This window comes from Burkholderia reimsis, assembly GCF_003294055.1.
Taxonomy (GTDB): Bacteria; Pseudomonadota; Gammaproteobacteria; order Burkholderiales; family Burkholderiaceae; genus Burkholderia; species Burkholderia cepacia.
In genome coordinates, this window is sequence record NZ_QMFZ01000021.1 from 55,761 (window position 1) to 111,864 (window position 56,104).

58 protein-coding genes, 1 tRNA gene and 1 riboswitch (2 of these 60 only partly in view) are annotated in these 56,104 nt (G+C 66.4%); of the genes, 53 read left to right on the forward strand and 6 right to left on the reverse strand.

Annotated features, from left to right (window positions below; translation table 11 throughout):
- The 9 genes from DPV79_RS23225 to ugpQ form a co-directional block, all read left to right on the forward strand.
- On the forward strand, positions 1-573 hold the 3' portion of the coding sequence (locus DPV79_RS23225; RefSeq protein WP_113046568.1) for a type IV pilus secretin PilQ. The gene continues 1,071 nt to the left of window position 1, outside the view; 573 of the gene's 1,644 nt are visible here — the last part of the coding sequence; its start codon lies off the left edge, out of view; its stop codon occupies positions 571-573.
- Between the two features lie 40 nt (positions 574-613).
- Positions 614-1,168, forward strand: a complete 555-nt coding sequence (gene aroK, locus DPV79_RS23230) for a shikimate kinase AroK (protein WP_034189844.1) — start codon at positions 614-616, stop codon at positions 1,166-1,168.
- Positions 1,165-2,244 (forward strand): 3-dehydroquinate synthase, encoded by a 1,080-nt coding sequence (aroB, locus tag DPV79_RS23235; protein ID WP_027788565.1) that lies wholly within the window; start codon positions 1,165-1,167, stop codon positions 2,242-2,244. The genes aroK and aroB overlap by 4 nt, the downstream gene beginning before the upstream one ends.
- A gap of 42 nt (positions 2,245-2,286) precedes the next feature.
- A complete protein-coding gene (locus DPV79_RS23240; protein WP_059555043.1) occupies positions 2,287-3,495 on the forward strand; it encodes a deoxyguanosinetriphosphate triphosphohydrolase in 1,209 nt (402 codons plus the stop codon).
- Positions 3,496-3,585: 90 nt separating this feature from the next.
- Entirely contained in the window at positions 3,586-4,920 is a 1,335-nt protein-coding gene (gene ugpB / locus DPV79_RS23245; RefSeq protein ID WP_113046569.1) for a sn-glycerol-3-phosphate ABC transporter substrate-binding protein UgpB, read from the forward strand.
- 103 nt (positions 4,921-5,023) lie between these two features.
- A complete protein-coding gene (gene ugpA, locus DPV79_RS23250; RefSeq protein ID WP_039366730.1) occupies positions 5,024-5,908 on the forward strand; it encodes a sn-glycerol-3-phosphate ABC transporter permease UgpA in 885 nt (294 codons plus the stop codon).
- Entirely contained in the window at positions 5,905-6,750 is an 846-nt protein-coding gene (gene ugpE / locus DPV79_RS23255) for a sn-glycerol-3-phosphate ABC transporter permease UgpE (RefSeq protein ID WP_113046571.1), read from the forward strand. Before ugpA ends, ugpE begins: the two co-directional genes overlap by 4 nt.
- 32 nt (positions 6,751-6,782) lie before the next feature.
- Positions 6,783-7,868, forward strand: a complete 1,086-nt coding sequence (locus DPV79_RS23260; protein WP_113046572.1) for a sn-glycerol-3-phosphate import ATP-binding protein UgpC — start codon at positions 6,783-6,785, stop codon at positions 7,866-7,868.
- Positions 7,869-7,896: 28 nt separating this feature from the next.
- Positions 7,897-8,667, forward strand: a complete 771-nt coding sequence (gene ugpQ, locus DPV79_RS23265) for a glycerophosphodiester phosphodiesterase (RefSeq protein WP_113046625.1) — start codon at positions 7,897-7,899, stop codon at positions 8,665-8,667.
- Between the two features lie 188 nt (positions 8,668-8,855).
- Here ugpQ and DPV79_RS23270 read toward each other — a convergent pair whose 3' ends face one another.
- Positions 8,856-9,587, reverse strand: a complete 732-nt coding sequence (locus tag DPV79_RS23270; RefSeq protein ID WP_113046573.1) for an OmpW/AlkL family protein — start codon at positions 9,585-9,587, stop codon at positions 8,856-8,858.
- A gap of 192 nt (positions 9,588-9,779) precedes the next feature.
- Between DPV79_RS23270 and DPV79_RS23275 the strand changes: the two genes are divergently transcribed.
- The 5 genes from DPV79_RS23275 (at position 9,780) to thpR (ending at position 19,414) form a co-directional block, all read left to right on the forward strand.
- Positions 9,780-10,493, forward strand: coding sequence for a transposase (locus DPV79_RS23275; RefSeq protein WP_006477151.1), 714 nt, complete (start codon positions 9,780-9,782; stop codon positions 10,491-10,493).
- 289 nt (positions 10,494-10,782) lie between these two features.
- Complete coding sequence (locus DPV79_RS23285; RefSeq protein ID WP_113046575.1) at positions 10,783-15,486, forward strand: glutamate synthase-related protein; 4,704 nt, start codon at positions 10,783-10,785, stop codon at positions 15,484-15,486.
- An 85-nt stretch (positions 15,487-15,571) separates the two neighbouring features.
- Entirely contained in the window at positions 15,572-17,038 is a 1,467-nt protein-coding gene (locus DPV79_RS23290) for a glutamate synthase subunit beta (RefSeq protein WP_021162703.1), read from the forward strand.
- Between the two features lie 310 nt (positions 17,039-17,348).
- Positions 17,349-18,839, forward strand: coding sequence for an alanine/glycine:cation symporter family protein (locus DPV79_RS23295; protein WP_111998303.1), 1,491 nt, complete (start codon positions 17,349-17,351; stop codon positions 18,837-18,839).
- On the forward strand, positions 18,836-19,414 hold the full coding sequence (gene thpR, locus DPV79_RS23300) for an RNA 2',3'-cyclic phosphodiesterase (protein WP_048025756.1): 579 nt from the start codon (positions 18,836-18,838) through the stop codon (positions 19,412-19,414). Before DPV79_RS23295 ends, thpR begins: the two co-directional genes overlap by 4 nt.
- A 306-nt stretch (positions 19,415-19,720) precedes the next feature.
- Here thpR and DPV79_RS23310 read toward each other — a convergent pair whose 3' ends face one another.
- The 4 genes from DPV79_RS23310 to DPV79_RS23325 form a co-directional block, all read right to left on the reverse strand.
- Complete coding sequence (locus DPV79_RS23310) at positions 19,721-21,055, reverse strand: D-amino acid dehydrogenase (protein WP_113046578.1); 1,335 nt, start codon at positions 21,053-21,055, stop codon at positions 19,721-19,723.
- Positions 21,056-21,080: 25 nt separating this feature from the next.
- On the reverse strand, positions 21,081-22,343 hold the full coding sequence (locus tag DPV79_RS23315; RefSeq protein ID WP_027788552.1) for an MFS transporter: 1,263 nt from the start codon (positions 22,341-22,343) through the stop codon (positions 21,081-21,083).
- A 238-nt stretch (positions 22,344-22,581) separates the two neighbouring features.
- Positions 22,582-23,358: an SDR family NAD(P)-dependent oxidoreductase gene (locus tag DPV79_RS23320; protein WP_113046580.1), complete on the reverse strand. Its 777-nt coding sequence runs from the start codon at positions 23,356-23,358 to the stop codon at positions 22,582-22,584.
- A complete protein-coding gene (locus DPV79_RS23325; protein ID WP_021163928.1) occupies positions 23,355-25,124 on the reverse strand; it encodes an ABC transporter ATP-binding protein/permease in 1,770 nt (589 codons plus the stop codon). Before DPV79_RS23325 ends, DPV79_RS23320 begins: the two co-directional genes overlap by 4 nt.
- A 269-nt stretch (positions 25,125-25,393) precedes the next feature.
- Positions 25,394-25,517: riboswitch (TPP riboswitch) on the forward strand.
- A 225-nt stretch (positions 25,518-25,742) separates the two neighbouring features.
- Between DPV79_RS23325 and DPV79_RS23330 the strand changes: the two genes are divergently transcribed.
- The 29 genes from DPV79_RS23330 (at position 25,743) to tatC (ending at position 47,209) form a co-directional block, all read left to right on the forward strand.
- Positions 25,743-26,879 (forward strand): FAD-dependent oxidoreductase, encoded by a 1,137-nt coding sequence (locus DPV79_RS23330; protein WP_060060545.1) that lies wholly within the window; start codon positions 25,743-25,745, stop codon positions 26,877-26,879.
- Positions 26,880-26,911: 32 nt separating this feature from the next.
- The gene (gene thiS / locus DPV79_RS23335) at positions 26,912-27,109 is read left to right on the forward strand and encodes a sulfur carrier protein ThiS (RefSeq protein ID WP_011350713.1); all 198 of its coding nucleotides are present in this window, start codon (positions 26,912-26,914) and stop codon (positions 27,107-27,109) included.
- Positions 27,110-27,147: 38 nt separating this feature from the next.
- Positions 27,148-27,963 carry a thiazole synthase gene (locus tag DPV79_RS23340; protein WP_021163925.1) on the forward strand — a complete coding sequence of 272 codons (816 nt, stop codon included), beginning with the start codon at positions 27,148-27,150 and terminating at the stop codon, positions 27,961-27,963.
- Positions 27,960-29,084 carry a thiamine phosphate synthase gene (gene thiE / locus DPV79_RS23345; protein WP_113046582.1) on the forward strand — a complete coding sequence of 375 codons (1,125 nt, stop codon included), beginning with the start codon at positions 27,960-27,962 and terminating at the stop codon, positions 29,082-29,084. Before DPV79_RS23340 ends, thiE begins: the two co-directional genes overlap by 4 nt.
- Positions 29,085-29,168: 84 nt before the next feature.
- Complete coding sequence (locus DPV79_RS23350; protein ID WP_006477138.1) at positions 29,169-29,990, forward strand: ABC transporter ATP-binding protein; 822 nt, start codon at positions 29,169-29,171, stop codon at positions 29,988-29,990.
- On the forward strand, positions 29,987-30,754 hold the full coding sequence (gene mlaE / locus DPV79_RS23355) for a lipid asymmetry maintenance ABC transporter permease subunit MlaE (protein ID WP_021164333.1): 768 nt from the start codon (positions 29,987-29,989) through the stop codon (positions 30,752-30,754). The genes DPV79_RS23350 and mlaE overlap by 4 nt, the downstream gene beginning before the upstream one ends.
- 30 nt (positions 30,755-30,784) lie before the next feature.
- On the forward strand, positions 30,785-31,348 hold the full coding sequence (mlaD, locus tag DPV79_RS23360) for an outer membrane lipid asymmetry maintenance protein MlaD (protein WP_048026531.1): 564 nt from the start codon (positions 30,785-30,787) through the stop codon (positions 31,346-31,348).
- A 31-nt stretch (positions 31,349-31,379) separates the two neighbouring features.
- Complete coding sequence (locus DPV79_RS23365) at positions 31,380-32,318, forward strand: MlaA family lipoprotein (protein ID WP_059484008.1); 939 nt, start codon at positions 31,380-31,382, stop codon at positions 32,316-32,318.
- A 111-nt stretch (positions 32,319-32,429) separates the two neighbouring features.
- A complete protein-coding gene (locus tag DPV79_RS23370; protein ID WP_059522369.1) occupies positions 32,430-33,059 on the forward strand; it encodes an MlaC/ttg2D family ABC transporter substrate-binding protein in 630 nt (209 codons plus the stop codon).
- On the forward strand, positions 33,056-33,331 hold the full coding sequence (locus tag DPV79_RS23375) for an STAS domain-containing protein (RefSeq protein ID WP_027788544.1): 276 nt from the start codon (positions 33,056-33,058) through the stop codon (positions 33,329-33,331). Before DPV79_RS23370 ends, DPV79_RS23375 begins: the two co-directional genes overlap by 4 nt.
- 192 nt (positions 33,332-33,523) lie before the next feature.
- Complete coding sequence (locus DPV79_RS23380; RefSeq protein ID WP_113046584.1) at positions 33,524-34,450, forward strand: ABC transporter ATP-binding protein; 927 nt, start codon at positions 33,524-33,526, stop codon at positions 34,448-34,450.
- Positions 34,447-35,202 (forward strand): ABC transporter permease, encoded by a 756-nt coding sequence (locus tag DPV79_RS23385; RefSeq protein ID WP_048026521.1) that lies wholly within the window; start codon positions 34,447-34,449, stop codon positions 35,200-35,202. The genes DPV79_RS23380 and DPV79_RS23385 overlap by 4 nt, the downstream gene beginning before the upstream one ends.
- Positions 35,203-35,258: 56 nt before the next feature.
- Positions 35,259-35,498, forward strand: a complete 240-nt coding sequence (locus DPV79_RS23390) for a BolA family protein (protein ID WP_006477131.1) — start codon at positions 35,259-35,261, stop codon at positions 35,496-35,498.
- A 14-nt stretch (positions 35,499-35,512) separates the two neighbouring features.
- Positions 35,513-36,862, forward strand: coding sequence for a UDP-N-acetylglucosamine 1-carboxyvinyltransferase (gene murA, locus DPV79_RS23395; RefSeq protein ID WP_027788541.1), 1,350 nt, complete (start codon positions 35,513-35,515; stop codon positions 36,860-36,862).
- Between the two features lie 8 nt (positions 36,863-36,870).
- On the forward strand, positions 36,871-37,524 hold the full coding sequence (gene hisG, locus DPV79_RS23400) for an ATP phosphoribosyltransferase (protein WP_027788540.1): 654 nt from the start codon (positions 36,871-36,873) through the stop codon (positions 37,522-37,524).
- Positions 37,525-37,548: 24 nt separating this feature from the next.
- Positions 37,549-38,865, forward strand: a complete 1,317-nt coding sequence (gene hisD / locus DPV79_RS23405; protein WP_021161858.1) for a histidinol dehydrogenase — start codon at positions 37,549-37,551, stop codon at positions 38,863-38,865.
- A 145-nt stretch (positions 38,866-39,010) separates the two neighbouring features.
- Complete coding sequence (gene hisC / locus DPV79_RS23410) at positions 39,011-40,084, forward strand: histidinol-phosphate transaminase (protein ID WP_113046586.1); 1,074 nt, start codon at positions 39,011-39,013, stop codon at positions 40,082-40,084.
- Between the two features lie 65 nt (positions 40,085-40,149).
- On the forward strand, positions 40,150-40,737 hold the full coding sequence (hisB, locus tag DPV79_RS23415; RefSeq protein WP_011350728.1) for an imidazoleglycerol-phosphate dehydratase HisB: 588 nt from the start codon (positions 40,150-40,152) through the stop codon (positions 40,735-40,737).
- Positions 40,738-40,803: 66 nt separating this feature from the next.
- On the forward strand, positions 40,804-41,424 hold the full coding sequence (locus tag DPV79_RS23420; protein ID WP_021161856.1) for a MarC family protein: 621 nt from the start codon (positions 40,804-40,806) through the stop codon (positions 41,422-41,424).
- A complete protein-coding gene (gene hisH, locus DPV79_RS23425) occupies positions 41,421-42,062 on the forward strand; it encodes an imidazole glycerol phosphate synthase subunit HisH (RefSeq protein ID WP_034189815.1) in 642 nt (213 codons plus the stop codon). The genes DPV79_RS23420 and hisH overlap by 4 nt, the downstream gene beginning before the upstream one ends.
- Positions 42,063-42,225: 163 nt before the next feature.
- Positions 42,226-42,981: a 1-(5-phosphoribosyl)-5-[(5-phosphoribosylamino)methylideneamino]imidazole-4-carboxamide isomerase gene (gene hisA / locus DPV79_RS23430; RefSeq protein ID WP_021161854.1), complete on the forward strand. Its 756-nt coding sequence runs from the start codon at positions 42,226-42,228 to the stop codon at positions 42,979-42,981.
- Positions 42,982-43,087: 106 nt separating this feature from the next.
- Positions 43,088-43,861, forward strand: coding sequence for an imidazole glycerol phosphate synthase subunit HisF (gene hisF, locus DPV79_RS23435; RefSeq protein WP_011350732.1), 774 nt, complete (start codon positions 43,088-43,090; stop codon positions 43,859-43,861).
- Complete coding sequence (hisI, locus tag DPV79_RS23440) at positions 43,861-44,277, forward strand: phosphoribosyl-AMP cyclohydrolase (protein ID WP_021161852.1); 417 nt, start codon at positions 43,861-43,863, stop codon at positions 44,275-44,277. The genes hisF and hisI overlap by 1 nt, the downstream gene beginning before the upstream one ends.
- Positions 44,274-44,639 carry a phosphoribosyl-ATP diphosphatase gene (locus tag DPV79_RS23445; protein ID WP_006485344.1) on the forward strand — a complete coding sequence of 122 codons (366 nt, stop codon included), beginning with the start codon at positions 44,274-44,276 and terminating at the stop codon, positions 44,637-44,639. The genes hisI and DPV79_RS23445 overlap by 4 nt, the downstream gene beginning before the upstream one ends.
- Before the next feature lie 69 nt (positions 44,640-44,708).
- Entirely contained in the window at positions 44,709-45,101 is a 393-nt protein-coding gene (locus tag DPV79_RS23450; protein ID WP_113046588.1) for a DUF4870 family protein, read from the forward strand.
- 31 nt (positions 45,102-45,132) lie between these two features.
- Positions 45,133-45,498 (forward strand): histidine triad nucleotide-binding protein, encoded by a 366-nt coding sequence (locus DPV79_RS23455; protein ID WP_021161851.1) that lies wholly within the window; start codon positions 45,133-45,135, stop codon positions 45,496-45,498.
- Positions 45,499-45,591: 93 nt separating this feature from the next.
- Positions 45,592-45,822: a Sec-independent protein translocase subunit TatA gene (tatA, locus tag DPV79_RS23460; RefSeq protein ID WP_021161850.1), complete on the forward strand. Its 231-nt coding sequence runs from the start codon at positions 45,592-45,594 to the stop codon at positions 45,820-45,822.
- A 26-nt stretch (positions 45,823-45,848) separates the two neighbouring features.
- Positions 45,849-46,379, forward strand: coding sequence for a Sec-independent protein translocase protein TatB (gene tatB / locus DPV79_RS23465; RefSeq protein WP_059491978.1), 531 nt, complete (start codon positions 45,849-45,851; stop codon positions 46,377-46,379).
- Positions 46,380-46,420: 41 nt separating this feature from the next.
- Positions 46,421-47,209, forward strand: coding sequence for a twin-arginine translocase subunit TatC (tatC, locus tag DPV79_RS23470; protein ID WP_059491977.1), 789 nt, complete (start codon positions 46,421-46,423; stop codon positions 47,207-47,209).
- A gap of 205 nt (positions 47,210-47,414) precedes the next feature.
- Here the strand turns inward: tatC and DPV79_RS23475 are convergent, their stop codons facing one another.
- Positions 47,415-48,620, reverse strand: a complete 1,206-nt coding sequence (locus DPV79_RS23475) for a Do family serine endopeptidase (protein WP_021161847.1) — start codon at positions 48,618-48,620, stop codon at positions 47,415-47,417.
- A gap of 21 nt (positions 48,621-48,641) precedes the next feature.
- Here DPV79_RS23475 and DPV79_RS23480 point away from each other — a divergent pair, with 21 nt between their 5' ends.
- From DPV79_RS23480 to DPV79_RS23525, 10 genes are all read left to right on the forward strand, one after another.
- The gene (locus DPV79_RS23480) at positions 48,642-49,388 is read left to right on the forward strand and encodes a Nif3-like dinuclear metal center hexameric protein (protein ID WP_113046589.1); all 747 of its coding nucleotides are present in this window, start codon (positions 48,642-48,644) and stop codon (positions 49,386-49,388) included.
- Positions 49,389-49,606: 218 nt separating this feature from the next.
- Positions 49,607-50,227, forward strand: a complete 621-nt coding sequence (gene petA, locus DPV79_RS23485; RefSeq protein WP_011350741.1) for a ubiquinol-cytochrome c reductase iron-sulfur subunit — start codon at positions 49,607-49,609, stop codon at positions 50,225-50,227.
- On the forward strand, positions 50,224-51,606 hold the full coding sequence (locus DPV79_RS23490; protein ID WP_113046591.1) for a cytochrome b: 1,383 nt from the start codon (positions 50,224-50,226) through the stop codon (positions 51,604-51,606). The genes petA and DPV79_RS23490 overlap by 4 nt, the downstream gene beginning before the upstream one ends.
- A 21-nt stretch (positions 51,607-51,627) precedes the next feature.
- Positions 51,628-52,386, forward strand: a complete 759-nt coding sequence (locus DPV79_RS23495) for a cytochrome c1 (RefSeq protein ID WP_021161843.1) — start codon at positions 51,628-51,630, stop codon at positions 52,384-52,386.
- A gap of 92 nt (positions 52,387-52,478) precedes the next feature.
- Complete coding sequence (locus DPV79_RS23500; RefSeq protein WP_006400565.1) at positions 52,479-53,090, forward strand: glutathione S-transferase N-terminal domain-containing protein; 612 nt, start codon at positions 52,479-52,481, stop codon at positions 53,088-53,090.
- 71 nt (positions 53,091-53,161) lie between these two features.
- Entirely contained in the window at positions 53,162-53,689 is a 528-nt protein-coding gene (locus DPV79_RS23505; RefSeq protein WP_027788532.1) for a ClpXP protease specificity-enhancing factor, read from the forward strand.
- A gap of 18 nt (positions 53,690-53,707) precedes the next feature.
- Positions 53,708-53,783 (forward strand) — tRNA-Thr (locus DPV79_RS23510).
- A gap of 231 nt (positions 53,784-54,014) precedes the next feature.
- Positions 54,015-55,109 carry a hypothetical protein gene (locus DPV79_RS23515; RefSeq protein ID WP_113046593.1) on the forward strand — a complete coding sequence of 365 codons (1,095 nt, stop codon included), beginning with the start codon at positions 54,015-54,017 and terminating at the stop codon, positions 55,107-55,109.
- Between the two features lie 249 nt (positions 55,110-55,358).
- Entirely contained in the window at positions 55,359-55,646 is a 288-nt protein-coding gene (locus DPV79_RS23520) for a helix-turn-helix domain-containing protein (protein ID WP_244321800.1), read from the forward strand.
- A 16-nt stretch (positions 55,647-55,662) separates the two neighbouring features.
- Positions 55,663-56,104 carry the 5' portion of a hypothetical protein gene (locus tag DPV79_RS23525; RefSeq protein ID WP_133295705.1) on the forward strand. It continues 14 nt past the right edge of the window, so only the first 442 of its 456 coding nucleotides appear in the window; the start codon lies at positions 55,663-55,665; the stop codon falls past the right edge of the window.

Genomic DNA, 56,104 nt, shown 5'->3' on the forward strand with positions numbered 1-56,104 from the left:
CTGAGCGCGCTCGAGGCACAGGGGCGGGGCCAGATCGTTTCGAGCCCGCGCGTGGTGACCGCCGATCGTGTCAAGGCGATCGTCGAACAGGGTTCGGAGCTGCCGTACCAGGCGAAGGTGGGCAATGGCGTGAGCGGCGTGCAGTTCCGCCGGGCGACGCTCAAGCTCGAGGTCGAGCCGCAGATCACGCCGGACGGGCGCGTCGTGCTCGACCTGGACGTGACGAAGGACAGCGTCGGCGAGCCGACGGCGGCCGGCCCCGCGATTCATACGAAGCACGTACAGACGCGCGTCGAGGTCGAGAACGGCGGGACGGTCGCGATCGGCGGGATCTATGAGCAACTGAACCGGAACGATGTGACGCGCGTGCCGCTCTTGGGCAAAATACCGTTTCTGGGCGCGCTTTTCCGGCACCGCGCGCAACGCGACCAGCGCAGCGAACTGGTCGTCTTCATCACGCCGACGGTCGTCGATGCGCGCTGCGATGCACGCGGCATGGGCAGCGCGGATGCCGAAAAAACGGGGCCGGAAGCCGCCGGCGCAGGCTCGACAAGGCAGCCGCTTTGCCAGTAAGCTGCGCCACACACCAGCAAGATTGAAGCAGAGGAAGCCGTTGCAAGCGCGGGACCCACATGCAAACGTATTTTTCGTCGGCCTTATGGGAGCGGGTAAGACCACCGTGGGCCGTGCGGTCGCGCGTCGTCTCGACAGGACGTTCTTCGACTCCGACCACGAAATCGAGGCCCGCACGGGCGCGCGCATTCCGGTGATCTTCGAGCTGGAGGGCGAGGCCGGGTTTCGCGATCGCGAAACGCAGGTCATCGCCGATCTCACGCAGCGCGAGAACATCGTGCTCGCGACGGGCGGCGGCGCGGTGCTGCGCCCGGAAAATCGCGACTGCCTGAAAAGCAACGGTATCGTCGTCTACCTGCGCGCGAACCCGCACGACCTGTGGCTGCGCACGCGCAAGGACAAGAACCGCCCGCTGCTGCAGACCGACGACCCGAAAGGGCGCCTCGAAGCGCTGTATGAAGTGCGCGACCCGCTGTACCGCGAATGCGCGGATTTCGTCATCGAGACCGGCCGTCCGTCGGTCAACGGTCTCGTCAACATGGTGTTGATGCAACTCGAACTGGCGGGCGTCATCGCCAAGCCGCTACAAGCATGATTACTGTCAACGTCGACCTGGGCGACCGCGCCTATCCGATTCACATTGGCGCCGGCCTGATCGGCCGCGCCGAGCTGTTCGCACCTCACATCAAGGGTTCTTCCGTCACGATCGTCACGAACACGACGGTCGATCCGCTCTACGGCGACGCGCTGCGCGCGGCGCTCGCGCCGCTCGGCAAGCGTGTGTCGACGGTCGTGCTGCCCGACGGCGAGGCGTACAAGAACTGGGAGACGCTGAACCTGATCTTCGACGGCCTGCTGACCGACCGCGCGGACCGCAAGACGACGCTCGTCGCGCTCGGCGGCGGCGTGATCGGCGACATGACGGGCTTTGCGGCCGCATGCTACATGCGCGGCGTGCCGTTCATCCAGGTGCCGACGACGCTGCTGTCGCAGGTCGATTCGTCGGTCGGTGGCAAGACGGGCATCAACCACCCGCTCGGCAAGAACATGATCGGCGCGTTCTACCAGCCGCAGGCCGTGATCGCGGACATCGGCGCGCTGACGACGTTGCCCGACCGTGAACTGGCGGCCGGTGTCGCCGAGATCATCAAGACCGGCGCGATCGCCGATGCGGCATTCTTCGACTGGATCGAGGCGAACGTCGACGCGCTGAACCGTCGCGACCCGGCTGCGCTCGCGCACGCGGTGAAGCGCTCGTGCGAGATCAAGGCGAGCGTGGTGGCGGCCGACGAACGCGAAGGCGGCCTGCGCGCGATCCTGAACTTCGGCCACACGTTCGGCCATGCGATCGAGGCCGGGCTCGGCTACGGCGAGTGGCTGCACGGCGAGGCGGTCGGCTGCGGGATGGTGATGGCAGGCGACCTGTCGGTGCGGCTCGGCCTGCTCGACGAAGCGTCGCGGCAGCGCCTCGATGCGGTGATCGCGGCTGCACACCTGCCGACCCGCGGGCCCGCGCTCGGCGACGCGCGCTACATGGACCTGATGCGCGTCGACAAGAAGGCGGAGGCCGGCGCGATCAAGTTCATCCTGCTGAAGCGATTCGGCGATACGTTGATCACGCAGGCGCCGGACGAAGCCGTATTCGCTACACTGGCGCAGACGACCCGCTAACGGGCGGCCCGGATGCCCCGGCGCCCCTGACATGGAGGAGACGTGAGCGAGACATCCAGCAGCACACTGCCCGAAGCCGGCCGCGTATCCGCTGCGCCGGTGGCCGAGCCGCCGACACTGGCGGCGCTGGAAGCCCATCTCGCTCCGTATGCCGCGCACGCGTCGCAGTCGCGCGGCCGCCGCCATCCGGAAACACCGCCGGCGGCGCGCACCGAATTCCAGCGCGACCGCGACCGCATCGTCCATTCGACCGCGTTTCGCCGGCTCGAATACAAGACGCAAGTCTTCGTCAATCATGAAGGCGACCTGTTCCGCACGCGTCTCACGCACAGCCTCGAGGTCGCGCAGATCGCCCGCTCGGTCGCGCGTAACCTGCGCCTGAACGAGGATCTCGTCGAGGCGATCTCGCTCGCGCACGATCTCGGCCATACGCCGTTCGGCCATGCCGGGCAGGACGCGCTGAACGCCTGCATGCGCGAGCATGGCGGATTCGAGCACAACCTGCAGAGCCTGGCGGTCGTCGACGAGCTCGAGGAGCACTACGGCGCGTTCAACGGGCTGAACCTGTGCTTCGAGACACGCGAAGGCATTCTGAAGCACTGCTCGCGCGAGAATGCGCGCAAGCTCGGCGCGCTCGGCGAGCGCTTCCTGCAGGGCCGCCAGCCGTCGCTCGAAGCGCAGCTCGCCAACATCGCGGACGAGATCGCGTACAACAACCACGACGTCGACGACGGCCTGCGTTCCGGCCTGATCACGATCGAGCAGCTCGCGGAAGTCGAGCTGTGGCAGCGCCACTACGAGGCGGCGCTCGCCGAGTTCCCGCACCTCGAAGGCCGCCGTCTCGTGCACGAGACGGTGCGCCGCATCATCAACACGCTGATCGTCGACCTGATCGACGAAACCACGCGCAATCTCGCGCGCGTCGCGCCGGCATCGCTCGACGACGTGCGCGCCGCGCCGCCGCTCGTCGCGCACAGCGCCGAGGTCGCCGCCCAGGCGGCGGCCCTCAAGCGTTTCCTCTTCAAGAATCTCTATCGCCACTACAAGGTGATGCGCATGGCGAGCAAGGCGCAGCGCGTCGTCACCGGGCTGTTCGATGCGTTCATCGACGATCCGCGGCTGCTGCCGCCGCCGTACCAGTCCGACGACGCCGCGCAGCAACCGCGCCTCGTCGCGCACTACATCGCCGGCATGACCGACCGCTTCGCGCTGAAGGAGTATCAGCGCCTGTTCGTCATCAACGACAACTGACTGTCACAAACGATCACTAGACTTCGCCGGTTCAATGGCGATGGGAATGTTGCACACGCTGTTGGTAACGTTTTCATAGGAGAGAGGTCGATGAAGAAGAAGCCTGCGGGGACACTGGTTCGTTCGATCGCGCTCGGCGGCGCGCTGATGTTCGGGGTGCAGCACGTGGCGCTCGCCGCGACGGAAATCCAGTTCTGGCATGCGATGGAGGCCGCGCTCGGCGAGCGGGTCAACGCGATCGCCGACCAGTTCAACGCGTCGCAGAGCGACTACAAGATCGTGCCGGTCTTCAAGGGTACCTACGACCAGGCGCTCGCGGCCGGCATCGCGGCCTACCGCAGCGGCAATGCGCCGGCGATCCTCCAGGTCTATGAAGTCGGCACGGCCACGATGATGCAGGCGAAGAAGGCCGTCGTGCCCGTCTACGACGTGTTCAGGCAGGCCGGCGTGCCGCTCGACGAAAAGGCGTTCGTGCCGACCATCGCGAGCTACTACAGCGACGCGAAGACGGGCCATCTCGTGTCGATGCCGTTCAACAGCTCGACGCCGGTGCTGTACTACAACAAGGACGCGTTCAAGAAGGCCGGGCTCGATCCGAACCAGCCGCCGAAGACGTGGGCCGACGTGAAGGACGATGCCGAGAAACTGCGCAAGTCGGGGATGGCGTGCGGCTTCACGACCGGCTGGCAGGGCTGGATCCAGCTCGAAAACTACAGCGCGTGGCACGGGCTGCCGTTCGCGAGCCGCAACAACGGCTTCGACGGCGCCGACGCCGTTCTGGAGTTCAACAAGCCGCAGCAGATCGCACACGTCTCGTTCCTGCAGCAGATGGCGAAGGACGGCACGTTCACGTACGCGGGCCGCAAGGATGAAGCGTCGGCGAAGTTCTACAGCGGCGACTGCGGGATCCTGACGACGTCGTCGGGCGCGCTCGCGAACGTGCAGAAATTCGCGAAGTTCAGCTACGGCACGGGCATGATGCCGTACGACGCGAACGTGAAGGGTGCACCGCAGAACGCGATCATCGGCGGCGCGAGCCTGTGGGTGCTGGCGGGCAAGGATCCGGCGACCTACAAGGGCGTCGCGAAATTCCTCGCGTTCCTGGCTTCCCCGGCGGTTGCCGCGAAATGGCACCAGGACACGGGCTATCTGCCCGTGACGACCGCCGCGTACGACCTCACGCGCCAGCAGGGCTTCTACGCGAAGAACCCGAGCGCCGAAACCGCGATCAAGCAGATGCTGAACAAGCCGCCGCTGCCGTACACGAAGGGGCTGCGTCTCGGCAACATGCCGCAGATCCGCACGGTGGTCGACGAGGAGTTCGAACAGGTCTGGGCGCAGAAGAAGTCGCCGAAGGATGCGCTCGATTCGGCCGCGTCGCGCGGCGACGAACTGCTGCGCCGCTTCGAGAAGTCGGGCGGCTGAGCCCGCATCGCACCGTGCCGCCGGCCGCGTCGCATCCTGTCCGGATGCACGCGCCGGCCGGCGGCACGGCCACCTTTCCGTTGCGCCTGACCGGATATCCGCGATGCAATCCCGTTCCCGTTTCGGTACGAGCCTGTTGCCGTACCTGCTGATCGCGCCGCAGCTCGCGATCACCGCCGTGTTCTTCCTGTGGCCGGCCGGCGTCGCGCTGTGGCAGTCGACGCAGATGCAGGACGCGTTCGGCACGTCGAGCGAATTCGTCGGCCTCGCGAACTTCACCCACCTGTTCGCCGATCCGCTGTATCTCGATTCATTCCGCACGACGCTGGTGTTCAGTTCACTCGTTACGGTGAGCGGACTGGTCGTGTCGCTGATTCTCGCCGCGTGCGCCGATCGCGTGATCCGCGGCGCGCGCGTGTACCGCACGCTGCTGATCTGGCCGTATGCGGTCGCGCCGACGATCGCCGCCGTGTTGTGGGCATTCCTGTTCAACCCGAGCATTGGCTTGATCACCTATGCGCTCGCGAAGAGCGGCATCGTGTGGAACCACGCGCTGAACGGCGGCCAGGCGATGTTCCTGGTCGTGCTCGCGTCGGTGTGGAAACAGGTGAGCTACAACTTCCTGTTCTTCTACGCGGGCCTGCAGGCGATCCCGCGCTCGCTGATCGAGGCGGCCGCGATCGACGGCGCCGGGCCGGTGCGACGCTTCTTCAACATCGTGCTGCCGCTGCTGTCGCCCACCAGCTTCTTCCTGCTGGTCGTGAACCTCGTCTACGCATTCTTCGACACGTTCCCGGTGATCGACGCAGCCACGGGCGGCGGCCCGGCGCAGAGCACGAAGACGCTGATCTACAAGATCTTCGCGGAGGGCTTCCAGGGGCTCGACATCGGCAGCTCGGGTGCGCAGTCGGTCGTGCTGATGATCATCGTCGTCGGACTCACGGTGATCCAGTTCCGCTTCGTCGAACGCAGGGTGCAATACGCATGATCGAAAATCGCAAGGGCTTCGACCTGTTCTGCCACGCGGTGCTGATCGCCGGTGTGGTGCTGATCGTGTTTCCCGTCTACGTCGCGTTCTGCGCGGCGACGATGAACGCGCAGGAAGTGTTCACGGTGCCGCTGTCGCTCGTGCCGAGCACGCACCTGTTCGAGAACATCGCGTACATCTGGGGGCACGGCAGCGGCGGCACGACGGCGCCGTTCGGCCGCCTGCTGGTGAACAGCTTCGCGATGGCGCTCGGCATCTCGGTCGGCAAGATCGCGGTATCGATCCTGTCCGCTTACGCGATCGTCTATTTCCGTTTCCCGTTCCGCAACACGGCGTTCTGGCTGATCTTCGTCACGCTGATGCTGCCGGTGGAAGTGCGGATCTTCCCGACCGTGCAGGTCGTGTCGACGCTGCACCTGACGAACACCTACGCCGGGCTGACGCTGCCGCTGATCGCGTCGGCCACCGCGACGTTCCTGTTCCGGCAGTTCTTCATGACGCTGCCCGACGAACTGATGGACGCCGCGCGCATCGACGGCGCGGGGCCGATGCGCTTCTTCTGGGACGTCGTGCTGCCGCTGTCGAAGACGAGCATCGCGGCGCTGTTCGTGATCACGTTCATCTATGGCTGGAGCCAGTACCTGTGGCCGATCCTGATCACGACGGAGGCATCGCTGTCGACGGCGGTGGTGGGCATCAAGATGATGATCGCGAGCGGCGACGCCGCGACCGAATGGCAATACGTGATGGCGGCGACGCTGCTGGCGATGATTCCGCCGCTCGTCGTCGTGCTGGCGATGCAGCGCTGGTTCGTGCGCGGCCTCGTCGATTCCGAGAAATGAACCACGGACGGTAACCGGGAGAAGGACCAGGTATGGCTGCGCTGAGCTTGAAGGGCGTCAGGAAATCCTACGACGGCAAGCAGCACGTGCTGCATGGCATCGACGTGGAGATCGCCGACGGCGAATTCATCGTGCTGGTCGGCCCGTCGGGCTGCGGCAAGTCGACGTTGCTGCGGATGATCGCGGGGCTCGAGAGCGTGACGGACGGCGAGATCGCGATCGGCGACCGGGTCGTCAACACGCTGGAGCCGAAGGACCGCGACATCGCGATGGTGTTCCAGAACTATGCGCTGTACCCGCACATGACGGTCGCGCAGAACATGGGCTACGGGCTGAAGATCCGCGGGATCGAGCGCGCGACGATCGATTCGAGGGTGGCCGCGGCCGCGAAGATCCTCGAGCTCGAGCCGCTGCTCGCGCGGCGGCCGCGCGAACTGTCGGGCGGCCAGCGGCAGCGCGTCGCGATGGGGCGCGCGATCGTGCGCGAGCCGTCAGTGTTCCTGTTCGACGAGCCGTTGTCGAACCTCGACGCGAAGCTGCGCGTGCAGATGCGGCTCGAGATCCAGCGGCTGCATGCGCGGCTCGCGACGACGAGCGTGTACGTGACGCACGACCAGATCGAGGCGATGACGCTCGCGCAGCGGGTGATCGTGATGAACCGCGGTTACGCGGAGCAGATCGGCGCGCCGGTCGACGTGTACGAGAAACCGGCGACGGTGTTCGTCGCGGGCTTCATCGGCTCTCCCGCGATGAACCTGATGCACGGCCGGCTGTCGGAAGACGGTGCGACCTTCACGGTCGCGGGCGGCGGCCCCGCGCTGCCGGTCGCCGGTTCGCCCGGCATCGGCGCGGAGATCGCCACCGGGCGCGACTGGGTGCTCGGCGTGCGTCCGGAGCATATGACACCGCAGCCGGGCGTCGCGCAGGCGACGCTGCCGGTCGACTCGTGCGAGCTCCTCGGCGCGGACAACCTCGCGCACGGCCGCTGGGGCAACCATGACGTCGCGGTGCGCCTGCCGCACGCGGACCGCCCCGCGCGCGGCACGGCGCTGGCGGCCGCGCTGCCTGCGCACCGGCTGCATTTCTTCGATCCCGAGACCGGCAAGCGTGCCGGCTGAAACCGCCGCATCCGCCGAGAGACCGACGATGATCACCCGTACCGACTGGCCCTATCCGCGCGTCGTCGCTCATCGCGGCGGAGGCACGCTCGCGCCGGAGAACACGCTTGCCGCGCTCGACGAGGGCGCGCGGCGCGGTCACCGGATGGTCGAGTTCGACGCGAAGCTGTCGGCCGACGACGTGACGTTCCTGCTGCACGACGACACGGTCGACCGGACCTCGAACGGCCACGGAGCGGCGGCGGGCATGCGTTATGCGACGCTTGCCGCGCTCGACGCGGGCGCGTGGCGCGATGCGCGCTTCGCGGGCGAACGGATGCCGACGCTCGCGGCGGCCGCGGCGCGCTGCATCGCGCACGGGCTGGCCGCGAACGTCGAGATCAAGCCGTGCCCCGGGCGCGAGCGCGAAACGGGGCGGCGCGTGGCCGCCGACGCGGCCGCGTACTGGCGCGATGCCGCCGTGGCGCCGCTGCTGTCGTCATTCTCGTTCGACGCATTGCAGCAGGCGCGCGCGACCGTGCCGTGCCTGCCGCGCGGGATGCTCTACGAAGTCGTGCCGGACGACTGGCATGCGCAGGTGATCGATGCGCTGGACTGCGTATCGTTGCATGCAGACCACAGTCGGCTCGACGAACCGCTTGTGCGCGCGATCAAGGCTGCCGGGCTGCGCATCCTGGTTTACACGGTGAACGACCTCGAACGGGCACGCGAACTCGCGCGTTGGGGCGTCGATGCCGTCTGCACGGACCGCATCGACCTGATCGCACCCGATGCGCTGGACGACATCGAGGTCGTCTGATGGCCCCGGCCACGGCGTGAGCCACGCCGGCGTCCGGCGAAACCCTTGCGCGGAACGTGCCTGACGCGAAAAAACGACGCCCCGACGGGATTTCCGCCGGGGCGTTTTGCATCGTGGAGACGTTACGCCAGGAAAAATCCGCTACAAATTGCAGCAGGATTAACCATTCCCCAAATATTCGACTACGCTTAGAAGCGGTAGCCGACGTTCAGGTACGTGACGATCGGGTTCAGCGAGATATGGGCCTTCGACGTTTCCGTCAGCGTGCCGACCGGCGTCCGGCGGGCCGTCGTGAAGGTCGCCGTCACGCTGACCGGGATGTACGAGAGCGACAGGCCTGCGAACCAGTGTTTCGTGAAGTTGTACGTGAAGCCGGCGTTGAAGACAGGCGCCCACTGGTTGCTGGTCGTGGCGCTGGTCGGGCCGCCGAGCACGCCGTTCTCGAAGCTGCTGTTCGTGATCTTTGCACCGGTGAACCAGACGTACGTCGCGCCGATGCCGACATACGGTCGGAACTTCGCGTTGGCGTCGTTGAAGTGGTAGCGCAGCAAGACGGCGGGGCTCCACTGGTACGCACGGCCGAGTACGCCGAATCTATCGAACTGACCCTTGCCGGTAATGTCGAACTTCGGCGGTATCCCCATAACGAGCTCGGTGGAGATATGGTCGGTGATGAAGTAGCCCGTTGCGAGTCCAAGCGTATCAGCGTCGTTGATGCCGGCGCCGGTGTTGGGAATCGATTGGTTGATGGGCGTGCCGCCTACGCCGTAGACGAACAGCGGGTCGCTGCTGTCCTGCGGCGCAAGGTGGAACCAGCCGGTGCTGACGTAGAAATCACCTGCGGATTGTGCATGTGCCGTACCGCCCGCAAACGTGAATGCGAGCGCTGCGGCCCCCGTAATGGCCAGTTTTCGTTTCATTGTGTCTCCTCCGATCAAAGGCGTGCTCATTATGACGACTGCGTTTAAAACCAAACAAGCTCGTAAGTTAGAGTTTTCTCCCTAGGTTTCGTACGACCGTACGCTTTCGCGCCCAGCGGGGACAGGGATTCAACGCAGGTGCGCATTTCGGACCCCCGGGTATTTCCTAACGCGTTCAAACGGACATTCAGCATGGCACGGTTAGCACGACTCTACGTTCCCGACCAGCCGCAGCACGTGATACTGCGCGGCCTGGATCAGCAACCCGCGTTCGTCGACGACCAGGACTACGAACTCTTCATCGATTGCCTGAAGGCCGCCGCACGCGATCATCACCTGTCGGTGCATGCCTACGTGCTGCTGCCGCGCCAGGTGCAACTGCTCGTGACGCCGAGCGACGAAGCGAGCCTGCCGAAAGCGATGCAGGCCGTCGGCCGTCGCTACGTCGCGCATTTCAACCGGCGCTACTCGCGGCGCGGCACCCTGTGGGAAGGCCGCTATCGCGCGACCGTGATCGAAGGCGAGCGCTATTTCCTGCTCGCGAGCCGCGTGGTCGAGATGAGCCCGGTGCGCGCGCAGCTCGTCGCGACGCCCGAGGCCTATCGCTGGTCGAGCTACCGGCACCACGTCGGGCTCACCGTCGACAGCCTGATCACCGACCATCCGCTCTACTGGGCGCTCGGCAATACGCCGTTCGACCGCCAGCGCGCGTACAAGGAGCTGTGCGAACAGCCGCTCGACGAGCGGCAGGCCGACCAGCTGCAGCAGGCGACGTTGAAGGGCTGGGTGCTCGGCGGCGAGAATTACCGCGAGTGGGCGGCGCGTACCGCGAACAGGCGCGTGTCGCCGCTGCCGCGCGGACGCCCCAGAAAGGTGCGTGAAAACACGCCGCCGATCCAGCAGTAACGCAGAAACGGCGGTTCAGGAGGCGGCGCTGCGGGCGCCGCTTCTTTTTGCACCAAAACGATACGACCCCAATAAAATGGCACCAGATCGAGGCGTCCGTTTAATTGGGGTTCGATCAAGCGGTTTTTGTTGCTATTCCCTTGATTCGTCGCGTATATTCCGAATTCCGGTGGCCCGGGCGAAGCATGCCCACCCACTGTCGGCCGCGCCGTCTCCCGTCGGGAGCGGGATCGACGGCAACAAGAAAATGGTTCAACGGCCTCCAGGCCCCCTTTACGACGGTGTCCCCATGAACGACCACCAGCAGCCGCTCGCCGCGGTGCCCGCCGCACAAGGTCTGTACGACCCGCAAAACGAACATGACGCCTGTGGCGTCGGCTTCGTCGCTCACATCAAGGGCAAGAAGAGCCACGAGATCATCCAGCAGGGTCTGAAGATCCTCGAGAATCTCGATCACCGTGGCGCGGTCGGCGCCGATCCGCTGATGGGCGACGGCGCGGGCATCCTGATCCAGATTCCGGACGCGTTCTATCGCGAGGAAATGGCGAAGCAGGGCGTGAATCTGCCGCCGGCCGGCGAATATGGGGTCGGCATGATCTTCCTGCCGAAGGAAAACGCATCGCGTCTCGCGTGCGAGCAGGAGCTCGAGCGGACGGTGAAGGCCGAAGGCCAGGTGGTGCTCGGCTGGCGCGACGTGCCGGTCGACCATGCGATGCCGATCTCGCCGACGGTCAAGGCGAGCGAGCCGCTGATCCGCCAGATCTTCATCGGCCGCGGCAAGGACATCATGGTGACGGACGCGCTCGAGCGGAAGCTGTACGTGATCCGCAAGACGGCGAGCCACCGCATCCAGGCGCTGAAGCTCAAGCACGGCAAGGAATACTTCGTGCCGTCGATGTCGGCGCGCACGATCGTCTACAAGGGGCTGCTGCTCGCGGGCCAGGTCGGCGTGTACTACCGCGACCTGCAGGACGCGCGCGTCGTGTCGGCGCTCGCGCTCGTGCACCAGCGCTTCTCGACCAACACGTTCCCGGCGTGGGAACTGGCTCACCCGTACCGGATGATCGCGCACAACGGCGAGATCAACACCGTGAAGGGCAACGTGAACTGGCTGAACGCGCGTACCGGCGCGATCGCGTCGCACGTGCTCGCCGACGACCTGCCGAAGCTGTGGCCGTTGATCTACCCGGGCCAGTCGGATACCGCATCGTTCGACAACTGCCTCGAACTGCTGGTGATGGCCGGCTACCCGCTCGTGCATGCGGTGATGATGATGATCCCGGAAGCGTGGGAACAGCACACGCTGATGGACGAGAACCGCCGCGCGTTCTACGAATACCACGCCGCGATGATGGAGCCGTGGGACGGCCCGGCCGCGATCGCGTTCACCGACGGCCGCCAGATCGGCGCGACGCTCGACCGTAACGGCCTGCGCCCGGCGCGCTACATCGTGACCGACGACGACCTCGTGATCATGGCGTCGGAAGCCGGCACGCTGCCGATCCCCGAATCGAAGATCGTCAAGAAGTGGCGCCTGCAGCCGGGCAAGATGTTCCTGATCGACATGGAACACGGCCGCATCATCGACGACAAGGAACTGAAGGACAACCTCGCGAACGCGAAGCCGTACAAGAGCTGGATCGACGCGGTGCGCATCAAGCTCGACGAGATCGAGCCGAAGGCCGAGGAAGTCGCGGCCGGCCGCACGCAGGGCGCCGCGCTGCTCGACCGCCAGCAGGCGTTCGGCTATACGCAGGAAGACCTGAAGTTCCTGATGGCGCCGATGGCGCAGCAGGGCGAGGAAGCCGTCGGTTCGATGGGCAACGACTCGCCGCTCGCGGTGATGTCGAACAAGAACAAGACGCTCTATCACTACTTCAAGCAGCTGTTCGCGCAGGTCACGAACCCGCCGATCGACCCGATCCGCGAGAACATGGTGATGTCGCTCGTGTCGTTCATCGGCCCGAAGCCGAACCTGCTCGACACGAACAACATCAACCCGCCGATGCGTCTCGAAGTGTCGCAGCCGGTGCTCGACTTCAAGGACATCGCGAAGATCCGCGCGATCGACCAGTACACGGGCGGCAAGTTCAGCGCATACGAGCTGAACATCTGCTATCCGGTCGCGTGGGGCAAGGAAGGCATCGAGGCGCGCCTGGCGTCGCTGTGCGCGGAAGCTGTCGACGCGGTCAAGTCGGGCTACAACATGCTGATCGTGTCCGACCGCAAGACGGACGCCGAGCATGTGGCGATCCCGGCGCTGCTCGCCACGTCGGCGATCCACACGCACCTCGTCCAGCAGGGGCTGCGCACGAGCACGGGCCTCGTCGTCGAGACGGGCTCCGCACGTGAGACGCACCACTTCGCGCTGCTCGCGGGCTACGGCGCGGAAGCCGTGCACCCGTACCTCGCAATGGAAACGCTCGCGAAGATGGCCGAAGGCCTGCCGGGCGACCTGTCGCCGGAGAAGGCCGTCTACAACTTCACGAAGGCGGTCGGCAAGGGCCTGCAGAAGGTGATGTCGAAGATGGGCATCTCGACGTACATGTCGTACACGGGCGCGCAGATCTTCGAAGCGCTCGGCCTGTCGAGCGACCTCGTCGAGAAGTACTTCAAGGGCACCGCGTCGAAGGTCGGCGGCATCGGCCTGTTCGAGGTCGCGGAAGAAGCGATCCGCCTGCACCGCGACGCATTCGGCGACAACCCGGTCCTGCGCGACATGCTCGACGCGGGCGGCGAGTATGCGTACCGCGTGCGCGGCGAAGACCACATGTGGACGCCGGACTCGATCGCGAAGCTCCAGCACGCGACGCGCAGCAACTCGTACCAGACGTACAAGGAATACGCGCACCTGATCAACGACCAGACCAAGCGTCACATGACGTTCCGCGGCCTGTTCGAGTTCAAGGTCGAGCCGACCAAGGCGATCCCGATCGACGACGTCGAGCCGGCGAAGGACATCGTCAAGCGCTTTGCGACGGGCGCGATGTCGCTCGGTTCGATCAGCACCGAAGCGCACGCGACGCTCGCGATCGCGATGAACCGGATCGGCGGCAAGTCGAACACCGGCGAAGGCGGCGAGGACGAGAAGCGTTACCGCAACGAGCTGCGCGGCATTCCGATCAAGTCGGGCGAGACGCTGAAGTCGGTGATCGGCGACGAGATCGTCAGCGACATTCCGCTGAAGGACGGCGATTCGCTGCGCTCGAAGATCAAGCAGGTCGCGTCGGGCCGCTTCGGCGTCACCGCCGAGTACCTGGCATCGGCCGACCAGATCCAGATCAAGATGGCGCAGGGCGCGAAGCCGGGCGAAGGCGGCCAGCTGCCGGGCCACAAGGTGTCCGAGTACATCGGCAAGCTGCGTTACTCGGTGCCGGGTGTCGGCCTGATCTCGCCGCCGCCGCACCACGACATCTACTCGATCGAGGATCTGGCGCAGCTGATCCACGACCTGAAGAACGTGAACCCGAGCTCGAGCATCTCGGTGAAGCTCGTGTCGGAAGTGGGCGTTGGCACGGTCGCGGCCGGTGTCGCGAAGGCGAAGGCCGATCACGTCGTGATCGCCGGCCATGACGGCGGCACGGGTGCGTCGCCGCTGTCGTCGGTCAAGCACGCGGGCACGCCGTGGGAACTCGGCCTCGCCGAAACGCAGCAGACGCTGGTGCTGAACCGCCTGCGCGGCCGAATCCGCGTGCAGGCCGACGGCCAGATGAAGACCGGCCGCGACGTCGTGATCGGCGCGCTGCTCGGTGCGGACGAATTCGGCTTCGCGACGGCACCGCTCGTCGTCGAAGGCTGCATCATGATGCGCAAGTGTCACCTGAACACGTGCCCGGTCGGCGTCGCAACGCAGGATCCGGTGCTGCGTGCGAAGTTCAAGGGCCAGCCCGAGCACGTCGTGAACTACTTCTTCTTCGTCGCCGAGGAAGTGCGCGAGATCATGGCGCAGCTCGGCGTCGCGAAGTTCGACGACCTGATCGGCCGCGCCGACCTGCTCGACACCCGCAAGGGCATCGAGCACTGGAAGGCGAAGGGCCTCGACTTCTCGCGCGTGTTCTACCAGCCGGAAGAGTGCGAGGACGTCGCGCCGCGTCACGTCGACGTGCAGGATCACGGCCTCGAGCGCGCACTCGACCACGTGCTGATCGAGAAGGCGAAGGCGGCGATCGAGAACGGCGAGCACGTGTCGTTCATCCAGCCGGTGCGCAACGTGAACCGCACGGTCGGCGCGATGCTGTCGGGCGTGATCGCGAAGAAGCACGGCCACGACGGCCTGGCCGACGACGCGGTGCATATCCAGCTGAAGGGCACGGCCGGCCAGAGCTTCGGCGCGTTCCTCGCGAAGGGCGTGACGCTCGACCTCGTCGGCGACGGCAACGACTACGTCGGCAAGGGCCTGTCGGGCGGCCGGATCATCATCCGTCCGACCAACGACTTCCGCGGCAAGTCCGAGGAAAACATCATCTGCGGCAACACGGTGATGTACGGCGCGATCGAAGGCGAAGCCTTCTTCCGCGGCGTCGCGGGCGAGCGCTTCTGCGTGCGCAACTCGGGCGCGACGGCGGTCGTCGAAGGCACGGGCGACCACGGCTGCGAATACATGACGGGCGGTACGGTCGTCGTGCTCGGCGAGACCGGGCGCAACTTCGCGGCCGGCATGTCGGGCGGTCTCGCGTACATCTACGATCCGGAAGGCACGTTCGCGGCGAAGTGCAACAAGTCGATGGTCGCGCTCGAGCCGGTGCTGCAGCAGGCCGAGCAGGAGCGCACGGTCGACCGCGCACTCTGGCATGCAGGCACGACGGACGAAGCGCTGCTCAAGGGGCTCGTCGAGCGTCATTTCCAGTTCACGGGTTCGCCGCGCGCGAAGTCGCTGCTGGAAAACTGGGACGCGGCGCGCCGCCAGTTCGTGAAGGTGTTCCCGCACGAATACAAGCGCGCGCTGGGCGAGATCGGTGCGAAGAAGGCGGCGAAGGAAGAACTGGCCGCCTGAGCGACGAACGACATAGCGAATGCCGCGCGCGCCTGACGGCCGCGCGCGGCTCCCCCACCCGATACACCGAACAGAAGAGCACCTTATGGGCAAGGCAACCGGTTTTCTGGAGTTCGAACGCCGCCACGAGGCGTACGAAGCACCGCTCACGCGCGTGAAGCACTACAAGGAATTCGTCGCGGCACTGACCGACGCGGACGCGAAGGTCCAGGGCGCGCGCTGCATGGATTGCGGCATCCCGTTCTGCAACAACGGCTGCCCGGTCAACAACATCATTCCGGATTTCAACGATCTCGTTTACCGCCAGGACTGGCAGCAGGCGATCGAAGTCCTGCATTCGACCAACAACTTCCCGGAGTTCACGGGCCGCATCTGCCCGGCGCCGTGCGAGGCGGCGTGCACGCTCGGGATCAACAACGACCCGGTCGGCATCAAGTCGATCGAGCACGCGATCATCGACAAGGCCTGGGCGGAAGGCTGGGTGAAGCCGCTGCCGGCCGAGCACAAGACGGGCAAGAAGGTTGCGGTCGTCGGTTCGGGCCCCGCGGGCCTCGCCGCCGCGCAGCAGCTCGCGCGCGCGGGCCACGACGTGACGGTGTTCGAGAAGAACGACCGTGTCGGCGGCCTGCTGCGTTACGGGATTCCCGACTTCAAGCTCGAGAAGTGGCTGATCGACCGCCGCATGCGCCAGATGGAAGCGGAAGGCGTGACGTTCCGCACCAGCGTGTTCATCGGCAAGGATCCGCTGCCCGAGTCGATCGGCAGCCTCGCGAAGGAAACCATTTCTCCGGACACGCTGAAGGAAGAATTCGACGCGGTCGTGATCGCGGGCGGTTCGGAAACGCCGCGTGACCTGCCGGTGCCGGGCCGCGAGCTCGCCGGCGTGCATTACGCGATGGACTTCCTGCCGCAGCAGAACCGCGTGAACGCGGGCGACAAGCTCGCCGACCAGCTGCTCGCGAAGGGCAAGCACGTGATCGTGATCGGCGGCGGCGATACGGGTTCGGACTGCGTCGGCACGTCGAACCGTCACGGCGCGAAGCAGGTCACGCAGTTCGAGCTGCTGCCGCAGCCGCCGGAAGAGGAGAACAAGCCGCTCGTGTGGCCGTACTGGCCGATCAAGCTGCGCACGTCGTCGTCGCACGAGGAAGGCTGCGAGCGCGACTGGGCGGTCGCGACGAAGCGTCTCGAAGGCAAGAACGGCAAGGTCGAGAAGCTGATCGCTGCGCGCGTCGAGTGGAAGGACGGCAAGATGCAGGAAGTGCCGGGCTCCGAGTTCGAACTGAAGGCCGATCTCGTGCTGCTCGCGATGGGCTTCACGCAGCCGGCGGCGCCGGTGCTCGAAGCGTTCGGCGTCGCGAAGGACGCGCGCGGCAACGCACGGGCGGCGACCGAAGGCGATCGCTCGTACTACACGTCGGTCGACAAGGTGTTCGCCGCAGGCGACATGCGTCGCGGCCAGTCGCTCGTGGTGTGGGCGATCCGCGAAGGCCGCCAGTGCGCGCGCTCGGTCGATGCGTACCTGATGGGGCATTCGAACCTGCCGCGATAAGCTGAATATCGCGAGCGGATTCGACGGAAGCCGGGCGTCCGAAAGGGCGCCCGGTTTTTTTGTGGCTGGCGCCAGCCGGGGCGCTCCGGTTTCACGTGCGAGACGGCGCCGTCCGATCGGGCTGCCTTGCCGTGCCGTCACGCCTCATTTTCGCGAAGCGTCGTCTAACCTGATGACATCCGGGCGCGATTTCTCGTCATCCCAAATCCTTTCGTTTTGTAATAATCCTTGAAAACTGTCATATCATGTCGCCCCTCGGGCCGCGTTCGCGGTCGACGCTCATGACTGACCCTATTTACAAGGAAACCGGATGGAAGCACTCCTGCATGGGCTGATCGACGCCGTCAACGGCGTGTTGTGGAACTACGTGCTGATCGCGCTGCTGCTCGGCGCCGGTGCGTGGTTCACGTTGCGGTTTCGGATGATCCAGCTGAAGGCGCTGTTCCTCAGCATGAAACTGGTCGGCAGCAAGGGCGAGCCGGGCAGCATCTCGTCGTTCCAGGCGTTCGCGACCGGGCTCGCGAGCCGCGTCGGCACCGGCAACATCGCCGGCGTCGCGGTCGCGCTGACGGTCGGCGGCCCGGGCGCGATCTTCTGGATGTGGATGACGGCGCTGGTCGGGATGTCGTCCGCGTTCGTCGAGGCGACGCTCGCGCAGATCTTCAAGGTGTCGCACCCGGACGGCAGCTATCGCGGCGGCCCCGCGTACTACATCCAGACGGGCCTGCGCTCGCGCGGCTTCGGCGTGCTGTTCTCGCTGTCGCTGATCCTCGCGTTCGGTTTCGTGTTCAACGCGGTGCAGGCGAACGCGATCGCCGACGCCTTCCATACGTCGTTCGGCTGGAGCCGCGAGACGGTCGGCCTCGGCCTCGTCCTGCTGTCCGCACCGATCATCTTCGGCGGCATCCGCCGCATCGCGACGGTCGCGCAGGTGATCGTGCCGCTGATGGCGATCGGCTATCTCGCGCTCGCGGTCTATGCGGTCGCGACGCACATCGCGCTCGTGCCGGACGTGATCGCGCTGATCGTGAGGAGCGCATTCGGCCTCGAGCAGGCGGCAGGCGGCCTGACCGGCTACGCGGTCAGCCAGGCAATCGCGATCGGCGTGAAGCGCGGGCTGTTCTCGAACGAAGCGGGGATGGGCAGCGCGCCGAACGCGGCCGCGACCGCGAGCACACGGCACCCCGTCACGCAGGGGCTGATCCAGATGCTCGGCGTGTTCGTCGACACGATCGTGATCTGCAGCGCGACCGCGTTCGTGATCCTGCTGTCGGGCCAGTACGAAGTCGGCACGGGGATGGAAGGCGCGGCGCTCACGCAGCGCGCGATCTCGAGCCACGTCGGCGACTGGGGCGGCATCTACATGGCCGTCGCGATCTTCTTCCTCGCGTTTTCGTCGGTGATCGGCAACTACGCGTATGCGGAGGGCAACGTCGAATTCATCACGAAGCGGCGCGGCGTGCTGCCGCTGTTCCGTGTCGCGGTGCTCGGCATGGTGATGTTCGGCAGCGTCGGGCAATTGCCGCTCGTCTGGGCGATGGCCGATACGAGCATGGGATTGATGGCGATCATCAACCTGATCGCGATCCTCGCGCTCGGCAAGCATGCGCACGCCGCATGGGCCGACTATCGTCGCCAGCGCGCGGCGGGTATCGCCGATCCGGTGTTCACGCGCAACACGATCCCCGAGCTCGCGCGCGTGCTGCCGGCCGACGTGTGGGGCGAGCACGGCCCGCTGCCGCAGCGTCCCGCTTCGGCTGAAACGGCACGCACCCCGCATGCCGCGGTGAGCGAGTCATGAACGGCGACCGGCTCCGTGCGTTCGTCGCGCTGATGCCCGATGCGGCTTCGCGCGACGCGCTGCACGCGTTGCCGGTCACCCGCGGGGCGCGGCGCACGCAGCCCGCGCAACTGCACATGACGCTCGCGTTCATCGGCGCGATCGAACGGGACCGATGCGAGGCGCTGGCCGCGCATCTGCCCGCGCTCGCGGCCGCCCATGCGCTGCCGTTGCTGCCGGTCGAGCGGATCGCGTGGTGGCCGAGCCTGCCGCGCGCGAGGCTGATCGTCGCGGAGCTCGCGGCCGATCCTGCCTGCCTGGCGTTGAATGCCGGGCTGGTTGCGCTGCTGGGCGAACTCGGCGTGCCGGCCGACCGGCGGCCGTTCCGGCCGCACGTGACGCTCGCGCGGCTGCCGCGCGATGCGGTCGGCCAGCCCGCGCACGGCGGTGCGCCCGGTCGGGCGGTCGCGGTGCGTGTCGAAGCGCTGACGTTGTTCGAAAGCCGGCTATCGCACGAGGGCGTGTCGCATCGGCCGGTCGTGTCCGCGCCGATCGCATGGGCGGATAGTGAGGCGGACGGTCTGGCGCCGCAGTGAGCGGCTTGCGCGCCGTGGTGTGATTGCCGGACGCGATGTGTATCGCGTCGGCGATATCGTCCGGTCTGCCGGGTCTGCCGGGTCTGCCGGGTCTGCCGGGCCTGCCGAGCCTGCCGAGCCTGCCGAGCCTGCCGGGCCAGCTGAGCCACTGAGCCGCCGAGCCGCCGAGCCGCCGAGCCGCCGAGCCGCCGAGCCGCCGAGCCGCCGAGCCGCCGAGCCGCCGAGCCGCCGAGCCACCGAGCCACCGAGCCACCGAGGCACCGAGGCACCGAGGCACCGAGGCAGCAGGCCACCGGGCCACCGGGCCTACCGGCCGTAGCGCGCGAGCGTCAGGCCCGACAAGTCGATCTCCGGTTCCCGTCCCGTGACGAGATCCGCCACCACCTTCCCCGACCCCATCGACATCGCCCAACCCGTCGAGCCGTGGCCGACGTTGAGCCAGAGCCCGTCGATCCCGCTCGCGCCGAGCAGCGGCGGCCCGTCGGGCGTCATCGGCCGGCGGCCGACCCAGAAGCGCGCCGATGCGCGATCGGCCGCGTGCGGGAACCAGTCGTCGAGCACCTTCATCAGCGTATCGAGCGCCTGCCGGCGCAGCGCTGCATGCCGATTGCCGAGTTCCGCCGTACCCGCGACGCGCAACGTCGGGCCGAAGCGCGTGATCGCCGTCTTCAGCGATTCGTCCATCAGCGCGGCGTGCGGCGCTTTTTCGTCGTCGACGACGGAAAGCGTCGCCGAGTAACCCTTCACCGGATAGAGCGGCACGTCGATGCCGTGCGGCCGCAGCAGCGCGGCGCTGTCGACGCCGAGCGCGACGACGATCGCGTCGGCGGCGAGCCGCGCGTCGCGTTGCTTGCTGCCGGCGTTCGATGCGTGCGGATGCGCTCGTGCACGATCCGGCGTATCGCCATCCTCGTTGCCGTTACCGACGGTCCGCACGCCGCGCACCCGGCCCGCTTCAACGTCGAGCGCCTGCACGACCGTGTGAAAGCGGAACGTCACGCCGTTTGCTTCGCACAGCGCCCGCAGTTCACGCGTAAAGCGTGCGCAATCGCCCGCTTCGTCGTCGGGCAGGTAGATGCCGCCGACGGGTGCCTGCCGCGCCCAGCGCAGGCCCGGCTCGATCGCCGTGCAGCCGGCCGCATCGAGCTCGCGAAACGCGATGCCGGCGTCGCGCAGCACCTTCAGCGCGGGCTGGACCATCTGCACGTCGAACGCACCGCGCAGCAGCTGGAGGTAGCCCCGGCTCGCGCCGTAGTCGAAAGGATGCCGGTCGCGAAAGGCGTGCAGGCATGCGCGGCTGTAATAGGCGATGCGCTGCATCCGCTGCTTGTTCACACGGAACCGCTCGAATTCGCATTCGCGCAGCCAGCGCGCGATCCAGCGCCACTGCGCGGCTTCGAGCGTCGGCCGGAAGATCAGCGGCGACGCGGGCTCGAACAGGTACTTGAGGATCTTGCCGGGCATCCCGGGGGCGGCCCACGGCGTCACGTAGCCGGGCGCGATCACGCCCGCGTTGCCGAGGCTCGTCTCCTGCGCGACATCGGCCTCGCGTTCGATCACGGTGACCTCGCAACCTGCTTCGCGCAGGTGCCAGGCAGTGGTGACGCCGATCACGCCGGCGCCGAGAACGATCACGTGCATGCGGTTTCCGGAACGTGGCGGTTGCTCAGGACGCGACGGCCGGATCGTCGACGAGCGACTTGCCGCGCGTTTCCGGCAGGACGAGCGCCGCGACGATCACGAGCAGGTAGCCGCCGCCCGCGACGAGGCCGATCGCCTTCACGAGCGACATCGACTGCGACAGCGAGCCGACGAGGATCGGGAAGAACGAGCCGAGCCCGCGCCCGAGGTTGTAGCAGAAGCCCTGGCCCGAGCCGCGGATCGCACCGGGATACAGCTCCGACAGGTATGCGCCGACGCCCGCGAAGATCCCTTGCACGACGATCCCGAGCGGGAAGCCGAGCAGCAGCATCGCGGTGTCGGTGATCGGCAGCATCGTGTACGCCATGCCGAGCGAGAACGAGCCGATCGCGAACAGGATGAACGACGCGCGGCGGCCGAGCCGGTCGGACAGGATCGCGCCTACCACGTAGCCCACGAACGAGCCGACGATCAGCACGACGAGGTAGCCGCTCGTGTTGAACACCGACAGGTGGCGGACGGTTTTCAGGTAGGTGGGCAGCCACGTCGTGATCGCGTAGTAGCCGCCCAGCATCCCGGTGCACAGCGCGCTGCCGAACAGCGTCGCGCGCAGGTGCGGCGGCGAGAAGATCTCGAGGAAGTGGCCCGACACGCGGCCTTCGTCGCGCGCGCGGCGGGTGGCCGTGTAGATGTCCGGATCGCTGACGTTGCGGCGGATGTACAGGATCCACAGCGCGGGCGCGATGCCGATCCAGAAGCATGCGCGCCATGCGACCTGCTCGGGCAGCAGCGCGAAGAACGCCCAGTAGAGGATCGCGGCCGCGCCCCAGCCGAACGACCAGCTGCTCTGCACGGTGCCGACGGCTTTCGCGCGGTGTTCGGGCGAGCGGATCGTCTCGGCCATCATGATCGTCACGACCGACCATTCGCCGCCGAAGCCGAAGCCCTGCAGCGTGCGTGTCGCGAGCAGTTGCCAGAACGAATGGGTGAAGCCGGACAGGCACGTGAACAGCGCGAACGTCGCGATCGTCCACTGCAGCACGCGCACGCGGCCGTAGCGGTCGGCGAGGATGCCGGCGACCCAGCCGCCGAGCGCCGACGAGATCAGCGAGCTCGTCGCGATCATCCCGGCCTCGCTCTTCGTCATGCCCCAGGCCGCGATCAGCGTCGGAATCAGGAACGAATAGATCATGAAGTCGAACGCATCGACCGCGTAGCCGCCGAATCCGGCATACAGCGTCCTGCGTTCGCGTGTCGACAGCTCGTCGAACCACTGGAATGCCTGCATGCTTGCCGTCCCCCTGTTGTCTCGTCCTGTCTCGCGCTGCCGCGTGGCGGTTATTTTACGGGCGGGGAGCGGGGCGCCAAAAAGACGGGAGCGAGGGCGCGGCGGGCGGCGAGGGTAGGAGGGCAGCGTGGAACGGCGGGTGTCCCGGGAACGTGCGAGCGCCGATCGCGCTCGCGTGCCACGCCAACGTCGGCGGCAGCGACGTCCCGCGCGACCGCACGACGTACGGCCGCTCGATTCAGAGCGTCAGGCCGCCGTCGATGTGGACGATCTGCCCGGTGATCTGTCGCGCCGCATCCGACAGGAGGAACGCGATCAGCGCGGCGACGTCGTCGGGTTCGGCGATCCGGCCGAGCGGTGTCGCCTGTTCGGCCTGCGCCCACGCGTCGGCGTTGCCGGCGCTCGGCCCGTGGTCCTTGCGCGTGAAGCCCGGCGCGACCGCGTTGACGGTGATGCCGCGCGCGGCGAATTCGGCGGCGGCGGTGCGCACGAGCGATTCGAGCGCGGCCTTCGCGGCAGCGGTGGCCGCGAACGGCGCGTCGGCGCGGTAGCGGTGCGCGACGAACGAACTGACCGCGACGATCCGCGGCGCGGCCGACGCCTCGAGCAGCGGCCTCGCGCGGCCCGCGAGCGCGGAGAACGCGCCGGGCATCGCCGCGAAGGCGGACGCGAGCGCGTCCGAAGAAAGACCGGAAAAGGATTGCCGCGCGGCGAAGCCGGCGTTGGCGACGAGATGATCGATCCCGCCGAAGCGCGTGGCGGCGGCATCGACGAGCGACGCGGCCACGTCCGGCTCGCCGAGATCGCCGGTGAGCGTGACGCACTCCGCGCCGGCCGCCGTGCACGCGCGGGCGACTTCGGCGAGCCGCACGCGTGCCGCTTCGTCCGCGCCGCGTGCATGCAGCGCCAGTGCGATGCCGGGCGCCGCGAGCCGCCGCGCGAGCGCCGCGCCGATCCCCGAACCGGCGCCGGTGATCAGCGCGATCCGGGCGACGTGCGCGGCGCGTGGCCTCACGCGGCGACCTTGTCGCTGTCGTTCACGCGCTCGACGTTGATCGTGCCGACGTGGAACGCGGCCAGCGACTCGCGGTGCGCGATGCTGACGATCGCGGCCTTCGGCAGCCGTTCGGCGAACAGGTGGTACAGGCGCGCCTCGTTGTCGGCGTCGAGCGCGCTCGTCGCTTCGTCGAGGAACAGGAAATCGGGCTTGTGCAGCAGCACGCGCGCGCCGGCGAGGCGCTGCTGTTCGCCCGGCGACAGCACGCGGGTCCAGTGCGCGGTCTCGTCGAGGCGCTCGGCATAATCGTCGAGGCGGCATGCGCGCAGCGCGTCGCGGCAGGCTTCGTCGCTGAACGCGTCGGCTGTCGCCGGATAGGTGAGCGCGGCCTTCAGCGTGCCGATCGGCAGATAGCTCGTTTGCGGCACGAACATCATCCGCGCGCCGACCGGCGCATCGATCGCGCCGTCGCCGAACGGCCAGAGCCCCGCGAGCGCGCGCATGAACGTGCTCTTGCCGGAACCCGACTTGCCGATCACGAGCCAGCGCGAGCCGGGCTCGATCGTGACGCTGCCGATGTTCGCGAGCGCGTTGCCGTTCGGGAGCGCGAGCTTGAGCGACGACGTCGACAGCTTCGCGGCGTCGACGTAATGCAGGTTGATGCCGCCGTGCTCGGTCGCGGGCGACAGGCTTTCCTTCAGGTGCGACGTGCCCATCACGCGCTTGAATTCGCGCAGACGGTTGACGGTGGCGCGCCACTCGACGAGGGTCGAGTAACTGTTGATGAACCACGAGAACGAATCGCTGACGGTGCCGAACGCGGACGAGATCTGCATCAGCACGCCGAACGAGAACGCGCCCGCGAAATAGCGCGGCGCGGCGACGACGAGCGGGAAGATGATCGCGATCTGCCCGTAGAAGCTCAGCACGAACGTGAGCCGCTTCGTGTACTTCATCACGCGCCACCAGTTGTCGCGGATGCGCATGAAGAGGTTTTGCGCGTTGCCGGTCTCGGTCTTCTCGCCGTCGTAGAACGCGATCTGCTCGGCGTTCTCGCGCACGCGGATCAGCCCGAAGCGGAAGTCGGCCTCGACGCGCTGCTGCTGGTAGTTGATCGACACGAGCGGGTGGCCGACCTTCTGGATGATCAGCGAGCCGACCACCGCGTACAGCGCCGCCGCCCACACCATGTAGCCGGGGATCGTGATCGGCGTCGCGCCGAGCGAGAGCGTCAGCGCGCCGGCGAGCGACCACAGGATCGTGATGAACGACACGAGCGTGACGACCGTCGACAGCAGGTCGAGCGACAGCGCGAGCGTGGTCGTCGAGAACGACTGAAGGTCGTCGGTGATCCGCTGGTCGGGGTTGTCGGCGAGACGGTCACGTTCGATCCGGTAGAACGCGCGATCGCCGAGCCACTGGCCGAGAAAACGGTCGGTGAGCCACTGGCGCCAGCGGAAGCCGAGCATCTGCCGCAGGTAGCGGCCGTACACGGCGAGGATGATGAACGCGAACGCGAGCGCGGAGAACTGCATCAGCAGGTTCGGGAAGTCGTGGACGTCCTTCGACTGCAGCGCGTTGTAGAACTCCGCGTTCCACTTGTTGAGCCGGACGTTGATCCAGACCACGCAGAGGTTGATCGCGATGATCGCGACCAGCAGGCCCCATGCGATTTTCCATTCGGACGATACCCAGTAGGGCTTGATGAGGCTCCATGCGGATACCGGGCGCTCGTCCTGCGGCGCGTCGGAGGCGGAGCGGACGGGATCGATCGATTGGGTCATGTGCTTCCTGATGAGTAGCCGGCGCGCGGGCCGGGCGAAGCCGGGCGCGCGCCGCGATACGGCATGCCGGGACGCGGCGCCGACTGACGGCGGGCGTCCGGATGGTCGCCCGCGTGTCTTAAACGGCACTTAAGGCCGGCGGTGACGCGGCAACCGGCCGCTCGTGCGGCCGGCCTGCGGGCATTGTGCCAGAGCGGCGCGGCACGACGGCGAATTTGCCGCAAGGGGGACAGTTTGCGGCGCTTTCCGCTTTTATGGTCTAATGGCCGACGACGAAACAGGGGTGCTTTGTGGCGCGGCCGGCGGATGTTCCGGGCAGCGCAATGAGGCTGAGAAAGACCCTTCGCACCCGATCCGGGTAATACCGGCGAGGGAAGTTTCTGATCCCGCCGGGTCGCGCTGGCTGCCATCCCACATGGTCAGCGCCCGAGTCCCGCCCGGCCGGCCTTTGCTGCCGGTTTCGTCCTTTTGGGTACGCGCATTGCGCGTTACGGAAGGAATGATGACCGCACAATCTTCAGTCTTTTGCATGGTTCCCGGCCCGATGTCGCGTGCGTTCGCATGCGGCGGCGCGTGCGCGTCGACGTTCGTCGGGCGCGCCCGCGCGGAGGGGGCGCGATGAACGTCCGGGACACCCACCCCGATTTCGCGGTGCTCGGCGGCGGCCTCGTCGGCCGCCTGATCGCATGGCGGCTCGCAGGCGACGGCCATCGCGTCGCGCTTTACGAGCGCGGCGGCCCGGACGGCGAGCAGTCGGCCGCGTGGATCGCGGCCGCCATGCTCGCACCGCTCGCGGAAGCGGCGAGCGCGGAGCTGCTGATCACCGAGCTCGGCGCCGCGTCGCTCGCGCGCTGGCCGCAGTGGCTCGCGGAACTGCCCGAACCCGTCTTCTTCCAGCATCACGGCACGCTCGTCGTCTGGCATCACGCGGACCGCGCGGAGGCGCCGCTGTTCGAGCGGCGCGTGCGCGCGAACGCGCCGGCCGGCCTGTTCGACAACGGTTTCGTGACCCTCGCCGGCGCGCAGGTCGACGCGGCCGAGCCGGTGCTCGCGGGCCGCTTCGCGCGCGGCCTGCTGCTGCCGAACGAAGGCCAGCTCGACAATCGCCAGGCGCTGCGCGCGCTCGCGGCCGGCCTCGCGGAGCGCGGCGTCGACCTGCACTGGCACGTCACGATCGACGATGCGAACCTGCCTGCCGCGCATTTCACGATCGATTGCCGCGGGCTCGGCGCGAAACCCGCGCTGCCCGCGTTGCGCGGCATCCGCGGCGAAGTCGCGCGCGTGCACGCGCCCGGCATCGGGCTCACCCGGCCCGTGCGGCTGCTGCATCCGCGCTACCCGCTCTACATCGCACCGAAGCAGGACGATCTCTACGTGATCGGCGCGACCGAGGTGGAGGGCGAGGACATGTCGCCCGTCAGCGTGCGCTCCGCGCTCGAACTGCTGAGCGCGGCGTTCTCCGTGCATCCGGCGTTCGGCGAGGCGCGCATCCTGGAACTCAATGCGCAGTGCCGGCCGACGCTGCCCGATCATCGCCCGGCGGTGATCTGGGATGGTGCGTCGACGCTCGCCGTCAACGGCCTGTACCGGCACGGCTTCATGATCGCGCCGGAAGTCGCGCACGCGGCCGTCGCGCTTGCCGAAGCCGCGCTCGGCGGCGCGTTCGGCGATCCCGACGCGTTCGCCGCGTGGCGCGACGCCGAGCGCTGGCCGACGCTCCTTCATCACCGCAACGACGCGCGCCAGCCGGCCTGACGCGCACCGCCGACCGAATTCGACGAAGCCTCATGGACATCCAGATCAACCAACAGAACCTGACGTTGCCCGACGGCGCAACGGTGGCCGACGCGCTCGCCGCGTACGGCGCGCGTCCGCCGTACGCGGTCGCGCTGAACGGCAACTTCGTCGCGCGCACGCAGCACGCGGCGCGCGCACTCGCGGCGGGCGACAAGCTCGACGTCGTGCACCCGGTCGCGGGCGGCTGAGCGCCGCCGGTTCGTCCCCGCTCTTTCAGGAAAACGACATGACGTCCCTCACCTCCGCCGACGCGCTGACGCTGTACGGCGAAACCTTCGCAAGCCGCGTGCTGATCGGCACGTCGCGCTATCCGTCGCTGCAGTCGCTGTCCGATTCGATCGCCGCGTCGCGCCCCGGGATGGTGACGGTCGCGCTGCGCCGCCAGATGACGGGCGGCACGGCCGAAGCCGGCTTCTTCGACCTGCTCAAGCGCCACGCGGTGCCGCTCTTGCCGAACACGGCCGGCTGCCAGACCGTCGCCGAAGCCGTGACGACCGCGCACATGGCGCGCGAGGTCTTCGGCACCGACTGGATCAAGCTCGAGCTGATCGGCGACGACTACACGCTACAGCCCGACCCGGTCGGCCTGATCGAGGCGGCCGCGCAACTGGTCAAGGACGGTTTCAAGGTGCTGCCGTACTGCACCGAGGATCTCGTGATCGGCCGGCGCCTGCTCGACGCTGGCTGCGAGGCGCTGATGCCGTGGGGCGCGCCGATCGGCACCGGCAAGGGCGTCGTGAACCCGTACGGGCTGCGCGTGCTGCGCGAGCGCCTGCCGGACGTGCCGCTGATCGTCGACGCCGGGCTCGGCGTGCCGTCGCACGCGTGCCAGGTGATGGAATGGGGCTTCGACGGCGTGTTGCTGAACACGGCCGTGTCGCAGGCCACGCACCCGGAGATCATGGCGCGTGCGTTCGCGCAGGGCGTCGAGGCCGGCCGTGCCGCGTATCTCGCCGGGCCGATGGACGCGCGCGAGACCGCGCACGCCAGCACGCCGGTCGTCGGGATGCCGTTCTGGCACCAGGACGGGGGCGGCGCATGAGCGTGCGTTTCGCCGATGCATTCTGGCCGCCGGCCGACGAACTGGCCGAAGCGGCCGAACGGATTCGCGCCCGGCTGGGCGACTGGCCGGGCGCCGCCGCGCCGTGGCGGCTTTGCGTCGCGGTGCCCGACGCGCCGGCCGACGGCGACGTGCTGATCGTATCGGCCGGCGACCGCGCCGCGCAGGCACGCGCGTCGGCCGCGTCGCGGCCCGCGGCGCCGGGCGCGGTCGCGATCGAATTCGACGAGCAGGGCGCGGTGCTGCACACGGCGGGCGCGCGCCACGCGCTCGACGCCGCGCACCCGCTCGCGGACGACTGGATTGCCGCGCTCGCCGCGTTCCTCGACTGCGGCTTTGCGCCGGTGGACGCGCTGGTGCTGGCGCTGGCCTGGCGCGACGGCGACGAAACGCGCGCCGCCGATGCGTGGCCGGTCGACGCCGCGCAGTTTCCGCGTGTCGCCGGGCTGCCGGCCGCGCCGGAGCCCGCGTTCGCGCCGTGCCCCGCGCAGCTCGGCCTCTATCCGGTCGTGCCGGACGCCGAATGGGTCGAGCGCGTGCTCGATTGCGGTGTGCGGACCGTGCAACTGCGCGTGAAAGGCGCGACGCCGGACACGTTGCGGCGGGAAATCGCACGTGCGGTCGCGGCCGGGCGCCGCCATCCCGATGCGCGCGTGTTCATCAACGATCACTGGCAGATCGCCGTGGAAGAGGGGGCGTACGGCGTTCATCTGGGCCAGGAAGACCTCGAAACGGCCGATCTGGCCGCGATCGCGCGCGCAGGCCTGCGGCTCGGACTTTCGAGCCACGGTTATTACGAAATGTTGCGCGCATTGCACGAGCGCCCGAGCTACCTCGCGCTCGGCCCCGTGTTTGCGACCGCGACCAAGGCCGTCGCCGCGCCGCCGCAGGGCCTGGCGCGGATTGCCCGCTATGCGCGCTTCGCGGGGGCGCGGGCGCCGCTCGTCGCGATCGGCGGGGTGGGGCTCGACGCGCTGCCGGCCGTGCTGGCGACGGGTGTCGGCAGTGTCGCGGTGGTCAGTGCGGTGACGGGCGCGGCCGACTATCGGGCTGCCGTTGTTGCATTGCAGCAATGTTTTCCCGGACAATTTGACAATCATTGACCGCAGGGCCCGGAACGGCGTCACGACATCATTCCAATGCAGGCCCTATAATTCGGCGTTCTGCGTAAAAGGACTGTCAGCTCCGTGAGCCCCACTCCTACCGAGACCCTGCTGGAACTTCGCGACGTCGACTTTGGCTACGGCGACCGCCTCGTCCTGTCCAACCTGAACCTGCGCTTCGGGCGTGGGCAGGTCGTCGCGGTCATGGGCGGGTCGGGTTGCGGCAAGACGACCGTGCTGCGCCTGATCGGCGGCCTCGTGCGCGCGCGCCGCGGCCAGGTGCTGTTCGACGGCGCCGATGTCGGCGCGCAAACGCGCGACGGCCTGTATGCGCTGCGCCGCAAGATGGGCATGCTGTTCCAGTTCGGCGCGTTGTTCACCGACATGTCGGTGTTCGAGAACGTCGCGTTCGCGCTGCGCGAGCATACCGACCTGCCCGAAGACCTGATCCGCGACCTCGTGCTGATGAAGCTCAACGCGGTCGGCCTGCGCGGTGCGCGCGACCTGATGCCGTCCGAGGTGTCGGGCGGGATGGCGCGCCGCATCGCGCTGGCGCGCGCGATCGCGCTCGATCCGCAGCTCATCATGTACGACGAGCCGTTCGCCGGCCTCGATCCGATCTCGCTCGGCATCACCGCGAACCTGATCCGCACGCTGAACCAGGCGCTGGGTGCCACGTCGATCCTCGTCACGCACGACGTGCCGGAATCGTTCGCGATCGCCGACTACGTGTATTTCCTGGCCAACGGCGGCGTGCTCGCGCAGGGTACGCCCGACGAGCTGCGCGCGTCGACCGATCCGAGCGTGCGGCAGTTCATCGACGGCGCGCCGGACGGCCCGTTCAAATTTCATTACACGAGCCCGCCGCTGGCGGCGGATTTCGGGCTCGGCGGAGGGCGCGCATGATCAGCGCGATCGGACGTTACGTCATCGGCGGCCTCGAGCGCGCGGGCTACGGCACGCGGCTGTTCGTGCGCCTCGTGCTGGAATTCTTCCCGCTGCTGCGCCGGCCGCGGCTGGTCACGAAGCAGATCCACTTCCTCGGCAACTATTCGTTCGTGATCATCGCCGTGTCGGGGCTGTTCGTCGGCTTCGTGCTCGGCCTGCAGGGGTACTACACGCTGAACCGCTACGGTTCCGAGCAGGCGCTCGGCCTGCTGGTCGCGCTGTCGCTCGTGCGTGAGCTCGGGCCGGTCGTCACCGCGCTGCTGTTCGCGGGCCGCGCGGGCACGTCCCTCACGGCCGAGATCGGTCTGATGAAAGCCGGCGAGCAGCTCACCGCGCTCGAGATGATGGCGGTGGACCCGATCAAGAACGTGATCGCGCCGCGCCTGTGGGCGGGCATCATCGCGATGCCGCTCCTGGCCGCGATCTTCAACGCGGTCGGCGTGCTCGGCGGTTACTTCGTCGGTGTCGTGCTGATCGGCGTCGATCCGGGTGCGTTCTGGTCGCAGATGCAGGGCGGGGTCCAGGTCTGGGCCGACGTCGGCAACGGCGTGATCAAGAGCATCGTGTTCGGGTTCGCCGTGACCTTCATTGCACTGTTTCAAGGGTATGAAGCGAAGCCCACGCCCGAGGGCGTGTCGCGCGCGACGACCAAGACGGTCGTGTTCGCGTCGCTCGCCGTACTCGGCCTCGATTTCCTGCTGACCGCGCTGATGTTCAGCTAAGCCTCAGCCAAGCCAAATTTTGGGATGACGATGAAAAAGACTGCTCTCGACTTCTGGGTCGGCCTGTTCGTGGTGGTGGGCTTCCTTGCGGTGCTGTTCCTGGCGCTGAAGGTCGGCAACATGAGCTCGTTTTCGTTTCAGCCGACCTACTCGGTGAAGATGAAATTCGACAATATCGGCGGGCTGAAGCCGCGCGCGGCCGTGAAGAGCGCGGGCGTCGTGGTCGGCCGCGTGAAGGCGATCGGTTTCGACACGAACACGTACCAGGCGCTTGTCACGATCGATGTCGACGGCCAGTATCAGTTCCCGAAGGATTCGTCGGCGAAGATCCTGACGTCGGGCCTGCTCGGCGAGCAATATATCGGCCTCGATCCGGGCGGCGACACCGAAATGCTGAAGTCGGGCGATACGATCACGATGACGCAATCGGCGATCGTCCTCGAGAACCTGATCGGCCAGTTCCTTTACAGCAAGGCCGCCGATGCGGGCGGTGCGAAGCCGGCAGCCGGCGCGCCGGCCGCGCCTGCACCGGTGGCGGTGCCGGCGTCGGCGGTGTCCGCTGCGCCCGCCGCGTCCGGTGCCGCGGCCCAATAACCACACGAGAGATTAGAAGAGGGTAATGACCATGCAGACGATCCGCATCAGGCACGCCGCGCTGGCGATAGCGGCAGTCGCCGCGTTGAGCGGCTGCGCGACCGTGCAGACGCCGACCAAGGGCGATCCGCTCGAAGGCTTCAACCGGACGATGTACAAGTTCAACGACACGGTCGATACGTATGCGCTGAAGCCGGTCGCGAAGGGCTACCAGTACGTGGTGCCGCAGCCGGTTCGCGACAGCGTGACGAACTTCTTCTCGAACATCGGCGACGTCTACATCGCGGCGAACAACATCGTGCAGCTGCGGATCGCGGACGGCGTCGGCGACATCATGCGCGTCGTGATCAATACGGTGTTCGGCGTCGGCGGCCTGTTCGACGTCGCGACGATCGCGAAGCTGCCGAAGCACACGGCCGACTTCGGGATCACGATGGGCCGCTACGGCATGCCGTCGGGCCCGTATCTGGTGCTGCCGCTGCTCGGCCCGAGCACGCTGCGCGACACGGCCGGCCTGGGCGTCGACTACGTCGGCAACCCGCTCACCTACGTGAAGCCGGATGGCCTGAGCTGGGGCCTGTTCGGCGTCAACCTCGTCAACACGCGTTCGAACCTGCTCGGCGCGGGCGACGTGCTGGATGCCGCGGCACTCGACAAGTATTCGTTCGTGCGTAACGCGTACCTGCAGCGCCGCCAGATGCTGATCAGCAACGCGCGCGGCGAGGCGGCCGCGACGTCGAGCAACGACGCGCTGCCGAAGTACGACCTGCCGGACGACGGCGCGGCACCGGCGGCAGCCGGTGCGGCCGGTACGGCGGGCGCGGCAGCGGTGGGCGGCGCGACGGCGCCGGCAGGCGCATCGGGCGCGGCCGAATCGCCGAACCCGGCCAGCGAGACGAACGTGCCGCCGATGCAGGTGGCGCCGCCGTCGCCGGGCGGGTTCCGCTTCCCGAGCATTCGTCTGCACTGACGGATTTACATTCGTTACAGCCAGAAACGATTCAGTCGGTAGCGTGCGCGAACTTGCGCGTAAGCTACCTGCTCCAACCTTCGCATCGACTTATTCATGCAGGTCACTATGATGAAAAAACTGTTCCTGATCCCCGTTTTCGCGGCGCTGTTCTCGTTCGGCAGCGCAGCCCACGCGCAAGTCGACCAGTCGAACCCGCAGGCGCTGATCAAGACGGCGACGCAGCAGGTGCTCGACGAAGTCAAGCAGCAGACGATCAAGCAGGGCGACACCAACCGCATCATCACGATCGTCAACAAGGACATCCTGCCGTACACCGATTTCCGCCGCACCACGCAGCTCGCGATGGGCCGTAACTGGCGCACGGCGACGGCCGAACAGCAGCAGCAGGTTCAGGAGCAGTTCAAGCTACTGCTGATCCGCACGTATTCGGGCGCGCTGGCGCAACTGAAGCCGGACCAGCAGATCCAGTACCCGCCGTTCCGCGCCGATCCGGCCGATACCGACGTGGTGGTCAAGACGGTCGCGATGAACAACGGCCAGCCGGTCCAGATCGACTATCGCCTGTACAAGACGGCGAACGGCTGGAAGGTGTATGACCTGAACGTGCTCGGCGCATGGCTGATCCAGACGTACCAGCAGCAGTTCAACGAGAAGATCCAGCAAAGCGGCGTGGACGGCCTGATCCAGTTCCTCACGCAGCGCAACCAGCAACTTGCCGCCGGCAAGCAAGCGTCGTGAGCGGCTTCGAAGCCGGCTCCTCGCTGACCGTCGCGAGCGCGAAGTCCGCGCTCGCGGACGGTCTTGCGCGCATCGGCGCGGGCGCGACCGCCGTCGATTGCGCGGCGCTGACGCAGTTCGACTCGTCCGCGCTCGCCGTGCTGCTCGCATGGCAACGTGCCGCCAAAGCGCGCGGCGCGACCCTCGACATCCTCAATCTCCCCCCGAAGCTCGCCAGCCTCGCGCGCGCCTACGGCGTCGACGCGCTCATCGAAGGCACCGGGCGACATTGACCCTGTCCGACCGGAGCCTGCCGCGCCAGCCGGCGCGCGCACGCTTCAGGCCGCGTGCCTCCGGCACCGGCTCCACCAGCCGGTTTGCCCTATAATCAAGCGTTTTGCGGGGCAGCCAATCGGCGTCCGGCCCCCATTTTCATTCGCAGCAAGCACAGAATAGGCGTCGCGGCCCTTGCGCCGCGCACAGTCATGTCAGCCATAGAAATCCGTCACGTCAAGAAGCGCTACAAATCGCTTCAGGCGCTCAAGGGCGTCAGCCTGTCGGTCGAGGAAGGCGAGTTTTTCGGTCTGCTCGGCCCCAACGGCGCAGGCAAGACCACGCTCATCAGTATCCTCGCCGGGCTCGCCCGGGCCGACGAAGGCAGTATCTCGGTGCGCGGTCACGACGTCGTCAAGGACTTCCGTGGCGCGCGCCGCGCGCTCGGTGTCGTGCCGCAGGAACTCGTGTTCGACCCGTTCTTCACCGTCCGCGAGACGCTGCGGATCCAGTCCGGCTATTTCGGGCTGCGCCGCAACGACGACTGGATCGACGAGGTGATGGCCAATCTCGACCTCACCGAGAAAGCCGACGCGAACATGCGCGCGCTGTCCGGCGGGATGAAGCGCCGCGTGCTGGTCGCGCAGGCGCTCGTGCACCGGCCGCCCGTGATCGTGCTCGACGAGCCGACCGCCGGCGTCGACGTCGAGCTGCGCCAGACGCTGTGGAAATTCATCTCGCGCCTGAACCGCGAAGGTCACACGATCGTGCTGACCACCCACTACCTCGAGGAAGCCGAGTCGCTGTGCGACCGCATCGCGATGCTGCGCCGTGGCGAAGTCGTCGCGCTCGACCGCACCGACGCGCTGCTGCGCCGCTTCGCCGGGCTGCAGCTGTACCTGCGGCTGGCAACGGGCGCGCTGCCCACCGAGCTGCGCGGGCTGGAGACCGATCCGGCCGCGCGCGCGCCGCGCGAGCACCTGCTGCGCCTGACGAGCTACGACGATGTCGAGCGAATCCTCGCGCAATGCCGCGCGGCGGGCTGCACATTCGACGAGATCGAGGTCCGCAAGGCCGACCTCGAAGACGTGTTCGTCCAGGTGATGAACGGGGCCGAGGTGATCGAGGGACTGGCATGAGCGGGTTTCAAACGCTGTTCTACAAGGAACTGCTGCGTTTCTGGAAGGTGTCGTTCCAGACGGTGCTCGCGCCGATCGTGACGGCGCTGCTGTACCTGACGATCTTCGGCCACGCGCTGTCGGGCCGCGTCGAGGTGTATCCGGGCGTCGAGTACGTGAGTTTTCTCGTGCCGGGCCTCGTGATGATGAGCGTGTTGCAGAACGCGTTCGCGAACAGCTCGTCGTCGCTGATCCAGTCGAAGATCACCGGCAATCTCGTGTTCATGCTGCTGCCGCCGCTGTCGTACCGCGACATCTTCGGCGCGTACGTGCTCGCGTCCGTGGTGCGCGGCCTCGCGGTCGGCACGGGCGTGTTCGTCGTGACGATCTGGTTTATCCCGATGCATTTCGCGGCGCCGCTGTTCATCATTGCGTTCGCGCTGCTCGGCTCGGCGATCCTCGGCACGCTCGGCCTGATCGCCGGGATCTGGGCCGAGAAGTTCGACCAGCTCGCCGCGTTCCAGAACTTCCTGATCATGCCGCTGACGTTCCTGTCCGGCGTGTTCTATTCGACGCATTCGCTGCCGCCCGTGTGGCGCGAGATCTCGCGTCTCAATCCGTTTTTCTACATGATCGACGGCTTCCGTTTCGGGTTCTTCGGCGCGTCCGACATCAACCCGTTCGCGAGCCTCGCGATCGTCACCGGTTTCTTCGTGCTGCTCGCGCTGATCGCGATGCGGCTGCTCGCGACCGGCTACAAACTGCGTCATTGATATCGACAGGCAGCGGCCGCCATCCAGGCGGCGCGCGCCGACAGGAGCCTTACACCATGTTGCCGACTCCCGAACAGGTCAAGCAATACATCGCCGGCGGTCTCGCCTGCACGCATCTGGAAGTCGAAGGCGACGGCCAGCATTTCTTCGCGACGATCGTGTCGGCGGCCTTCGAAGGCAAGCGCCCGATCCAGCGGCACCAGCTCGTCTACGCGGCGCTCGGCGATCGCATGAAGCAGGAAATTCACGCGCTCAGCATGAAGACGCTGACGCCCGCCGAATGGCAGAACGCATAACCGGAACTCACTGAGTGCAAGTCACCGTCAACGAGCGCGACGCCGTCCAGAGCGTCGCCACGGCACACCCGGCCGCCAACGGGGAATCGCATGGCCATGGGATGGACAAGCTCGTGATCGAAGGCGGCCACCGCCTGTCGGGCGAGATCGTCGTGTCGGGCGCGAAGAATGCCGCGCTGCCGATCCTGTGCGCGGGGCTGCTCACCGCCGATCCGGTCGACCTCGACAACGTGCCGAACCTGAAAGACGTGCGCACCACGCTGAAGGTGCTGAACCAGATGGGCGTGAAGAGCGAGACCGACGGCTGCCGCGTGCAGCTCGACGCGTCGCGCGTCGACAACCTCGTCGCGCCGTACGAGCTCGTCAAGACGATGCGCGCGTCGATCCTCGTGCTCGGGCCGCTGCTCGCACGTTTCGGCGAGGCGAAGGTGTCGCTGCCGGGCGGCTGCGCGATCGGCGCGCGGCCGGTCGACCAGCACATCAAGGGCCTGCAGGCGATGGGCGCCGAGATCAGCATCGAGCACGGCTTCATCGAAGCGCGTGCGAAGCGGCTGAAGGGCGCGCGCATCGTGACCGACATGATCACGGTGACGGGCACCGAGAACCTGCTGATGGCCGCGACGCTGGCAGACGGCGAGACGGTGATCGAAAACGCGGCGCGCGAGCCGGAAGTGAGCGATCTCGCACACTTGCTGGTCGCGATGGGCGCGAAAATCGACGGCATCGGCACCGATCGTCTCGTGATCCAGGGCGTCGAGCGGCTGCACGGCGCGCGCCATTCGGTGATCCCCGACCGCATCGAGGCCGGCACGTTCCTGTGCGCGGTCGCGGCGGCGGGCGGCGACGTGATGCTGACGGGCGTGCGCCCGCACATCCTCGACGCGGTGATCGACAAGCTGCGCGAAGCCGGCGTGTCGATCGAGGAAGGCGACAGCTGGCTGCGCGTGAAGATGGACCGCCGGCCGTCGGCGGTCACGATCCGCACGTCGGAATACCCGGCGTTCCCGACCGACATGCAGGCGCAGTTCATGGCCCTCAATACGGTCGCGACGGGCACCGCGCAGGTCGTCGAAACCATTTTCGAGAACCGCTTCATGCACGTGCAGGAGTTGAACCGGCTCGGCGCGAACATCACGATCGACGGCAACACCGCGCTCGTGACGGGCGTCGAGAAGCTGTCGGGCGCGAACGTGATGGCGACCGACCTGCGTGCGTCGGCGAGCCTCGTGATCGCCGGGCTGCGTGCCGACGGCGAAACGCTCGTCGACCGCATCTATCACCTGGACCGCGGCTACGACCGCATGGAAGCCAAACTGACCGCTGTCGGCGCGAACGTGCGCCGCCTTTCCGGGAGCCAAGCATGACCGCGCCGCTGACCCCGCCGTTGACCCTTGCGTTGTCGAAGGGCCGGATTTTCGAGGAAACCCTGCCGTTGCTTGCCGCCGCCGGCGTGCAGGTGACGGAGGATCCGGAAACGTCGCGCAAGCTGATCCTGCCGACGACGAACCCGGACCTGCGCGTGATCATCGTGCGCGCGAGCGACGTGCCGACCTACGTCGAATACGGCGCGGCCGATTTCGGCGTGGCCGGCAAGGACGTGCTGGTCGAGCACGGCGGCTCGGGCCTGTACCAGCCGATCGACCTGAACATTGCGCGCTGCCGGATGTCGGTGGCCGTATCGGCCGGCTTCGATTACGCGAGCGCCGTGCGCCAGGGCGCGCGGCTGCGCGTCGCGACGAAGTACGTCGAAACGGCGCGCGAACACTTCGCCGCGAAGGGCGTGCACGTCGACCTGATCAAGCTGTACGGCTCGATGGAACTCGCACCGCTGGTGGGGCTGGCCGACGCGATCGTCGACCTCGTCAGCTCGGGCGGCACGCTGAAGGCGAACAATCTGGTCGAGGTCGAGGAGATCATGGCGATCTCGTCGCGCCTCGTCGTGAACCAGGCTGCGCTGAAGTTGAAGCGCACGGCGCTCAAGCCGATCCTCGACGCGTTCGAACGCGCGTCGCAGAATGGCGGTTGAGCGCATCACCGTAACGGAACTCCCATGTCCATCACCATCCGCAAGCTCGATTCGACGAGCGAAGGCTTCGGCGCCGAGCTGCGCGCGCTGCTCGCATTCGAGGCAAGCGAAGACGCGGCGATCGAGCAATCGGTCGCGCAGATCCTCGCCGACGTGAAGTCGCGCGGCGACGCCGCGGTGCTCGAATACACGAACCGCTTCGACCGGCTGAGCGCGAACAGCGTCGCCGCGCTGGAGCTGCCGCAGGACGCGCTGCAGACGGCGCTCGACGGCCTCGCGCCGAAAGCGCGCGCGGCGCTGGAAGCGGCGGCCGCGCGGGTGCGCGCGTACCACGAGAAGCAGAAGATCGAGTGCGGCACGCATAGCTGGCAGTACACGGAAAGCGACGGCACGGTGCTCGGCCAGAAGATCACGCCGCTCGACCGCGTCGGCCTGTACGTGCCGGGCGGCAAGGCGGCGTATCCGTCGTCGGTGCTGATGAACGCGATTCCCGCGCGCGTCGCGGGCGTCGGCGAGATCGTGATGGTCGTGCCGACGCCGGACGGCGTGAAGAACGACCTCGTGCTCGCCGCGGCGCTGCTCGGCGGCGTCGATCGCGTGTTCACGATCGGCGGCGCGCAGGCGGTTGGCGCGCTCGCGTACGGCACGGCGACGGTGCCGGCCGTCGACAAGATCTGCGGCCCCGGCAATGCGTACGTCGCGTCGGCGAAGCGCCGCGTGTTCGGCACGGTCGGCATCGACATGATCGCCGGGCCGTCGGAAATCCTCGTGCTGTGCGACGGCACGACCGACCCGAACTGGGTCGCGATGGATCTCTTCTCGCAGGCCGAGCACGACGAGCTCGCGCAGTCGATCCTGCTGTGTCCGGACGGTGCGTTCCTCGAGCGCGTCGAGAAGGCGATCAACGAGCTGCTGCCGTCGATGCCGCGCCAGGACGTGATCCGCGCGTCGCTCGAAGGCCGCGGCGCGCTGATCAAGGTGCGCGACATGGCCGAAGCCTGCCGGATCGCGAACGACATCGCGCCCGAGCACCTGGAAATTTCCGCGCTGGAGCCGCAGCAATGGGGCCAGCAGATCCGCCATGCGGGCGCGATCTTCCTCGGCCGCTACACGAGCGAGAGCCTCGGCGACTACTGCGCGGGCCCGAACCACGTGCTGCCGACGTCGCGCACCGCCCGTTTCTCGTCGCCGCTCGGCGTGTACGACTTCATCAAGCGCTCGAGCCTGATCGAGGTGAGCGCCGAAGGCGCGCAGACGCTCGGCGAGATCGCATCCGAACTCGCGTATGGCGAGGGGCTGCAGGCGCACGCGAAGAGCGCCGAATTCCGGATGAAGAACTGAGCGCACGCAGCGCGGGGCCGGGGCAGGCGCGGATGTGCCGCCCGGCCCGCACCCCGAAGGCCGGGGCTGGAGACACCTGTGCAGGGCGGCGGCCTCCGCCTTGCCGATCATTTGACGCCGGCGCGACGCACGCCGGCTTGAGATCATGACGACGCCACAAGACATCATTCGCCGCGACGTGCTCGCGATGACGAGCTATCCGGTGCCGGACGCGAGCGGATTCGTGAAGCTCGACGCGATGGAGAACCCGTACCCGCTGCCCGAACCGCTCGCCGCGGCGCTCGGCGAGCGTCTCGCGCAGGTCGCGCTGAACCGCTACCCGGCGCCGCGCCCGGCCGCGCTGATCGACAAGCTGCGCCACGCGATGGGCGTGCCGGCCGCCTGCGACGTGCTGCTCGGCAACGGCTCGGACGAAATCATCAGCATGATGTCGGTGGCCTGCGCGAAGCCGGGCGCGAAGGTGCTCGCGCCGGTGCCGGGCTTCGTGATGTACGAACTGTCCGCCAAGCTCGCGCAGCTCGAATTCGTCGGCGTGCCGCTGAAGGCCGACCTGACGCTCGACGTCGACGCGATGCTCGCGGCGATCGCCGAGCATCGTCCGGCGCTCGTCTATCTCGCCTATCCGAACAACCCGACCGGCACGCTGTACGACGATGCCGACATCGAACGGATCGTCGCGGCCGCGCGGCACAGCCTGATCGTGATCGACGAGGCGTACCAGCCGTTCGCCGGGCGCTCATGGCTGCCGCGCGCCGCCGAATTCGACAACGTCGTCGTGATGCGCACGGTGTCGAAGCTCGGCCTCGCGGGCATCCGCCTCGGTTATCTGGTCGGTTCGCCCGCATGGCTGACCGAATTCGACAAGGTGCGCCCGCCGTACAACATCAACGTGCTGACCCAGGCGACCGCCGATTTCCTGCTCGACCACCTCGGCGTGCTCGACGCGCAGGCGGCCGATCTGCGGGCGGAACGCGCGCGTCTCGCGCAGGCGGTGGCCGCGCTGCCGGGCGCGACGGTGTTCCCGAGCGCCGGCAATTTCCTGCTGGTGCGGTTGCCGGACGCGGCCGCCGTGTTCGACGCGCTGCTCACCGAGCGGGTTTTGGTCAAAAACGTGAGTAAAATGCATCCGTTGCTGGCTGAATGCGTGCGGCTCACCGTCGGTTCTCCCGACGAAAACGCGCGCCTGCTGGCCGCTTTGAAACTCGCGCTGCCCGGTTGAGCCTGCGGGCGCCGCGGCGCGAAACGATCAATCCCCATTTACATCGACTCAGTCAAGGAATTGCCATGCGTGTGGCGGAAGTCGTTCGCAATACCAGCGAAACGCAGATCCGTGTGAAGCTCAATCTCGACGGCACGGGCCAGCAGAAGCTGGCTACCGGCGTGCCGTTCCTCGACCATATGCTCGACCAGATCGCTCGACACGGTCTGGTCGATCTCGAGGTTGAAGCGCATGGCGATACGCATATCGACGACCACCACACGGTCGAGGATGTCGGCATCACGCTCGGGCAGGCCGTCGCGAAGGCGATCGGCGACCGCAAGGGCATCCGTCGCTACGGCCATTCGTACGTGCCGCTCGACGAGGCGCTGTCGCGCGTCGTGATCGACTTCTCCGGCCGGCCGGGCCTCGAATTCCACGTGCCGTTCACGCGTGCGCGGATCGGCACGTTCGACGTCGACCTGTCGATCGAGTTCTTCCGCGGTTTCGTGAACCACGCGGGCGTCACGCTGCACATCGACAACCTGCGCGGGATCAACGCGCACCATCAGCTCGAGACCGTGTTCAAGGCCTTCGGCCGTGCGCTGCGCGCGGCGGTGGAGCTGGACGAGCGTGCGGCGGGGCAGATCCCGTCGACGAAGGGCAGCCTCTGAACCTGAACTGACCGGACGGAGCGTCTAGGACAACCTCACGGCTTCGGCGCGCGGCGCCGGCTTGCGATGGATCTGCTCAAATCGTTCATTTCGCTGCTGGCGCTGATCAACCCGATCGGCGCGGTGCCGTTCTTCCTGAGCCTGACGGCGCAGCAGACGGACCTCGAGCGGCGGCGTACGATCCGGATCGCGTCGGTGTCGGTGTTCTGCGTGATGACGGTGACGGCGCTGCTCGGGCAGCAGATCATCGACTTCTTCGGCATTTCGGTCGGGTCGCTCGAGGTGGGCGGCGGGATCATCATGCTGCTGATGGCGATCAACATGCTGAACGCGCAGATCGGCAACACGCGATCGACGCCGGAGGAACGCCACGAGGCCGAGCTGAAGGACAACATCGCGGTCGTGCCGCTGGCGATTCCGCTGCTCACGGGCCCCGGCTCGATCAGCACGGTCATCATCTACGCGGCGAACTCGCGTCACTGGTATGAACGGGCCGGGCTGGTCGCGATCGGCGCGGTCCTGGCTTTTCTGTGTTTCGTCGCGATGCGGCTCGCCGAGCCGATCGCGAACTGGATCGGCCGCACGGGCATCAACATCGCCACGCGGCTGATGGGTCTGATGCTGTCGGCGCTGGCGGTGGAATTCATCGTCAATGGACTGAGGGCGCTACTGCCTGCACTGAGATGAAAACTTCGATTGCGATTGTGGATTATGGGATGGGCAACCTGCGCTCGGTCGCGCAGGCGCTCAAGAAGGCCGAACCGGCCGCCGACGTGGCGATCGTCGACACGCCGGCCGCGATCCGCGCGGCCGACCGTGTCGTGCTGCCCGGCCAGGGCGCGATGCCCGACTGCATGCGCTGCCTCGGCGAGTCGGGCTTGCAGGAGGCCGTGATCGAGGCCTCGCGCACGAAGCCGCTGCTCGGCGTGTGCGTCGGCGAGCAGATGCTGTTCGACTGGAGCGCCGAAGGCGACACGAAGGGCCTCGGCCTGTTGCCCGGCAAGGTCGTGCGTTTCGAACTCGACGGCCGTGTGCAGGACGACGGCTCGCGCTTCAAGGTGCCGCAGATGGGCTGGAACCGCGTGCGCCAGTCGCAGCCGCATCCGCTGTGGGACGGCGTGCCCGACGACGCGTATTTCTACTTCGTGCACAGCTACTACGTGACGCCGGACAACCCGGCGCATACGGTCGGCGAAACGGCCTATGGCGCGCCGTTTACGTCCGCGGTCGCGCGGGACAACCTCTTCGCGACCCAATTCCACCCCGAGAAAAGCGCGGAGGTCGGGTTGCGTCTGTATCGCAACTTCGTACACTGGAAACCGTGAACGTCGCGTGCGTGCCACAGTCGGCGGGCCGCAGAGGCCCGTCTTACGGGGCTCGCGCGCCTAAGCGCCGAAAGAGTTGTACTAAACTAGCGAGACGGCGCGGTACCGGATTGGCCGGTACGCGCCGGATTCTTTTCTTCTTCCACGACGACACCCGATTGCTATGTTGCTGATTCCGGCCATCGATCTCAAAGACGGTCAGTGTGTGCGCCTCAAACAGGGCGACATGGACCAGGCCACGATTTTCTCCGAGGACCCGGCGGCGATGGCCCGCAAGTGGGTCGATCTCGGCGCCCGGCGGCTCCATCTGGTCGACCTGAACGGCGCATTCGCCGGCAAGCCGAAGAATCTCGAGGCGATCGAAGCGATCCTCGACGAAGTCGGCGATGAAATCCCCGTACAGCTCGGCGGCGGCATCCGCAGCCTCGAGACGATCGAGAAGTATCTCGACGCGGGCCTGTCCTACGTGATCATCGGCACCGCGGCCGTGAAGGATCCGGGTTTCCTGCAGGACGCGTGCACCGCGTTCGCGGGCAACATCATCGTCGGGCTGGACGCGAAGGACGGCAAGGTCGCGACCGACGGCTGGAGCAAGCTCACGGGCCACGAAGTGGTCGATCTCGCGAAGAAGTTCGAGGACTACGGCGTCGAATCGATCGTCTACACGGACATCGGCCGCGACGGGATGCTGCAGGGCATCAACATCGAGGCGACCGTGAAGCTCGCGCAGGCGGTCGGCATCCCGGTGATTGCCAGCGGCGGCCTGTCGAACCTCACGGACATCGAGAATCTGTGCGAAGTGGAAGAGCACGGCGTCGAAGGCGTGATCTGCGGCCGTGCGATCTACTCCGGCGATCTCGATTTCGCGGCCGCGCAAAAGCGCGCGGACGAACTGAACGGCGAACTCGACAACGCGTAAGCGCGGTTGTCCCGCTCGCCGGGGCTGCCAGCAGGCGGCCCCACCGGAAGCCTCGCGCGAGGCTTTCCGCAACCGGCCGTCCCATCGCGGCATTTGGCGCAACATCATGGCTCTAGCTAAACGCATCATCCCCTGCCTGGACGTGACTGCCGGGCGTGTCGTCAAGGGCGTCAACTTCGTCGAACTGCGCGATGCCGGCGACCCCGTCGAGATCGCCCGCCGCTACGACGACCAGGGCGCCGACGAACTGACGTTCCTCGACATCACCGCGACGTCCGACCAGCGCGACCTGATCCTGCCGATCATCGAAGCCGTCGCGTCGCAGGTCTTCATTCCGCTGACCGTCGGCGGCGGCGTGCGCGCCGTCGAGGACGTGCGGCGCCTGCTGAACGCGGGCGCGGACAAGGTCAGCATGAATTCGTCGGCGGTCGCGAACCCGCAGCTCGTGCGCGACGCGGCCGACAAGTACGGCTCGCAGTGCATCGTCGTCGCGATCGACGCGAAGCGCGTGTCGGCCGACGGCGAGACGCCGCGCTGGGAAGTCTTCACGCACGGCGGCCGCAAGAACACGGGCCTCGACGCGATCGAATGGGCGCGCAAGATGGCCGAGCTCGGCGCGGGCGAGATCCTGCTCACGAGCATGGATCGCGACGGCACCAAGTCGGGCTTCGACCTCGCGCTCACGCGCGGCGTGTCGGACGCGGTGCCGGTGCCGGTGATCGCGTCGGGCGGTGTCGGCTCGCTGCAGCACCTGGCCGACGGCATCAAGGACGGCCGCGCCGATGCGGTGCTGGCCGCGAGCATCTTCCACTACGGCGAGCACACGGTCGGCGAGGCGAAGCGCTTCATGGCCGACCAGGGCATTCCGGTGAGGCTGTGATGAATACGGAAACGAATGCATTGCCCGCGTGGCTCGACAAGGTCCGCTGGGACGACAACGGCCTCGTGCCGGTGATCGCGCAGGAGGCGTCGACGAACGACGTGCTGATGTTCGCGTGGATGAACCGCGAGGCGCTGGCGAAGACGATCGAGACCCACCGCGCGGTCTACTATTCGCGTTCGCGCAAGCGCCTGTGGTTCAAGGGCGAGGAGTCGGGCCACGTGCAGCACGTGCACGAAGTGCGGCTCGATTGCGACGAGGACGTCGTGCTGCTGAAGGTCGAGCAGGTGTCGGGCATCGCGTGCCACACCGGCCGGCATTCGTGCTTCTTCCAGAAATTCGAAGGCACCGTCGACAGTGGCGACTGGGTCGCGGTCGAGCCGGTGCTGAAAGATCCCGAACACATCTACAAATGACGCAATCGACCGAAGACACGCTGCTGCGCCTCGCGGCCGTGATCGATAGCCGCAAGGGCGGCGACCCCGATCAATCGTACGTATCGCGCCTGTTCCACAAGGGCGACGACGCGGTGCTGAAGAAGATCGGCGAAGAGGCAACGGAAGTCGTGCTGGCCGCGAAGGACGTGCGCCAGGGCGGCGCGCCGACCGCGCTGGTCGGCGAGGTGGCCGACCTGTGGTTCCACTGCCTCGTGATGCTGTCGCATTTCGACCTGAGCCCGGCCGACGTGATCGCCGAGCTCGAGCGCCGCGAAGGGCTGTCGGGGATCGAGGAGAAGGCCCTGCGCAAGCGTCGCGAGCGCGAGGAAAACGGCGGGTGACAGACCCTTGTCGCGGGATGGCCACAGTGCGGTAAGCTGTAAGAATTGTCATCTAACGGGGGTAGCATCATGACCGATACGCCAAGTCAGTTTCCGCCGCCGTCGGTGCCGGGGGCCGCGGACGCCGAACGCCTGAACGGGCTGCGCACGTTGACTCACGTGCTCTACGGCCTCTACGCGTTTCATTGGCTCACGGGCGGCGTCACGGGCATCATCGCGATCATCATCAACTACGTGAAGCGCGACGATGTGGCCGGCACGCCGTATGCCGCCCACTTCGAGTGGCAGGTCCGCACGTTCTGGCGCGCGCTGATCGCGTACGTGATCGGGTTCGCGCTGATGTTCGTGGTGATCGGATTCGCAGTGATGTTTGTCACATGGATCTGGACGCTGTACCGTATCATCAAGGGTTGGCTGTACCTGAACGACAACAAGCCGCTCGATCCGCAGGCCTGGTTCTGACCGGCCGCGCTCGGGCGTCTGCAGGAGCAACATGAGTCACGATCCGAATTGCCTGTTCTGCAAGATCGCGGCAGGCGAGATCCCGAGCACGAAGGTGCACGAGGATGACGAATTCGTCGCGTTCCGCGACATCCGCCCGGCGGCCGAGACGCACGTGCTCGTGATTCCGCGCCAGCACCTGCCGACGCTGTCGGCGGCGAGCGAAGCCGATGCGCCGATGCTCGGCCGGCTGATGCTGCTCGTCTCGCGTCTCGCTGGCCAGCTCGGCGTCGCCTATACGGGTGGCGAAACCGGTTTCCGTACTGTGATCAATACAGGCCCGGGCGGCGGGCAGGAGGTCTACCACCTGCACGCGCATATCCTGGCCGGCCCGCGCCCCTGGCAGCGGATGGGTTGACGGCGCGGGGCGTTTCCCCGCATCGATAGTCGAAGCCGGCACGTTGCCGGCGATTTGCGCCGCGTAGCGGCGTGGTTGAGGAGAGGTTTCATCATGGGTGGATTGAGCATTTGGCACTGGCTGATCGTGCTGCTGATCGTCGCGCTGGTTTTCGGTACGAAGAAGCTGCGCAATATCGGCAACGATCTCGGCAGCGCCGTGAAGGGTTTCAAGGACGGCATGAAGGACGGTGAAGCACCGGCTGACGCGCAGCAACTGCCGCGCTCGGGCTCGGTCGACGTCAACGCGAAGGAAACGACGCGTTCCGATTCGAACAAGGCGTAACGCCGGCACGCTGACAGGCATTCGCGATGCTGGATCTCGGTCTTTCGAAGATGGCGCTGATCGGCGTCGTCGCGCTCGTGGTGCTCGGCCCCGAGCGCCTGCCGCGCGTCGCGCGTACGGCAGGCGCATTGTTCGGCCGCGCGCAGCGGTACATCAACGACGTGAAGGCCGAGGTCTCGCGCGAAATCGAACTCGACGCGCTGCGGACGATGAAGACCGATTTCGAATCGGCCGCGCGCAATGTCGAGACGACGATTCACGACAACCTGCGCGAGCACGAAAAGGAACTGAACGACACGTGGCATTCCGCGGTTGGCGGCCTTGACGAAGCGTCGGGCAGCACCGGGTCCCATGATTCCGACACGCCCGCGGCGCCGTCGTGGCGAGGCAGTACGGCCGCGCTCGCGCCCAAGCGCCGCAACTGGCGCGTCAAGCAGGCGGCTGCGCCTGTCTGGTACAAGCGCGCGACCACCCGCCGCACGCACGTGCAGTCGGGCGCCGCGCGCGTCGCGCGCCACCAGCCGGCCAGCCTGCGCCGGCCGACGCGCTTCTTCTGAGCCGAGCGCATGCTCGCTCGTCAATCCTACCGAGGGCCGGTGTGAGCGACCCCCAGCAGAACCCGGGCGACGCCCCGGAAGAAACTTTCATTTCCCATCTCGTCGAGCTTCGCGATCGCATCATTCGCGCGGGGGCGGCCGTGATCGTCGTGTTCCTCGGGCTCGTCTACTGGGCGCCCGACATCTTCCGGCTGCTTGCGCGGCCGTTGATGGAGAACCTGCCGAAGGACGGCAAGATGATCGTCACCGACGTCACCGGCTCGTTCTTCGTGCCGATGAAGGTCACGATGCTCGTCGCACTGGTGATCGCGCTGCCGATCGTGCTGTACCAGATCTGGGCGTTCGTCGCGCCGGGGCTGTACCAGCACGAGAAAAAGCTCGTCGCGCCGCTCGTCGGCAGCAGCTACTTCCTGTTCCTGTGCGGGATGGCATTCGCGTACTTCCTCGTGTTCCCGACGATCTTCCGCGTGATGGCGCACTACAACGCGCCGCTCGGGGCGGAAATGACCACCGACATCGACAACTACCTGAGCTTCGTGCTCGGGATGTTCATCGCGTTCGGGGTCACGTTCGAGGTGCCGATCGTCGTCGTGCTGCTCGTCCGGATGGGCGTGCTGTCGCTGAAGAAGCTCAAGGAGATGCGGCCGTACGTGATCGTCGGCGCGTTCATCGTCGCGGCGGTCGTCACGCCGCCGGACGTATTCTCGCAACTGATGCTCGCGTTGCCGCTCATCGTGCTGTTCGAGATCGGGCTGCTGGCCGCGCGGTTCTTCGTGCCGAAGAAGCCGGCCGAGGAAGGCGAGGCGGGGAACGGCGAAGCCGCCGGCTGATGGCGGCGCGCCGGGCGATGCACGGCAGGCGGGTTTCCGGCCAGGCCTGAGCGGCCGGGTCGCATGGCCGGCCGGAGCGCGTGCGGCAAGGCCGGCGTCCCGCCAACGAAGGTCGTTCGATGCAAAGCAAAAGGGCAGCCTCCTGGCTGCCCTTTTTCGTTTCCGGCGGGAGTTCGGCACGCGGCCGTGTGCCGCCCGCCCGACGTCATTCGGTATCGCTGTCCTGCTCGTCGAGCGTCTGCTTCGGCGGCGGCGGGCGCTTGCCGATCACGACGTTCATGTCGAACTCCTTGCCCTTGCGGACGACGTGCACCTTGGTCGGCGTGCCCGGCTTGATCTGCGCGACCGTGTTCAACAGCTTCGTCGTGTCGGTGATGTCCTCGCCGTTGACCGAGACCAGGATATCGCCCGGCTTGATGCCGGCCTTGTCGGCCGGGCCGCCCTGCAGCACGCCGGCGACGATCGCGCCCGATTTCTGCTGAAGCCCGAACGATTCGGCGATCTCCGGCGTGACGTCCTGCGGCTCGACGCCGATCCAGCCGCGCGTGACCGAGCCCGTCGTGATGATGCTTTCGAGCACCGTGCGCGCGGTCGACACGGGAATCGCGAAACCGATGCCGAGCGAGCCGCCCGAGCGCGAGTAGATCGCGGTGTTGATGCCGAGCAGGTTGCCGTTCACGTCGACCAGTGCGCCGCCCGAGTTGCCGGGGTTGATCGGCGCGTCGGTCTGGATGAAGTTCTCGAACGTGTTGATGCCGAGGTGGTTGCGGCCCAGTGCGCTGATGATCCCCATCGTGACCGTCTGGCCGACGCCGAACGGGTTGCCGATCGCGAGGACGACGTCCCCGACCCGCGACTGGTCGGAGCGGCCGAGCGTGATCGTCGGCAGGTTCGTCATGTTGATCTTCAGCACGGCGAGGTCGGTTTCGGGATCGCTGCCGATCACCTTCGCGGTGGCCGTGCGCCCGTCGGCGAGCGCGACCTCGATCTGGTCGGCGCCATCCACGACGTGCTGGTTCGTTAGAATGTAACCTTCAGGGCTCACGATAACGCCCGAGCCGAGGTTGGCGGCCGGTTCGTCCTGCTGCTTGCGGGCGTTGCGGTCGCCGAAGAAGTAGCGGAACAGCGGATCTTTCGCGCGCGGATCGGGCGGCAGCGAGCCGTCCTTGCTGGAGAAGACGTTGACGACGGCCGGCATCGCCTTTTGCGCGGCTTCCGCGTACGACGTGGTCGCCGGCGCGCCGCCGATGCCCGGCGCGACTTCCCGCAGCGCAACGATCGGCGTGGCGAGCTGCTTGCCGAGCTGTCCTTGCCGTTGCAGCCATTGCGGCTTGAGCGTCACGACGATGAACATCAGCGCGAGCAGCACGGTAACCGCCTGCGCGAAGAACAGCCAGAAGCGTCTAAGCATCTGAATGGATTAGAGGTTTATATGGATCGGATCGAACTTGAATTGTACTTGAACAATACCCTTGAAACCGCGCGCTTCAAGGACTATTGCCCGAACGGCCTGCAGGTCGAGGGGCGTCGCAAGATCGAGAAGATCGCCACCGGCGTGACGGCGTCGGTCGCGTTTCTTGAAGCCGCACTCGAATGGGGTGCGGATGCCGTGCTCGTCCATCACGGCTATTTCTGGCGCAACGAGCCGCCGCAGATCACGGGCCGCAAGTATCAGCGCCTGAAGCTGCTGCTCGCGAACGACCTGAACCTGTTCGCGTTCCACCTGCCGCTCGACGCGCATCCCGAATTCGGCAACAACGCGCAGCTCGGCGAGCGGCTCGGGCTGATCGGCGAGCAGCGTTTCGGCGAAGGCGACCTCGGCTGGATGGCCACGCTGCCGATGCCCGTCTCGCTCGAGCACTTCGTCGCGAAGGTCGAGCGCACGCTCGGCCGCACGCCGCTCGTGCTCGGCGATCCGGACATGCAGCTGCGGCGCATCGCGTGGTGCACGGGCGCCGCGCAGAGCTATTTCGACGCGGCGATCGATGCCGGCGCGGACGTGTTCCTGACCGGCGAGGTGTCCGAACACGTGACGCACACGGCCGCGGAGAGCGGCGTCGCGTTCGTTGCGGCAGGGCACCATGCGACCGAACGCTACGGAATCCAGGCACTCGGCACCCACTTGTCCGAAGAATTCGGTATCGAACACCTTTTTATCGATATTCATAACCCGGTCTGAGTGCCGGATTTGCGGCAGCGCATCGAAATTTCTCAATGTAGCGGATGCTTAATAGTGAAATGATTTAATCGCTCCGATAGTGGGGGAAAACCCTTAACTATCAATCACTTCGAAGGGATTTTCATCTCCGGGCCTTGTAAATGGCGACTCCATTCGAGCAAACTAGCGGCGGAATGGAAAGTCGTGACGGAAAATCCAACTCAGAAGTGGGGCGTGTGATGCGAGACAAGGAAGAGAAACGCGTCGACAGCGGCCGCCGTACCTGGCTGATTGCGACATCCGTAGCAGGTGGCGTAGGAGGCGTAGCCACCGTCATACCTTTCGCGGCGTCGCTTGCGCCGTCCGCGAAAGCGAAAGCGGCCGGAGCACCGGTCGAGGTCGACATCAGCGGGCTGAAGCCCGGTGAAATGGTGACCGTGCCGTGGCGCGGCAAGCCGGTGTGGATCCTGAACCGCACCGACGCGATGCTTGCCGACGTGGTCAAGGCCGACAAGGAAGTGGCCGATCCGACCACCGAAAAGCCCTATACGATGCCGTTGCCCGCGTATTGTGCGAACGAATATCGCTCGCGGGCCGATCGCAAGAACATTCTCGTCGTGATGGCCGTGTGTACGCACCTCGGCTGCACGCCAAGCCAGCGCTTCACGCCGGGTCCGCAGCCGAACCTGCCGGACGACTGGCCGGGCGGTTTTCTCTGCCCGTGCCACGGTTCGACCTACGACCTCGCCGGCCGTGTGTTCAAGAACAAGCCGGCGCCTCAGAATCTCGACATCCCGCCCTACATGTTCACGTCGGCGACGACCCTCGTGATCGGCAAGGACGAGAAAGGAGAAGCGTGATGGCCGACAACAAGGAAGTCTCCACGACAGGTCTCACCGGCTGGATCGATCAGCGCTTCCCGCTCACGTCCACCTGGAAAAAGCACGTTTCCGAGTACTACGCGCCGAAGAACTTCAACTTCTGGTACTTCTTCGGCTCCCTCGCGCTGCTGGTGCTCGTCAACCAGATCGTCACCGGCATCTTCCTGACGATGAACTACAAGCCCGACTCGACGCTCGCGTTTGCGTCGGTCGAGTACATCATGCGCGAGGTGCCGTGGGGCTGGCTGATCCGCTACATGCACTCCACGGGCGCGTCGATGTTCTTCGTGGTCGTCTATCTGCACATGTTCCGCGGGCTGCTTTACGGGTCGTACCGCAAGCCGCGCGAGCTCGTGTGGATCTTCGGCTGTGCGATCTTCCTGTGCCTGATGGCCGAGGCGTTCTTCGGTTACCTGCTGCCGTGGGGCCAGATGTCGTTCTGGGGCGCGCAGGTGATCGTGAACCTGTTCTCGGCGATCCCGTTCGTCGGCCCCGACCTGTCGCTGTGGATTCGCGGCGACTACGTCGTGTCGGACGTCACGTTGAACCGCTTCTTCGCGTTCCACGTGATCGCGATTCCGCTCGTGCTGGTCGGCCTCGTGATCGCGCACCTCGTCGCGCTGCACGAAGTGGGGTCGAACAACCCGGACGGCATCGAGATCAAGGCGAAGAAGGACGAGAACGGCGTTCCGCTCGACGGCATCCCGTTCCACCCGTACTACTCGGTGCACGATTTCCTCGGCGTGTGCGTGTTCCTGATGGTATTCGCACTGATCGTGTTCTTCTCGCCGGAGATGGGCGGCTACTTCCTCGAGGCGAACAACTTCGTCCCGGCGAACCCGTTGCAGACGCCGCCCGAGATCGCGCCGGTCTGGTACTTCACCGCGTTCTACGCGATGCTGCGCGCGACCACCGACCCGTTCAAGATCGTCCTGATGATCGTCATCGCGCTGCTCGGCGTGCTCGCGCTGATCCGCGCGCGCGGCAAGTGGAAGGCCGGGTTGCCGTTGCTGGCCGCGGCGATCGTCGTCTTCATGTACCTGACGGAGTCGAAGTTCTGGGGCGTCGTCGTGATGGGTTCGGCGGTGATCACGCTGTTCTTCCTGCCGTGGCTCGACCGGAGCCCGGTGAAGTCGATCCGCTACCGGCCGCTGTTCCACAAGGTGTTCCTCGGGATCTTCGTCGCGGCGTTCCTGACCCTCGCATTCCTCGGCACGCGGCCACCATCGCCGGCGGCCACGCTGATCGCGCAGTGTTGCGCGCTGATCTACTTCGCGTTCTTCCTCGGCATGCCCGTCTGGACGCCGCTTGGCACGTTCAAGCAGCCGCCGGAGCGGGTGCGCTTCAAGCCCCATTAACGTGAGCGAGGAGAGAACGACATGAAGAAACTGCTTTCGACACTCGCGCTGATCGGGGCGACCGCGTGTGCGCTGCTGGTGGCACCGGCGGTGCGGGCGGAAGGTAATTTTCCGCTCGACCGGGCGCCCGATAACACGGAAAATCTCGTTTCGCTTCAGCACGGCGCGCAATTGTTTGTAAACTATTGCCTGAACTGCCACAGCGCGAACCTGATGCGCTACAACCGTCTGACGGATCTGGGCATATCCCAGAAGGAGATCGAAAAGAATCTCCTGTTCACGACCGACAAGGTCGGCAACACGATGTCCGTCGCGATGCGGCCTGAAGACGCGAAGAACTGGCTCGGCACCTCGCCGCCCGACCTGTCGGTCGAGGAGCGCGCGCGCGGCCGCGACTGGCTGTATACGTATCTGCGCAGCTTCTACCGCGACGATACGCGGCCGACCGGCTGGAACAACGCGGTGTTCGAGAACGTCGGCATGCCCCATGTATTGTGGCAACTGCAGGGGCAGCGCACCGCCAAATTCGAAGACAAGACGGACGAGGAGACGGGCGAGAAGGTCCATACGCTCGTCGGCTTCCAGCAGGTCACGCCGGGGACACTGTCCGCGGTGGATTATGATGCTGCGGTTGCCGACCTGGTGGCGTACATGACCTGGATGTCCGAGCCGGCTCAGCAGACCCGCAAACGCCTCGGCGTGTGGGTGCTGATCTTTCTCGGTGTCCTGACTTTCCTGGCCTGGCGGCTCAATGCCGCGTACTGGAAAGATATCAAGTAATCACGCCTGACCGGCGTGGGGCCGGCGCAAGGTGGACCCCGGAAGGAGGTTCGCCGCGTGCCGGCCCTCGGCTTTTTTGAGGAAACGCAAACATGATGGTTCTGTATTCCGGCACAACTTGCCCGTTCTCCCAGCGTTGCCGGCTGGTGCTGTTCGAGAAGGGCATGGACTTCGAAATCCGTGACGTCGACCTGTTCAACAAGCCGGAAGACATTTCGGTGATGAACCCGTACGGTCAGGTGCCGATCCTGGTCGAGCGCGACCTGATCCTGTACGAATCGAACATCATCAACGAGTACATCGACGAGCGCTTCCCGCACCCGCAACTGATGCCGGCCGACCCCGTGCAGCGCGCACGTGCACGCCTGTTCCTGCTCAACTTCGAGAAGGAACTGTTCGTCCACGTCAGCACGCTCGAGAACGAGAAGGGCAAGGCAGCGGAGAAGAATCACGAGAAGGCACGCCTCGCGATCCGCGATCGCCTGACGCAGCTCGCGCCGATCTTCGTGAAGAACAAGTACATGCTCGGCGAGGAATTCTCGATGCTTGACGTCGCGATCGCGCCGCTGCTGTGGCGTCTGGATCACTACGGCATCGAGCTGTCGAAGAACGCCGCGCCGCTGATGAAGTACGCCGAGCGGATCTTCAGCCGTCCGGCCTATATCGAAGCACTGACGCCGTCCGAAAAGGTCATGCGTCGTTGATGATGCAATGAAGGCAAGACGGGGAGGGCGGCGCGGCGTGCCGCGCGCCCGCTCCGGGTTCGAGGATTGTGATGCAAGAGATTTCAACGAAGCCTTATCTGCTGCGCGCGCTGTACGAGTGGTGCACCGATAACGGTTACACACCGCATATCGCGGTGAGGGTCGACAACTCGACGCGCGTGCCGCGTCAGTTCGTGCGTGACGGCGAGATCGTGCTCAACATCAGCTTCGAGGCGACGAGCCAGTTGCAGATGGGCAACGAGTGGATCGAGTTCACGGCCCGGTTCTCCGGGAAGGCGCACAAGATCGAGATTCCGGTTGCCAACGTGCTCGCGATCTATGCGCGCGAGAACGGGCAGGGGATGGCGTTCCAGGTCGATGCGGTTGCGGGCGAAGGCGAGGATTCGGGCGCGTTCGACGAAGAAGCCGCGCAGGCGGATGACGCGCAGCGCGACGAGTCGCCTGCTGCGTTGACGCCGGTTGCCGACCGCGGCGCGAACGAGGAACCCTCCGAAGGCGCCGACGAACCGCCGAAAACCGACGGCGATGGCGACGGTTCGAAAGGTGGCAACAGACCTCGCCTCAAGATCGTGAAATGAGGTAGAATCTCGCGCTACGCCGGCTTAGCTCATCTGGTAGAGCAGTTGATTTGTAATCATCAGGTGGCGGGTTCGAGTCCTGCAGCCGGCACCAACAAAATCAAAGGGTTACGCGAGTTTTCGCGTAACCCTTTTCTTTTTCATGTGCCGTGTAGGCTCTGTGTAGGCGTTTTCGATCAACGAAAGTCGACCTTGATGCGGCTGACGATCTGGGCATGTTGGTCTTTGCCGAAAAATGGCCGACGAGAGAGTTCCCGGCGGCCATGTCGCGCGTTGTTTTTCCGCGACTGTGTAAATCGTTTCAACCAGCAACGAGATAGAGCCGATGATGTTGGAAACCGAGCATCCTGATCGAGCGGCCAAGGAAGATTCATTACTATCGCAACCGTACGTCAGATTGAATGATCTGATCGACTGGGTGGGCGTGCACGGTGTCGAAATTTCGACCGAAATCGCGCAGCGCATCACGGCCTATGACACTCAGTGGCAGTTGGCGTTGGCGGCACAGCGTCGAACTCGGTCGATATTGTTTCCTCCCGAGCCGAAGTTGGTGAACATTTTCCGGCGCGGCACTGCAGCCGGATACCTATTCGAGGCATTTACCGAACTTGGTGAGTTCGAGCTAGTCTGGAAAAATCAACTGGTAACCGGGAATCCCCTTCGGCTACGGTCGGACGAACGGGACCGGGCGATGTCCATGTTGGGGCAGACGGTGCAAGATGCCCGACAGGTTTTCTGGGCGATTCTGAATGGTGAGCGACTATTCGATCCGGCGATATCGGTACGGTATCCCGTGGCGATGAGCCGGTCGGAGCGCGAGTGGTTCGACGCCCTTGTCTTTGAGACACAAGAAGTCTTACCGATCCTCTACCGCAATCCGATCGTTTCCGGCTCAGAATCTCAATCGCCACGGGACGGTGCTTGCGACGAGGAGGCAATGCCACCGGCTGCCCCCAAGCGACAATCCGCACATCCCGGCGGGCTAGACGAAAGAAAATTAGAAAAGCAGATAAAAGTCTACGGATTCATTCGCCGCTTACTGGACGAGGAAAACCAGCCGCGCTATATCACTTCAGGGGACATCGCCAAGTGCTTTGGCAGGTGCCTCGAGAAGACGTCGACCGAATGGTCCAAGATGTTGGGGGACGCGCCTGCATGGCTTGCGCCAGCGAGAATGTCCAACTTCGCTAAGGGAACAGAGGCCGTCTGGCATCCGGTGATGATCGCCAGCATGCTTGCTCAGGGTGTGCCAGTGAAGACTGGCCGTCGCGATGGGGAGAAGGGGGCTGGCCGGAAGATAAGTCTGCTGATTCTCGACAGGGTATTCGAAGCTCACGCTGAGCTTTCTGATTGGCGAGCCATGTGGGGCCGCGAGTCCGAACTGAATCGGGACTTCGATACCGCACGCTGCCGCGCGTGAGCGGCGTCTTCCGACCCATCAGCGCGCGTCCTCCCCCAGCCTCTGAAAATGCCGGTCCTGCGGTAATCCGGCAGGTTGACGTGCGCCTGCTACGGTGATTCGCGATGCGCCTCGTTGACGCACAAGGTTTTTGCCTACGGTGATCCGGCGCAAATATCACCGTAGATCACGCTTGCTCCAAGTCGCTCGCCCTTGATCGATCCACATCAATGGCGGCGACTTCACGAAATCGTTCTTATTAGGAGCAGCATGATGAATATGCAATGTGCGGCCGCAGCCACGGTTGACTGCGGCAACAATCCCAACCTGCAGGCCGCCGCGACGGAAGCGGTTATCGCTTCGTCCACGGCAGTGTCGGCCGCCTCGAGCGAGTTCTGGACGACGAACGAGGTCGCGGCCTATCTGCGCTGCGAGCCCCAGACGATCCGCAAGAACCTCAGCAGCATGGGGGCTCATCACGGCCTCAAACCCCGTCGTTTTGGCCGCCGCTGGTATTTCAAGGCGGCTGACGTTCGCGCATCGCTGATGGGGGCCTAACATGCATAAGAGGGGCATGTACGCCAGCGACTTCGCCGAGGCATTCGGCGATATTTTCAAAGACAAATCCGCAACGCAGGCCATCAAACCGGAGCGCCTGAACTTGCAAGATGCAGGTGACAACCGGCGTGACGAAACCAGGCGCTTGAGCATCGACGAGGTCAACGAGCTCAATCGGCATATCGCCGATACCTGGACTCCGGAGATGGACGAGGAAATTGAACGGATGACCCGCCAGGACAGGCTGGCTCGCTGTGCCAAATTGGCGGAAGAAAAGGCGATGCGCGCCTGGCAGCGTGCTCAACTGATGCGCCTTTTGAAGAAGGCGGTGGCCGTGAAGTTGCGCGGTGATGCACTGGACGTAGACGCCGAGCTGGCTCGAATCCGTGCCGCCCTCGCTGGCCTGGAACTGCACGAACTGAACGGCACGACCGAACTGCGCGCTATCCGTGCCCAAC

Excerpts from the sequence above, each read along its gene's own strand:
- aroB (WP_027788565.1), top strand. The coding sequence starts at position 1,165 with ATGATTACTGTCAACGTCGACCTGGGCGACCGCGCCTATCCGATTCAC.
- ugpB (WP_113046569.1), top strand. The coding sequence starts at position 3,586 with ATGAAGAAGAAGCCTGCGGGGACACTGGTTCGTTCGATCGCGCTCGGC.
- ugpA (WP_039366730.1), top strand. The coding sequence starts at position 5,024 with ATGCAATCCCGTTCCCGTTTCGGTACGAGCCTGTTGCCGTACCTGCTG.
- ugpE (WP_113046571.1), top strand. The coding sequence starts at position 5,905 with ATGATCGAAAATCGCAAGGGCTTCGACCTGTTCTGCCACGCGGTGCTG.
- DPV79_RS23260 (WP_113046572.1), top strand. The coding sequence starts at position 6,783 with ATGGCTGCGCTGAGCTTGAAGGGCGTCAGGAAATCCTACGACGGCAAG.
- ugpQ (WP_113046625.1), top strand. The coding sequence starts at position 7,897 with ATGATCACCCGTACCGACTGGCCCTATCCGCGCGTCGTCGCTCATCGC.
- DPV79_RS23270 (WP_113046573.1), bottom strand. The coding sequence starts at position 9,587 with ATGAAACGAAAACTGGCCATTACGGGGGCCGCAGCGCTCGCATTCACG.
- DPV79_RS23275 (WP_006477151.1), top strand. The coding sequence starts at position 9,780 with ATGGCACGGTTAGCACGACTCTACGTTCCCGACCAGCCGCAGCACGTG.
- DPV79_RS23285 (WP_113046575.1), top strand. The coding sequence starts at position 10,783 with ATGAACGACCACCAGCAGCCGCTCGCCGCGGTGCCCGCCGCACAAGGT.
- DPV79_RS23290 (WP_021162703.1), top strand. The coding sequence starts at position 15,572 with ATGGGCAAGGCAACCGGTTTTCTGGAGTTCGAACGCCGCCACGAGGCG.
- DPV79_RS23295 (WP_111998303.1), top strand. The coding sequence starts at position 17,349 with ATGGAAGCACTCCTGCATGGGCTGATCGACGCCGTCAACGGCGTGTTG.
- thpR (WP_048025756.1), top strand. The coding sequence starts at position 18,836 with ATGAACGGCGACCGGCTCCGTGCGTTCGTCGCGCTGATGCCCGATGCG.
- DPV79_RS23310 (WP_113046578.1), bottom strand. The coding sequence starts at position 21,055 with ATGCACGTGATCGTTCTCGGCGCCGGCGTGATCGGCGTCACCACTGCC.
- DPV79_RS23315 (WP_027788552.1), bottom strand. The coding sequence starts at position 22,343 with ATGCAGGCATTCCAGTGGTTCGACGAGCTGTCGACACGCGAACGCAGG.
- DPV79_RS23325 (WP_021163928.1), bottom strand. The coding sequence starts at position 25,124 with ATGACCCAATCGATCGATCCCGTCCGCTCCGCCTCCGACGCGCCGCAG.
- DPV79_RS23330 (WP_060060545.1), top strand. The coding sequence starts at position 25,743 with ATGAACGTCCGGGACACCCACCCCGATTTCGCGGTGCTCGGCGGCGGC.
- thiS (WP_011350713.1), top strand. The coding sequence starts at position 26,912 with ATGGACATCCAGATCAACCAACAGAACCTGACGTTGCCCGACGGCGCA.
- DPV79_RS23340 (WP_021163925.1), top strand. The coding sequence starts at position 27,148 with ATGACGTCCCTCACCTCCGCCGACGCGCTGACGCTGTACGGCGAAACC.
- thiE (WP_113046582.1), top strand. The coding sequence starts at position 27,960 with ATGAGCGTGCGTTTCGCCGATGCATTCTGGCCGCCGGCCGACGAACTG.
- mlaE (WP_021164333.1), top strand. The coding sequence starts at position 29,987 with ATGATCAGCGCGATCGGACGTTACGTCATCGGCGGCCTCGAGCGCGCG.
- mlaD (WP_048026531.1), top strand. The coding sequence starts at position 30,785 with ATGAAAAAGACTGCTCTCGACTTCTGGGTCGGCCTGTTCGTGGTGGTG.
- DPV79_RS23365 (WP_059484008.1), top strand. The coding sequence starts at position 31,380 with ATGCAGACGATCCGCATCAGGCACGCCGCGCTGGCGATAGCGGCAGTC.
- DPV79_RS23370 (WP_059522369.1), top strand. The coding sequence starts at position 32,430 with ATGAAAAAACTGTTCCTGATCCCCGTTTTCGCGGCGCTGTTCTCGTTC.
- DPV79_RS23380 (WP_113046584.1), top strand. The coding sequence starts at position 33,524 with ATGTCAGCCATAGAAATCCGTCACGTCAAGAAGCGCTACAAATCGCTT.
- DPV79_RS23385 (WP_048026521.1), top strand. The coding sequence starts at position 34,447 with ATGAGCGGGTTTCAAACGCTGTTCTACAAGGAACTGCTGCGTTTCTGG.
- DPV79_RS23390 (WP_006477131.1), top strand. The coding sequence starts at position 35,259 with ATGTTGCCGACTCCCGAACAGGTCAAGCAATACATCGCCGGCGGTCTC.
- hisD (WP_021161858.1), top strand. The coding sequence starts at position 37,549 with ATGTCCATCACCATCCGCAAGCTCGATTCGACGAGCGAAGGCTTCGGC.
- hisC (WP_113046586.1), top strand. The coding sequence starts at position 39,011 with ATGACGACGCCACAAGACATCATTCGCCGCGACGTGCTCGCGATGACG.
- hisB (WP_011350728.1), top strand. The coding sequence starts at position 40,150 with ATGCGTGTGGCGGAAGTCGTTCGCAATACCAGCGAAACGCAGATCCGT.
- DPV79_RS23420 (WP_021161856.1), top strand. The coding sequence starts at position 40,804 with ATGGATCTGCTCAAATCGTTCATTTCGCTGCTGGCGCTGATCAACCCG.
- hisH (WP_034189815.1), top strand. The coding sequence starts at position 41,421 with ATGAAAACTTCGATTGCGATTGTGGATTATGGGATGGGCAACCTGCGC.
- hisA (WP_021161854.1), top strand. The coding sequence starts at position 42,226 with ATGTTGCTGATTCCGGCCATCGATCTCAAAGACGGTCAGTGTGTGCGC.
- hisF (WP_011350732.1), top strand. The coding sequence starts at position 43,088 with ATGGCTCTAGCTAAACGCATCATCCCCTGCCTGGACGTGACTGCCGGG.
- hisI (WP_021161852.1), top strand. The coding sequence starts at position 43,861 with ATGAATACGGAAACGAATGCATTGCCCGCGTGGCTCGACAAGGTCCGC.
- DPV79_RS23445 (WP_006485344.1), top strand. The coding sequence starts at position 44,274 with ATGACGCAATCGACCGAAGACACGCTGCTGCGCCTCGCGGCCGTGATC.
- DPV79_RS23450 (WP_113046588.1), top strand. The coding sequence starts at position 44,709 with ATGACCGATACGCCAAGTCAGTTTCCGCCGCCGTCGGTGCCGGGGGCC.
- DPV79_RS23455 (WP_021161851.1), top strand. The coding sequence starts at position 45,133 with ATGAGTCACGATCCGAATTGCCTGTTCTGCAAGATCGCGGCAGGCGAG.
- tatA (WP_021161850.1), top strand. The coding sequence starts at position 45,592 with ATGGGTGGATTGAGCATTTGGCACTGGCTGATCGTGCTGCTGATCGTC.
- tatB (WP_059491978.1), top strand. The coding sequence starts at position 45,849 with ATGCTGGATCTCGGTCTTTCGAAGATGGCGCTGATCGGCGTCGTCGCG.
- DPV79_RS23475 (WP_021161847.1), bottom strand. The coding sequence starts at position 48,620 with ATGCTTAGACGCTTCTGGCTGTTCTTCGCGCAGGCGGTTACCGTGCTG.
- DPV79_RS23480 (WP_113046589.1), top strand. The coding sequence starts at position 48,642 with ATGGATCGGATCGAACTTGAATTGTACTTGAACAATACCCTTGAAACC.
- petA (WP_011350741.1), top strand. The coding sequence starts at position 49,607 with ATGCGAGACAAGGAAGAGAAACGCGTCGACAGCGGCCGCCGTACCTGG.
- DPV79_RS23495 (WP_021161843.1), top strand. The coding sequence starts at position 51,628 with ATGAAGAAACTGCTTTCGACACTCGCGCTGATCGGGGCGACCGCGTGT.
- DPV79_RS23500 (WP_006400565.1), top strand. The coding sequence starts at position 52,479 with ATGATGGTTCTGTATTCCGGCACAACTTGCCCGTTCTCCCAGCGTTGC.
- DPV79_RS23505 (WP_027788532.1), top strand. The coding sequence starts at position 53,162 with ATGCAAGAGATTTCAACGAAGCCTTATCTGCTGCGCGCGCTGTACGAG.
- DPV79_RS23515 (WP_113046593.1), top strand. The coding sequence starts at position 54,015 with ATGATGTTGGAAACCGAGCATCCTGATCGAGCGGCCAAGGAAGATTCA.
- DPV79_RS23520 (WP_244321800.1), top strand. The coding sequence starts at position 55,359 with ATGATGAATATGCAATGTGCGGCCGCAGCCACGGTTGACTGCGGCAAC.